Here is a 55,323-nt window from a genome sequence, read left to right as displayed (position 1 = left end):
CCTGCAGCGCGAGATCGAGAGCGACCTCCAGACCCTCGTTCTTCGCGGCTCGCACGAACGCGCGGAAGTCGGCGGGCTTGCCGAGCTCGGGGTGGATCGCGTCGTGTCCGCCGTCGGCAGAGCCGATCGCATACGGCGAACCCGGGTCCCCTGGTTCGGTCGTCAGTGTGTTGTTCCGACCCTTGCGGTTCGTCGTCCCGATCGGATGGACGGGCACCAGATAGATGACGTCGAATCCCATCGCGGCGACCGCGGGAAGGCGTTTGGCGGCCGTCCTGAACGTTCCGCTCTTGACAGTGCCGTCTTTGAGATGCTTCGCTCCCTCTGAGCGGGGGAAGAACTCGTACCATGCGCCGACGCCCGCTGCAGTCCGCTCGACCAGCAGCGTGTGCACAGCTGACGCGGAACGCAGTGTCGTGAGCGGCCGGTCCCGGAAGAATCCCGCGAGCTCGGGATCGGTCGAGGCAGCGGTCGTCGTCGCCGCATCGCCGCCGGCCAGCGCTGCGGCGATGTCTCTGAGACGTCGGCGCTGAGCGGCGGGACGGTCCTTCTCGGCCGCTGCGCGCGTGAGCAGCTCGGCGCCGAGCGCCGCCATCACCGGTACATCGACGCCAACGGCGACCTTCACCTCGGCGGCATGCGCCCAGGTCGCGAAGTCATCGGAGAACGCCTCGAAGCGGAACGACCAGCGACCCTGAAGGTCGATCGCGATCTCGGCACCCCAGCGATCGGTCCCGTCCAGGAAAGGGGTCAGGCGGTGAAGCGTCTCCTCGCCGTCGGGTGAGGTCAGCCGGAGCTGCACGCCGATGAGGTCGTGCCCTTCGCGGAAGGCGACCACGCTGAACGGCACCACTTCGCCGACGAAGGCCTTGGGTGCGAAACCGCCTGGCACGGCGGGGGTGCCGCCGACCAAAGGGATGCGAGTCGCGACGAGCCCGTCGCCGTCCGAGACGGGCCCCAACGGGCGCGACGGGATCTGTGCGGGGCTTCGGAGAGCCTTCGGACTGGTGCTGCTCATTCGTGCGGCCACCTCCCGAATGTACCGCTCCGGACGGTGAGCGGGTAGCTCGCGGAAGGCACCGGCGCGCCGCCCGTCATTCCACGCGGAAGAGTCGCATGGAGGTGCCGGGGATGGGCAGGATGTCGCCCGGGGCGAACACCTCGCCACCGGCATCCGGGCGCTCGTCGGCACTCGACCACAGCGAGACGAAGCGCGTCGCATCCTCGAGTTCCTCCGGGAGGCGCACGTCGATGGGCGACTCCGTGCCGTGCACGATGAGGAGGATCCGGTTGGCCGCCTCACGGTCGGGTGTCGAGGCCGCGACGTACTGGAGCGTTCGGTTACCGGGGTCGGTCCACTGCTCGCTCTCCATCGTCTCGCCGTTCTGGTCGAACCAGTCCATGACCGAGGCGTTGGGGATGTGCTCGCCGAGTCGGGCGTATCGGCTCGGGCGCAGGGCGGGGTTCTCCGAACGGAGCTGGATCAGTCGAGCGACGTGCGCGCGCAGGTCTTCCTGCCACGGCTCCGCGTCCCATCCGAGCCATGTCAGCGACGAATCCTGCGCATAGGCGTTGTTGTTGCCGCGCTGGGTGCGCCCGACCTCGTCGCCTGCGGTGAGCATCGGGATGCCCGCAGACAGCAGCAGGGTGCCGAGCAGGTTGCGCATCGCTTTTCGACGGGCGGCGAGGATGGTCGGGTCGTCGGTCGGCCCCTCGATGCCATGGTTGAACGCACGGTTCATGTCGGCACCGTCGCGGTTCTGCTCGCCGTTCGCCTCGTTGTGCTTGACGTCGTACGACACGAGGTCGTGCAGCGTGAACCCGTCGTGCGCCGTGACGAAGTTGATGCTCGCGAGCGGGCCCCGCTCGGCGGCGAAGGTGTTCGAGGAGCCGGCGAGACGCGTGGCGAAGCCGCCGATGCCGACCGGGGCGGAGGCACGACGCGCGTAATCGATGTCGCTCAGCCAGAAGTTCCGCACCCGGTCGCGGTAGCGGTCGTTCCACTCCATCCAGCCGTTCGGGAAGTTGCCCGTCTGCCACCCGCCCATGCCGACGTCCCACGGCTCCGCGATGAGCTTGGTCTCGCTGAGGATCGGATCGTTGGCGATCGCGGTGAGCAGCGGATGCTCCGGTGTGTAGGTGTGCGAGTCGTCGCGCGCGATCGCGGCGGCGAGGTCGAACCGGAACCCGTCGATCTGCATCTCCTGCGCCCAGTAGCGCAGCGAGTCGAGCACGAGTCGGGCGCCGGCATCGGTCGAGGTGTCGAGCGTGTTGCCGCACCCCGTCGTGTCGATGTACGCGCCGGACGCGTCCTGTCGGTAATAGCTCGCGTTGTCTATACCGCGAAGACTCGAGCGAGGACCGCCGAGGCCCTCCTCAGACGTGTGGTTGTACACGACGTCCAGGATGACCTCGAGTCCGGCTTCGTGCAGCAGTCGCACCATGCCCTTGAACTCGGCGAGAACGGCGTCAGGGCCGCCCTTGCGGGCATCCTCTGTCGCGTAGGCGTTGTGCGGCGTGAAGAAGTTGAGGGTGTTGTACCCCCAGTAGTTGGTGAGGCCGCGCTCGAGCAACCGCGGCTCCGGCACGAAGGCCTGAACGGGAAGCAGCTCGATCGAGGTGATGCCGAGAGAGTGGAAGTACTCGATCATGGCCGGGTGCGCGAGTCCGGCGTAGGTGCCGTGCAGAGCAGGCGGCACGTCGGGCTGGCGTTTGGTCAGACCCTTCAGGTGCCCTTCGTAGATCACGGTCCGGTCGAGCGGGATCCGCGGCTTGACGGACTCTCCCCAGTCGAACCCGTCGACGATCACGACGGAGCGCCACTCCTCGTAGCCGTCGCCCTGGGCGAGACCACGGGCATAGGGATCGAGCAGGAGGGTCTCGGGGTTGAACGTGTTGCCCGGACCGTGCGGCCCTCCCACGCGGATCGCGTACCGGGTTCCCGGCTGGAGCAGCTCCGTGGTCACTTCCCAGATGCCGCCGGGAAGGCGGGCGAGGTCGACCTGATCGATCACCCAGTCGAGGTCGGTGGCATCGAAGACGACGAGCTCGATGGAGGACGCGTTCTGCGACCAGACGCGGAGGGTTCCGACGCCGTCGTGAAGGCGCACACCGAGGTTGTCGAGTGCAGTACCGCCGGGCACGGTGATGTCTCGGATCGCGGGCATGAATACACACTAGAGGTCTGCACTCGGGTCTCAGGACCGCATGCACTCAGTTCCATGTGCACGCCACCACCCGGAAAATGGGGGAGAGTGGAGGAATGCGGCACTATCTCGACCACGCGGCCACGACACCCCTGCGCCCTGAGGCGCGGGATGCATGGCTCGATGCGAGCGAGATGGTCGGGAACGCATCGTCGACCCACGGCGCGGGGCAGGATGCGAGGCGCCTGCTCGAGGAGGCGCGCGAGCGCTCAGCTGCAGTGCTCGACTGCGATCCCATCGAGGTCGTCTTCACCTCGGGCGGCACGGAGTCGATCAATCTCGCGCTGCAGGGACTCTGGCAGGCGCGGCCCGTGGGGACGGATGCGATCGTGATGCCGGAGGCCGAGCATCACGCGACCGTGGACACGATCGAGGCTCTGGTCGCAGCGGGAGCGGTCCTGCGCGCTGTACCGGTATTTCGCACGGCGGCGATCGACGGGCGAGTGTTCGCCGACCAGCTTCCCGGAGCAGCGTTGGCAACCGCCCTGGTCGCCAACAACGAGGCGGGGACGATCAACGACGCCGCTGAGCTCGCCTCGTCGGCCGCGCAGGCTCTCGTGCCCCTTCACCTCGATGCGGTGTCGGCGCTCGGTCATCTCCCACTGTCCTTCCGAGGGCTGAGAGGCGATGCCCCGGATGCGCTGGGGCTGGTCGCGATGAGCGTCGCAGGACACAAGATCGGAGCGCCGGTCGGTGTCGGCGCGTTGGTCGTCGCTCGCACCGCTCGGCTCTCGGCGCTCCTTCGCGGTGGCGCGCAGCAGAGAGGGCTCCGCGCCGGGACGCAGGATGTGGCGGGCGCAGCCGCGTTCGCCACCGCGCTCGAACTCGCGGAGTCCGAGCGGGAGTCGGAGACGACTCGACTCGCAGCGATGCGCGACCGGCTGGTCGACGGCATCCTGACACGAGTGCCGCAGGCTGAGCTGCTCGGTGACAGTTCGCGACGCCTCCCCGGCAACGCCCACATTCTCTTCCCCGGTGCGGTGGGGGAGAGCCTGCTCTTCCTGCTCGATACGGCAGGGATCGCCGCGTCGACCGGATCGGCGTGCCAGGCAGGAGTCGCAGAGCCGTCGCATGTGGTGATGGCGATGGGGCGCAGCGAGCAGGATGCCGGCAGCGTGCTCCGGTTCTCGCTGGGCCGCACCTCCACAGACGCCGACATCGACGCGGTTCTCGCCGCTATCGCCGACGCCTATGCGAGAGCGTCCGGCTCCGGCTCAGCTGCGCGCTCGTAGACTGGTTCCATGAGGATTCTTGCGGCCATGAGTGGCGGAGTGGACTCCGCAGTCGCGGCCGCGAGGGCCGTGGAGGCGGGGCACGACGTCGTCGGAGTGCATCTCGCGCTCTCCCGGGCGGGCGGCACCCTGCGCACCGGGAGCCGGGGCTGCTGCACCATCGAGGACGCTCTCGACGCCAGACGCGCAGCAGATCTCCTCGGCATCCCCTTCTACGTCTGGGACTTCTCCGAGCGGTTCCGCGAAGACGTGATCGCCGACTTCGTGTCGGAGTACCAGGCGGGGCGCACTCCCAATCCGTGCATGCGATGCAACGAGAAGATCAAGTTCGCCGCCCTGCTCGATCGAGCGATCGAGCTCGGCTTCGATGCCGTCTGCACGGGACACTATGCGACGCTGATCCCCACGGATGCCGGCCTCGAGCTGCACAGGGCTGCGGACAGCGCGAAGGATCAGTCCTACGTGCTGGGTGTGCTGACGGCCGACCAGCTCGCGCACACCTATTTCCCGCTCGGAACCACGCCGTCCAAGGCCGTCGTGCGTGCGGAAGCCGAAGCGCGCGGTCTGAGCGTGGCGCAGAAGCCCGACAGCCACGACATCTGCTTCATCCCTGACGGCGACACCCGTGGCTGGCTCGCCGAGAAGGTGGGCACGGCGACAGGCGAGGTCGTCGACCGCAGCGGAGCCGTCGTCGGGTCCCACGAGGGTGCGCACGCGTTCACGGTCGGCCAGCGCCGCGGGCTCAAGCTCGGGGTTCCCGCCGCCGACGGCAAGCCCCGATTCGTGCTCGAGGTGCGCCCGGTCTCGAACACCGTGGTCGTCGGGCCGAAGGAGGCGCTCGCGACGCGCGAGATCTCCGGCGGTCGGTTCAGCTGGGCAGGTGCAGCCCCCGAAGACGCGGAGTTCAGCTGTGACGTGCAGATCCGCGCTCATTCGGAACCGGAACCTGCGAGGGCTTTCGTCTCGGCGGATGAAGTGAGAGTGGTGCCGGATCGCCCCCTCGACGGCGTCGCCCCCGGACAGACTGCTGTGCTGTACGTGGGAACGAGAGTGCTCGGCCAGTTCACGATCGATCGCACGGTGTCGGCCGTGCCTGTCGACGCCTAGACCCGCGCTCGGGATGTCGGTGCTCGCTCGTAGACTGGCGGGGTGCCGGAGAACATCTCGTTGGAAGACGCCCGTATCGAAGCGGACGAGCTGACCACTCGCATCCTCGAGGCGAAGGACGCGTACTACGGGCGTGACACCTCGCTCGTCGACGACGCCACGTATGACGGATGGATGCGCCGGCTCGAAGAACTCGAACGGCTGCACCCCGAGCTCCAGGGACAGGATTCACCCACCCAGATGGTGGGCGCCGCCGAAGCGACGGGTCTGGCGACGATCGAGCACGCCGAGCGGATGCTGAGTCTCGACAATGTGTTCTCGATCGACGAACTGCGGGAGTGGGCAGCGAAGACGCGGGCCTCGGCGGGACGTGACGTCGACTGGCTCACCGAACTGAAGATCGACGGACTCGCCATCAATCTCCGCTACGAGAACGGCCAGCTGACGTCCGCCGCGACGCGAGGAGATGGGCGCGTCGGCGAGATCGTCACGGAGAACGCGCTGCGACTGCCCGAGATACCGTTCGAGCTCTCGGGCACGGGCCACCCTGCGATCGTCGAGGTCCGCGGCGAGGTGTTCATCCCGGTTGCGGCGTTCGAACGCCTGAACGCGGCGCAGGCGGAGTTCCGCGAGCGTGCCTACGACGACGCGTATGCGCGATGGGAGGCGCGATCGGGTGCGAAGAAGCCTTTCGACGAGGAGAAGGCCCGAACGGCCGCCGCCCGGCGGTTCCCCTCCTTCGCCAACCCGCGGAACGCGGCGAGCGGGGGCCTGCGCCAGCAGATCGACAAGAAGAACGGTCTCGAGCTCGAGGCGGGGATGCTGCGAATCGAATCGCTCGCTCTCTACGTGCACGGCATAGGCGCCTGGCAGAACCCACCCGTCGCAGCGCAGAGCCAGGTGTACGAGCAGCTCGCAGAGTGGGGTCTGCCGACGAGCCCCCACACCAAGGTCTGCACGAGCATCGATGAAGTCGCGGCGTTCGTCGAGTATTTCGGCCAGCACCGGCACGACATCGAGCACGAACTCGACGGCATCGTGGTCAAGGTCGATGAGCTCTCCCTGCACGATGAGCTCGGAGCCACCAGCCGCGCTCCGCGCTGGGCGATCGCCTACAAGTACCCGCCCGAAGAGGTGCAGACGAAACTCCTCGACATCGTCGTATCGGTGGGTCGCACAGGCAGGGCCACGCCGTTCGCGGTGATGGCTCCCGCCCAGGTGGCGGGCTCGGTGGTGAGGCAGGCGACGCTCCACAACAAGGACGTCGTGAAGGCGAAGGGCGTACTCATCGGCGACACCGTCGTGCTGCGTAAAGCGGGCGACGTCATCCCCGAGGTGCTCGGTCCCGTGGTCGACAAGCGCGACGGCACGGAGCGCGAGTTCGTCATGCCCGTGGAGTGCCCCGAGTGCGGCACCCCGCTGCGCCCGATGAAGGAGGGCGACATCGATCTGCGGTGTCCGAATGCGCGATCGTGCCCTGCGCAGGTGCGCGGTCGCGTCGAGCACATCGGATCACGGGGCGCGCTCGACATCGAGGCTCTCGGCGAGGTCACTGCAGCGGCGCTCACCCAGCCGACGTCGCCGGCCGTTCCGCCCCTCGAGACCGAGGCAGGACTCTTCGCGCTCACGCTCGAAGAGATCGTGCCGATCGAGCTGTTCGTCCGCGACGCGGAGACGGGCCTGCCGAAGGAGGACGACGACGGGCTGGTGAAGACACGAGCGCCGTTCCGCCGCAATCCCACGGCCGCAGAGAAGAAGTCCGGCCTCGAGGGGCCGCAGCCGTCGTCGCAGGCCCTCACCCTCCTGGCCGAACTCGAGAAGGCGAAGACGAAGGACCTGTGGCGACTTCTCGTGTCGCTCAACATCCGTCATGTCGGCCCCGTCGCTGCACGAGCGCTCGCGCAGTGGTTCGGCTCACTCGATGCGATCCGCGCGGCCTCCCGCGACGAGCTCGCTGCGGTCGAGGGGGTCGGCGGCATCATCGCCGACTCGCTGCTCGCGTGGTTCGAAGTCGACTGGCACAGAGAGATCGTGCAGCGGTGGGCCGAGGCCGGGGTCCAGTGGGCGACTCCCGGTCACCCGGGTCCGGGTGCTGCGGTGGTTGAGGGCGGCGTACTCGACGGCCTCACCATCGTCGCGACCGGATCGCTCGACGGGTACACACGCGACGGTGCCCAGGAGGCCATCATCAAGGCGGGCGGCAAGGCCGCGTCGAGCGTGTCGAAGAAGACCGACTTCGTCGCCGCCGGTCCTGGTGCGGGGTCGAAGTTGGGCAAGGCGGAGGAGCTCGGGATCCGCATCCTCGACGCTGCTCAGTTCCACATCCTCGTGACCCAGGGGCCGGACGCGCTCGGATGAAGCGCTACGGGCCGTTGATCGTCGTTCCGGGCGCGCTGGCGGTGGGTGATCCGGGGAGGCATCACCTGCGCCTGACACCCGACGCGGTCCTCTTCCGCGACGGCAGTGAGAATCGCGGCATCGTCCCGTGGATTCAGGTCGAACGAGTGCTGATCGACGTACCCGTGACGAGATTCCGGCTGCCGGGGCTCGTCAGCACGATCGTCATCGGTGCGCTGACGTTCCTCGCCGTCTCCGATCTCGGAATGGACCCGGATGACGGCACAGTCGACGTGCAGATCGGCGGAGAATCCACCACCGCACCCTTGAGCCGTCACCATGTCGGCGGATACTGGGCTCCGACAGTCGATGGCGCCCACAGGCTGTTGCAGCACCTCATCGACCACCCGGAGCAGCGATCGCTGCTCGCGCGGCCGGAGTCCCTGCTCGACGTCGCCGCGCGCCTGGCACGCAGCGCGGCGTCGGGAACCTCAGGCGCCTGACGCGACTATGCCTCGGCGATCCGCTGGAGCAGCTTCGGAGATCCGGTGAACCCGAGCCGCTGATAGACCGAAACCGCGCGCTCGCTCGAGTGCACGGTGACCCTGGAGGCGCCGGCTCTGTGCGCATGGGTGGCAGCTGCGTCGACGAGTGCGGCGCCCACGCCGCCCCCACGGTGCTCGGGCATCACGAAGACGCTCTGGATGTCTGCCGAGAGGCGGTTGTTCGCACCAGGGCTGGGCACGCGCGGGAGCAGCGCGACCCATGCGGCACCCACCGTCGTGTCCTCGGTGAGGGCCACGAACGCGAAGTGGGTGGCCCGATGGGCTTCCCACCACGCCCCGAGTGCGTCCACGAACGAGTCGAACTCCGCGGTGTCGGCGTCGTCGCCGGCTCTGTCAATCCACTTCAAGCGCGCCAGGCCCCGAACATCCTCGGGGCCTGCGCGCTCGATGTGCATTGGTCGATCAGTCCTTGTGCCGCGGCTTGCGGAACGGCTTCTCGCCGCGCTCATCGGAGCGGGCCGGACGGTCCTCGCGGTCGTAGCGGGGGCGGTCGAAGCCGCCTCGAGCGCCGGCGTCGCGCGGGCCGTCGTTGCGTCGGGCTGCCGGACCACGGTCGGGCTTGATCTCGATCAGTCGACCAGAGATGCGGGTGTCCCTGAGCTTGTCGAGCACCGAGGAGTCGAGGTTGGCGGGAAGCTCGACGACCGTGAAGTCCGGCCGGATGTTGATGGCGCCGAAATCGTCACGGCCGAGGCCGCCCTCGTTCGCGAGCGCACCGACGATCTGACGCGGCTCGACCCGGTGACGTCGACCGACCTCGATGCGGTAGGGCTTGTAGTCGCCCCGTCCACGGCGCTCGCGAGGCTCGCGGGGCTCCCGCTGATCGCGGGTGTTGCGTTCCCGCGGCGGACGGTTGTCGAACTCGACGGCCTTCGTCAGCGGGTCATCCGACGGGTCGAGCAGCAGCGGAGTGTCGCCCTGCGCGACGACCGCGAGCGCAGCGGCCACATCGGCTTCAGGCACATCATGGTTGCGCACGTAGTGGGCGATGATGTCACGGAACTTCTCGATCCGCGGGCTGTCGCCGAGCGCGGTCGTGATCGCATCGTCGAATCGCGCGAGACGCGTGGTGTTGACGTCGTCCATGCTGGGCAGCTGCATCTGCGTCGGCTGCTGGCGGGTCGCCTTCTCGATCGACTTGAGCAGGTAACGCTCGCGCGGGGTGATGAAGCTGATCGCGTCGCCCTTGCGACCGGCGCGTCCGGTGCGGCCGATGCGGTGCACGTAGGACTCGGTGTCGGTGGGGATGTCGAAGTTGATGACGTGGCTGATGCGCTCGACGTCGAGACCTCGAGCGGCGACGTCCGTCGCGACGAGGATGTCGAGCTTGCCGTCCTTGAGCTGGTTGACGCTGCGCTCACGTTGCACCTGCGCCACATCGCCGTTGATCGCAGCGGCCGAGTATCCACGGGCGCGCAGCTTCTCGGCGAGCGTCTCGGTCTCGTTCTTGGTGCGGACGAACACGATCATGCCGTCGAAGTTCTCGACCTCGAGGATGCGGGTCAGCGCATCGACCTTCTGCGCGTACGACACCACGAGGTAGCGCTGCGTGATGTTGGTGCCCGTTGCGGTCTTCGACTTGATGCTGATCTCTTCGGGATCGCGCAGGTACTTCTGCGCGAGGCGGCGGATCTGCGGGGGCATCGTCGCGGAGAACAGTGCGACCTGCTTCTCGACGGGCGTCTGAGCGAGGATCTGCTCGACATCTTCCGCAAAGCCCATCTTGAGCATCTCGTCGGCCTCGTCGAGCACCAGGTACTGCAGCTGCGAGAGGTCGAGAGTGCCCTTGGCGAGGTGGTCCATGATGCGGCCGGGCGTTCCGACGATCACGTGGACGCCGCGGCGCAGCGCGGAGAGCTGCACGCCGTAGGCCTGGCCGCCGTAGACCGGCAGCATGTGCACACCCTTCATCTTCGAGGCGTAGGACTCGAAGGCCTCGCAGACCTGCAGTGCGAGCTCGCGAGTCGGAGCGAGCACCAGCGCCTGCGGAGTCTTCTGCGAGACGTCGAGGCGCTCCAGGACGGGGAGCGCGAAGGCCGCGGTCTTTCCCGTTCCTGTCTGCGCCATGCCGACGACGTCGCGGCCCGACAGGAGAGTCGGGATCGTCGCGGCCTGGATGGGGGAGGGGGTCTCGTAGCCGAGGTCCTTGATCGCCTTGAGGACGGGGCCGGTGATGCCGAGCTCCTCGAATCCAGGGGTCTCGGGGGCGTCGGTGGGCACAGCGTCTTCAGGGGTCACTGATCAAGGGTAGCGCGTCCCGGGTTCCCGCGCCTGTGAGGGCGCCCTCAGGCACCGGAGGTCAGCGCCAGGAGCTTCTCCCTGACCTGCCGGCGCAGGACCTTGCCGATCAACGATTTCGGAAGCTCATCCACGACGAAGATGCGCCGGGGCACCTTGTAGGGGGTGAGGATGCTGCGCGCATACTCGCGGATCGCCTCGACGTCCACCTCGGTTCCGGAGTCGATGACGATCGCCGCGACCACCTCCTCGCCGGAGTGATCGCTCGGCAGGCCGACCACCGCGGCGTCGGCGACCTGCGGGTGCTGACGCAGTGCGTTCTCCACCTCCGTCGGTGCGACATTGAAGCCGCCGGTGATGATGAGTTCCTTGATGCGGTCGACGATTCTGATGAAGCCCGCATCGTCGACCGTCACGATGTCTCCGGTGCGGAACCAGCCGTCGACGAAGACGGCCTCGGTCTCCTCCGGCTTGCCGTAGTACCCGGAGAACACCTGTGGACCGCGCACGAGGAGTTCGCCCGCTGCGCCGGGTTCGACATCGACGGTCGGGTTGTCGGGATCGACCACCCGGCATTCGGTGCCGGGCAACGGAAGTCCCACTGTTCCGGGCACGCGGTTGTCTGCGACCGGATTCGCCATCAGAACGGGGGAGCATTCGCTGAGTCCGTATCCCTCGACGAGGAAGCCGTTCGTGGCAGCCTCGAACGGCACCACCAGCTCGTGAGGGAGCGCCATGGCGCCGGAGATCGCGACCTCGATCCCGTCGAGGGACACGCCCTCGGCGTTCGCCGCTGCGAGCAGTCGATCAGCGATCGGGGGCACAAGCGGAAGGAACGTCGCCGGGTGCTTCTTCATCACACCGAGCACGAGGTCCGGATCGAACTTCGGGAAGAGCACGAGTCGTGCTCCCATCGACATCGCAAACGTCAGACACAGCGTGAGGCCGTAAGCGTGGAACATCGGCAGCACCGCGTAGACGACGCAGCCCTTGCCACGCTGGATGGACGGCACCCACGCCTGCGACTGGGCGGCGTTCGCGAGCAGGTTCCCGTGCGTCAGCGCCGCACCCTTGGGGGTTCCCGTGGTGCCCGACGTGTACTGGATGATGGCGAGGTCGCCGGTGGCCGGCTTCGGGTGCGTCGCCGAGATCGGAGCCGACTGCACGAGCGAGTCCCAGGCGACGGTTCCCCGGACGCGCTCGGTGAGCGCCGCGCGCGACTCTCTCGCTTTCGCCACAGGCAGTCGCAGAGCCACGCGGGTCAGAAAGGGCATCGCCCGGGTGACGTCCACGGAGATGAGGTTCGTCACCGCGAGATCGGCCGGGAACTCCTGCACCGTCGATACGACCTTGTTCCAGACGATCGCGTGCTTCGCGCCGTGGTCCTCGAACTGCTTGCGGAGCTCGCGAGGCGTGTAGAGCGGGTTGTGCTCGACGACCACGGCGCCCAGACGGAGCACGGCGTAGAACGCCACGATGTGCTGCGGGCAGTTCGGCAGCACGATCGCGACCGGATCCCCTGCGCGCACGCCGAGATCGCGCAGACCCTCGGCGGCGCGGTCGATCGCATCCTGCAGTTGCGCATAGGTCGTCTCACGTCCGAAGAACTGCAGTGCAGGGGCGTCGGGGTAATCGCGAGCGGATGCCGCGACGATGTCGACCAGCGATCCCGAGACGGGGGCGAGGTCGTCGGGGACGCCTTCCGCATAGCTGGCGATCCACGGGCGGGGAGGCTGGTACGGGCTCACCCGCCCAGCATAGGACCGGCACCGCCCGTCTGCGGGGAGACGACGAGCACGGCAACTAGACTTGGGACGTGTCTGAAATCACCCCTGATCTTGTGCGCCATCTCGGCGTGCTCGCGCGCATCCAGCTCAACGACGACGAGGTGACCCGGCTGACGGGCCAGCTCGATGCCATCGTCGACAACATCGCGAAGGTGTCTGAGGTCGCAAGCCCCGACGTCGCCGCGACGAGTCACCCGATCCCGCTGAGCAACGTCTACCGTCCCGATGTGGTGGGCGAGACGCTCACGCACGAACAGGTGCTCCAGAACGCGCCGGACCAGGCCGATGGCCGGTTCCGCGTCACCGCGATCCTGGGAGAAGAACAGTGAGCGACATCATCCGGATGACCGCAGCCGAGCTTGCGGACAAGCTCGCCAGCCGCGAGATCTCCAGCGTCGAGGCGACGCGCGCACACCTCGACCGCATCGCCGCCGTCGACGGCGACGTCCATGCCTTCCTCCACGTGAACGAGGGCGCGCTCGATGCCGCCGCAGCTGTCGACGCGAGGCGGGCTGCGGGCGAGGAGCTCGGCCCGATCGCCGGTGTGCCGCTCGCCATCAAGGACGTGCTTGTCACGACCGACCAGCCGACCACCAGCGGCTCGCGGATCCTCGAGGGCTACCGCTCGCCGTACGACGCCACCGTCGTCGCTCGATCGCGCGCGGCAGGGCTGATCCCGCTCGGCAAGACCAACATGGACGAGTTCGCCATGGGGTCGTCCACCGAGCATTCCGCATACGGCCCCACCCGCAACCCGTGGGACCTCGATCGGATCCCCGGTGGCTCCGGCGGTGGATCGGCCGCGGCCGTCGCCGCCTTCGAGGCTCCGCTGGCGCTCGGCTCAGACACCGGTGGATCCATCCGTCAGCCCGCGCATGTGACCGGCACGGTCGGCGTCAAGCCCACCTACGGCGGTGTCAGCCGCTACGGCGCGATCGCACTCGCTTCCAGCCTCGACCAGGTCGGACCGGTGACGCGCACCGTGCTCGACGCAGGTCTGCTGCATGACGCGATCGGCGGTCACGACCCGAAGGACTCCACATCGTTGCGCGACGAGTGGCCTTCGTTCGCGGATGCCGCCCGTGAGGGCGCGCGCGGAGATGTGCTCAAAGGCCTCAGGGTCGGTGTCATCAGGGAATTGCCCGACAGCGGGTTCCAGCCGGGCGTCGCCGAGTCGTTCCGCAGCGCTCTCGCGCTCATGGAGGCTCAGGGTGCAGAGATCGTCGAGATCGGAGCGCCCCACTTCGAGTACGGCGTCGCCGCGTACTATCTGATCCTCCCCGCCGAGGCATCCAGCAACCTCGCGAAGTTCGACTCCGTGCGCTTCGGTCTCCGCGTGACTCCTGATGGCAACCCGACCGTCGAGGACGTCATGTCCGCGACGCGCGACGCCGGCTTCGGCGACGAGGTCAAACGACGCATCATCCTCGGCACGTACGCACTGTCGGCGGGGTACTACGACGCCTACTACGGCAGCGCACAGAAGGTCCGCACGCTCATCCAGCAGGACTTCGCGAACGCCTTCGCGGAGGTGGACATCATCGCGACGCCGTCGGCACCGACCACCGCGTTCAAGATCGGCGAGAAGATCGACGATCCGCTGCAGATGTACCTCAACGACATCACGACGATCCCGGTCAACCTCGCCGGCGTCCCGGGCATCTCGATCCCGAGCGGCCTCGCGGCAGAGGACGGACTGCCCGTCGGCATCCAGTTCATCGCACCGGCGAGGGAGGACGCGCGACTCTACAAGGTCGGCGCTGCGGTCGAGACGCTCCTCGTCGATTCGTGGGGAGCACCGCTCCTCACGCGTGCACCCCAGCTCGTGGGAGGGACCCGCTGATGGCCACTGCCAAGCTCATGGACTTCGACAAAGCGCTCGAGCTGTTCGAGCCCGTTCTCGGATTCGAGGTGCACGTCGAACTCAACACCAACACGAAGATGTTCTCGGACGCCCCGAACCCGGCGAACGAGGCCTATCACGCGGCTGCGCCGAACACGCTGATCGCCCCGGTCGACCTCGGTCTACCCGGATCGCTGCCCGTCGTGAACGAGACGGCGATTCGCTCGTCGATCAGCCTCGGTCTCGCACTCGGCTGCTCGATCGCACCGTCGAGCCGGTTCGCGCGGAAGAACTACTTCTACCCCGACCTCGGCAAGAACTACCAGATCTCGCAGTACGACGAGCCGATCGCGTTCGAGGGTGAAGTCGAGGTCGAGCTCGAAGACGGAACCATCGTGCAGATCCCGATCGAGCGCGCGCACATGGAGGAGGACGCCGGCAAGCTCACCCACATGGGCGGCTCCACCGGACGCATCCAGGGCGCCGAGTACTCGCTGGTCGACTACAACCGCGCCGGTGTTCCGCTCGTCGAGATCGTCACGAAGGTCATCTTCGGCACTGAGCACCGTGCCCCGGAGGTCGCCAAGGCCTATGTCGCGACCATACGTGACATCGTCCGCAGCCTCGGGATCTCCGAAGCCCGCCTGGAGCGCGGCAACCTCCGCTGCGACGCCAACATCTCGCTGCGCCCTCGCGGCCAGGAGAAGCTCGGCACGCGCACCGAGACGAAGAACGTCAACTCGATGCGCTCGGTCGAACGCGCCGTGCGTTACGAGATCCAGCGTCAGGCGCAGATCCTCGCCGACGGCGGCACGATCACTCAGGAGACCCGGCACTGGCACGAGGACACGGGCACGACCTCGCCCGGTCGTCCCAAGTCGGATGCCGATGACTACCGGTACTTCCCCGAGCCCGACCTGGTTCCGGTGGAGCCTGCGGCCGAGCTGATCGAGGAGCTCCGAGCGCAGCTGCCTGAACAGCCCGTGGCGCGTCGGCGCCGCCTGATGGGCGAGTGGGGGTTCACCGACCTGGAGTTCCAGGACGTGCGGAACGGCGGCCTGCTGGAGGTCGTCGAGGCGACGATCTCGGCCGGAGCGACTCCTGCCACGGCCCGCAAGTGGTGGACGGGCGAGATCAGCCGTCTCGCGAACACGCAGGAGAAGGATGCCACGGAGCTGATCTCTCCTGAGAACGTCGTGGCTCTCCAGAAGCTCGTCGACGCCGGGACCCTCACCGACAAGCTGGCCCGCCAGGTGCTCGAGGGAGTCATCGCCGGTGAGGGGACGCCGCAGGAGGTCGTCGACGGCCGCGGACTCGCCGTCGTCTCGGATGACGGCGCGCTGATCGCCGCGATCGACGAGGCCCTGGCAGCTCAGCCCGACGTTCTCGCGAAGATCAAGGACGGCAAGGTCCAGGCAGCCGGCGCCGTCATCGGCGCTGTGATGAAGGCTATGAAGGGCCAGGCCGACGCAGCCCGGGTCCGCGAACTCGTTCTCGAGCGCGCTGCGCAGTGATCGGATCCCCCGGACCTCATGTCTGAGGTCCGGGGGAGAATGGTCTCATGGGACACGGTGACGGCAGAGGGCGCATCGTGTCGTCAGCCGATGCCGACGACACCGGCACGAGCATCCTGCACGTCGACATGGATGCGTTCTACGCCGGTGTCGAGGTGCTCGACGATCCCAGCTTGCGCGGTCTCCCGCTGATCATCGGGTCGCCCGACGGCCGATCGGTGGTGTCCAGCGCCTCCTACGAGGCGCGCCGCTACGGCGTGCGTGCGGCGATGCCGGTGTCTCAGGCGCTGCGCCTGTGCCCGTCGGCGCGCGTCGTTCCTCCGCACTTCCATCGCTACCAGGCGGTCTCACGTCAGGTGATGGCGATCTTCGAGTCGTTCACGCCGTTGGTCGAGCCGCTGTCGGTCGATGAGGCCTTCCTCGATGTGCGCGGCGTCCGACGGCTCTGGGGCAGCCCTGCACAGATCGCGCACCTCGTTCGTCAGCGCGTCAGAGATGAGGTGGGCATCACCTGCAGTGTCGGCGTCGCAGCCACGAAGCATGTGGCGAAGATGGCCTCGACGATCTCGAAGCCCGATGGGATGCTCGTCGTCTCGGCATCCGACACCCAGGACTTCCTCGACCCGCGTCCGGTGCGCGCCATGTGGGGTGTGGGGCCGAAGGCGGCCGAGGCATTGGAGGGGCGCGGAATCCGCACGGTGCGCGACATCCGCACCTCGTCTCCGGCGATGCTCGACCGCGCCGTGGGGCCGGCTCTCAGCGCGCGACTCGCGGAGCTCGCTCGCGGCGAGGATCCCCGGGCAGTCGAGACGGAGCGCGTCGAGAAGAGCGTCGGTCACGAGGAGACCTTCGACACCGACATCTCAGACAGGTCCTTCCTGAGAGCCGAGCTCCTGCGCCTCGCCGACCGCGTCGCAGCGCGCCTGCGGAAGGCGGAATGGGAGACGTCGACGGTCGCCATCAAGATCAGGTTCGACGACTTCCGCACCATCAGCCGTTCGCAGACGCTCCCGGAACCCACCGCGGTGGGCCAGCGCATCGGAGAGGCCGCCCAAGCGCTCTTCGACCAGATCGATCGACGGGATCCCGTGCGTCTGGTCGGAGTGCGCGCTGAGAAGCTGCGGCCGGCCGGCGGCGGCGGCTTCGGCCTCTGGGACGACGACGAGGACTGGAGGCGCGTCGAGGGCGCGGTCGACGATGCCGTCGCACGTTTCGGCACGGCCACGATCAGGCGAGCGAGACACATCGGGCGGGGCGACGGCCGTGGTGCCGCGCAGCATCCCAGGGCGCACGGGCTCGATTGACCCTTCCCACAGCCGATTCCTGGGCTAGCGTGGAGCCATGCCCAACATTGCACTGGAACTCGGACAGCAGGCCGCCTCGTTCGGCGTGAAGAGCGCGTACGGCGAGCCGCAGGATATCGACGGCGTGAGCATCACTCCGGTGGCGTTCACCTACTCCGGCTTCGGCGGAGGAAGCGCTGACGGCGCCGAGGGCGGCGGAGGCGGAGGTGTGTCGGTCCCGGTCGGCGTCTACGTCCGTCGCGAGGAGGGGCTCCGGTTCGAGCCCAACATCGTGACGCTGCTCGTCGTCGCTGTGCCGTTCATCTGGGTGACCGGACGCGCGCTCTCTCGCATCATCCGTGCCCTCAAGAAGTAGTGACCCGGTCGCTGACGCCCTCGAGCGCGCTGCGGCCCTGATCGTCGACGACATCCACATGCTCGCGGCGGCGAACCCGGTCGTCCTGATCGACGGTCGCAGCGGAGCAGGGAAGACGACCCTCGCGCGCATGCTCGTCGAACGCTGGCCGATAGCAGGACGGGTGCAGCTCGTCGCACTGGATTCGATCTATCCGGGCTGGGACGGGCTCAGAGACGGAGTTGAACGCGCTCTGGACGGCATCCTCCGCCCGCACGGACGAGGGTATCTGGGCGAGTGGCGACGATGGGACTGGGGGAGCGGCAGCGAGGCCGAGATTCACGCGGTCGACCCGGCGCTCGGGGTGCTGATCGAAGGGAGCGGGATACTCACGCCCGCCACGGCGGCGATTGCGGATGTCCGGGTCTGGGTCGAGTCCGCGGAGGCCGGTCGCAAGGCCCGAGCGCTGGCGCGCGATGGCGATACCTACCGTCCGCACTGGGATCGCTGGGCGCAGCAGGAAAGCGATCACATCGTGCGTGACGATCCCCGTGCGCTCGCGACCAGGGTCATCGAGGTGCCGTAGGTCTCAGAGGAGCTCGTCGGCCGCGTCGATCGTGAGTTCGAGGCGGTACCCCAGCCAGTCGTAGACGCCGAACCGCGGGTCGTCGGGGTCATGGTCATCGTCGCTCTCGATGCCGAGGCGCTCCGCGATCACGAGGCGCAATGCGGTGAGCGTGCGCAGCCATGCGTCGATGTCGGACGGAGGTATGTCGAGGTCGTGCTCCGCGAAGGCCTCGCTGTGTGACATCTCGGCGAGGTCACCGCGCATGCCTGCGAGTGCGGTGCGGACGATGTCCGCGTCCAGAGCGCGTCGGTCGAGCAGGTCTTCTCGCGTCGCATCCCGGAACGCGCGAGACGACTCCTCGTCCTCGGGGTAGGCATCGGGAACCAGGCGGCCGATCGCGGGATCCTCGACGTCGCGGGTCGCTCCCACGAGATCGCGGAAGTCGTCGACCAGCTGCGCGAGCTGCGCGCCCTCGACCCGAGCCATACGTATCCGCACCATCGGCTCGCTCATCCTTTGGCCTTTCGGACGGTCGCCCACAGGCCGTAGTCGTGCATCGCCTGCGCGTGCACCTCCATCGTCTCTCGCGGCCCTGTCGCGACGATCGCCTGGCCGTCGTGGTGCACCTGTCGCATGAGCACCGTCGCGCGCTCCAGCGAGTAGCCGAAGTAGGTGCGGAAGACTCGCACGACGTAGCTCATCAGGTTGACAGGGTCGTTCCACACGACGACCTCCCATGGTTCGAGCGGAGCTGCCGAGAGATCGACCGACTCTTCGACGTCGGGCGTGGCGAGGGGGCTCATGCCCACCCCAGCGTGTGGAGCTGCTCGTCGTCGATGCCGTAGAAGTGCGCGATCTCGTGCACCAGGGTCGTGTGCACCTCGTCGCGCAGTTCGTCGTCCGTCTCGCACGCTGCCAGATGCGGCTCGCGGTAGACGACGATCCGGTCGGGGAGCTCGCCGGAGCCGTACTGCGTGCGCTCGGTCAGGGCCAGCCCGTCGTAGAGCCCGAGCAGGTCCAGGCTTCCGTCCTCCGGACGATCCTCGACGACGAACACCACGTTCTCCAGCCCGTCGACCATCTCGTCGGGCAGCCGATCGAGCTCGTCGATCACGAGTTCTTCGAAGTCCGCAGCATCCATTTCCATCAGGTCCAGCCTATTGCCGGGCGGGGGAGCGAAGCGTCAGTGGAGGAAGACGAGGAGACCGGCGACGGCGATGAAGAGGACGCCGAAGACGCTGTTGAGCGTCCGCTGTCCGCGCGCTGATCGTGTGAGGCTTCGGAAAGGCCGTGCCGCGGTGGCGAAGAACCCCCACATCACCACGATGTCGACGATGATGACCGTGACGATGAGAGTGAGGTATTGAGGGAGCTGTGGCTGATCGAGGCGGATGAACTGCGGGATGAACGCGAGGAAGAACACGATCGCCTTCGGGTTGAGGAGATTCACCCAGAACCCGCGTCTGATCATCGACCAGTGGCCCTCGTAGAGGTCGACCGTGGTCCCCTCATCAGCGGCAGGAAGCTTCGGCTTGGTGAGGATCAGACGTATGCCGAGGAAGACCAGGTATGCCGCGCCGGCGTATCGGATCACGTTGAACAGCACCTCAGACTGCGACACGACGAGTCCGAGGCCTGCCGCCACGATCACGACATGAACGATGAGAGCGAGCTGCTGCCCGAGGATTCCCCAGATCGAACGGCGCCAGCCCTGGCTCAGCGCGTTCGACATCGTGTTGATGGCGCCGGCCCCCGGCGTGAAGCTGATAACCACGCAGGCGGTCAGAAGTGAGAACCACACGGCGAGCGACACCCCGCAATCCTACGGGGGCCTCACCGTGCGTCGATCACCGTGGTTCGGGCCCGGAGCAGGAAGCGCTTCGTGACGCAGAGAAGGTCCGAGCCTTTCGACTCGGACCTTCTCAGAGTGGGGTGAGTAACGGGACTCGAACCCGCGACATCCGGCACCACAAGCCAGCGCTCTACCAGCTGAGCTATACCCACCATGTGCCGATCGCGATCGGCAACCAGACGAGTCTATTACATGTTCGGAGTGAACTCTGACACCGTGCGTGCGGCGATGTCGCGAGCATCGTCACTCGAGGGCCCCGGTTCGTCGACGAAGACCGCCTCGCGGTAGTACCGCAGCTCGCGAATGGACTCGAGGATGTCGGCGAGGGCGCGGTGTCCGCCGTCCTTCGCCGGCGCCTGGAAGAACACCCGCGGGTACCACCGCCGCGAGAGCTCTTTGATGCTCGAGACATCGACGTTGCGATAGTGGAGCCACTGATCGACCTGACTCATGTACTTGGCCAGGAACATCCGGTCTGTGCCGATGGTGTTGCCGGCGAGAGGAGCCTTGCGCTCGACCGGAGCGAATCGCTTGATGTAGGCGAGGGTCTGCGCCTCGGCCTCGGCCAACGATACGCCGTGGGGGATCTCGTTGATCAACCCCGACGTCTCGTGCATCTTCGTCACGAAGTCATTCATGTTCTCGAGTGCCGCGTCGCTCGGGCGGATGACGACCTGGAAGCCGGGGTCCACCGGACGGAGCTCGAAATCAGTGACGACGACGGCGATCTCGACGAGTTCGTCGACGGCCAGATCGAGACCGGTCATCTCACAATCGATCCATACGAGGCGGTCATTCTCTGAGGCAGATACCATTTCGCCATCCTATCGACGGCTCCGACATCCGAGTCTGGCGCGGTACGGTAGATGTGTGCGCCTCCGTAGCTCAGGGGATAGAGCAGGAGCCTTCTAATCTCTTGGTCGCAGGTTCGAATCCTGCCGGGGGCACGATCGCCTGAGCCGGGCAGTGCTCATCCGTTGCGGAGAGCGGCGACCGCGTCATCCGCGCTCCAGAAGTCGCCGACGAGTCGGAACGACGCCGTGGCGAGGTGCAGGCGCTCCGCCCGGTAGCGAACCCCGAGTGGATCCGGGATGAGGCGCAGGTGCCCGAGGACCCTCTCTCGCGCGTCGTGAACCCGCCACAGGTGGGCTGACGCGCGCACGAGATGCTCCTTCTTGGTCGACAGCTGCGGTGTCGCGTAGGGAACCTCGGGCGTGGACGTGATCAGGGTTGCAGACATCGAATCTCCTTTCATGATTCGAACGTATGACCGACCACCGACATTGCTGGCCAGACGTGACGACTGCCGGCGACGGAGTGGTTCTGCACATTCGCGCGCCGCTCCGAGTTGTTCAGGATGCCCGTGTTCTCGGCATCGGCGAGGTGGAGAGAGGGCGCACTCTGAAGTGATCCGGACGCACGCTCCGGGCACAGAGGAGAGAACATGCATGACACAGTGACCATCGTCGGCAACGTCGCCACCGATCCCACTCAGGGGCGAACGACAAGTGGAGTTCCCGTCACGAACTTCCGACTCGCGAGCACGCACCGACGATTCGATGATGCGACCCAGACGTGGGTCGATGTGACGACGAACTGGTACTCGGTCGCGGCTTTCCGTCAGCTGGGCGAACATGCGAAGGCCTCTCTGCGGTCCGGTGACAGCGTGATCGTCACGGGGAGGATGAAGATCCGCGCATGGGAGAACAACGGCAAGCAGGGCACGAGCGTCGACATCGACGCCGATGCGATCGGCCACGATCTCCGATGGGGGACGACGGCGTATCGCCGCAGCGCGCGATCGGGGGTCGATGCCCCGCCCAGAACCGCTGCGACATCGGATCCGCACGATGACCCCGAGCAGCCTGCGCACTCGCGTGGTGACGGTCCGGACATCGACACGTCGTGGGCGGCGAAGGACGGCGCGCTCTTGGGCGCCGATGACGGCCTCGCGGATTCTGCTGCCGCAGGGGCGAGCACTCTCTGAGATTCCCGGCCGATCGACGCCGGCGCAGATCGCATCCGTGAGCGCGCTCGGGCGCTGCGGGGGAGGACGCCCTTAGACTCAGTTCGTGCTTCGACGACCGGACTCCTCCGCATCGCGTGCGGCGATCGCGACCGGCGTCGCCACGACGCTCGCGCTGCTGCTGACCTCGTGCGGCGCGCCCGCAACGCCCACACCGAAGCCGACGGATGCCGCAGTGAGCCCCAGTCCGTCGGTGTCTCCTTCGGGTCCCGCGTATGTTCCGGACGGCACCGCCGATGACAACCTGCCGCTCTTCGCGGCCGTGACCGCCGCGGTGTGGGCGTCAGACCAGAAGGTGTCGGGTCGTGCCTACATCGACGCCCTGATCGCCGCCGGGTTCGACCGCGCAGCCATGCAGGTCACACAGGACGTCTCGACCGTCGGCAACCCGGTGGAGAGCCTCATGTTCGCCGTGCGGTGGGGAGACACGGAATGCCTCATAGGGCAGGTGGGCCCGTCGACGGGCGAGCCCGTCACGGTCGTCATGCCGCAACTGGCCGAGGGACGTTGTCTCGTCGGGACGACGCGAGCGATCGACTGGTGACCCGCCACGCGCGTGGCACGTGCGGCAACTCGCGCAACCGCGTCGTGGAGCTGGCATCCGGCTCCGGTAGCGGCCCCCGAGATCGCCGGTAGGCTGGAGTGTCGATCTTCGACGCCAACAGAAGGAGCGGTTTTCGGTGGCTGAGTACATCTACTCGATGGTTCGTGCACGTAAGGCGGTGGGTGAGAAGCTCATCCTCGATGACGTCACGATGGCGTTCCTCCCCGGTGCCAAGATCGGCATGGTGGGTCCCAACGGTGCCGGTAAGTCGACGATCCTCAAGATCATGGCCGGCATGGACACGCCGTCGAACGGCGAGGCGAAGCTGTCTCCCGGTTTCTCGGTCGGAATCCTGATGCAGGAGCCGGAGCTCGACGAGACCAAGACGGTGATCGAGAACATCCAGGACGGCATCGCCATCAAGGCGAAGGTCGACCGGTTCAACGAGATCTCCATGCTGATGGCAGATCCCGATGCCGACTTCGACTCCCTGCTCTCCGAGATGGGAACCCTGCAGGAGGAGATCGACGCGGCGGACGGCTGGGACCTCGATTCGCAGCTCGAACAGGCCATGGACGCCCTGCGCACGCCTCCCGGAGACGCGGCGATCGCTCCGCTCTCCGGAGGCGAGAAGCGACGCGTCGCACTCGCGAAGCTGCTCCTGCAGAAGCCCGATCTGCTCCTGCTCGACGAGCCGACCAACCACCTCGACGCGGAAAGCGTGCTCTGGCTCGAGCAGCACCTTCAGGCATACAAGGGCGCGGTCATCGCCATCACTCACGACCGGTACTTCCTCGACCACGTCGCCGAATGGATCGCCGAGGTCGACCGTGGCCGCCTGATCGGCTACGAGGGCAACTACTCGACTTACCTGGAGAAGAAGGGCGAACGCCTCGAGGTCCAGGGCAAGAAGGACGCGAAGCTCGCCAAGCGCCTCAAGGAGGAGCTGGAGTGGGTCAGGTCCAGCGCGAAGGGCCGTCAGACGAAGTCGAAGGCGCGACTCGCGCGGTACGAGGAGATGGCGACAGAGGCCGAACGCACCAGGAAGCTGGACTTCGAGGAGATCTCGATTCCTGCGGGACCGCGTCTCGGAAGCATCGTGATCGATGCGAAGAAGCTCCAGAAGGGCTTCGACGGCCGGGTGCTCATCGATGGGCTCAGCTTCAACCTTCCGCCGAACGGCATCGTCGGTGTGATCGGCCCCAACGGTGTCGGTAAGACGACCCTGTTCAAGACGATCGTCGGCCTGGAGCCGCTCGACGGCGGAGACCTCAAGATCGGCGAGACGGTCAAGATCAGCTACGTCGACCAGTCGCGCTCGAACATCGACCCCGACAAGACGCTGTGGGAGGTCGTGTCCGACGGTCTCGACGTCATCACGGTGGGCAAGACGGAGATCCCCTCACGCGCGTACGTCTCGAAGTTCGGTTTCAAGGGCCCGGACCAGCAGAAGAAGGCAGGCGTGCTCTCCGGTGGTGAGCGCAACCGTCTGAACCTGGCCCTCACGCTCAAGGAGGGCGGCAACCTTCTCCTGCTCGACGAGCCGACCAACGACCTGGACGTCGAGACGCTGAGTTCTCTCGAGAACGCGCTTCTCGAGTTCCCCGGCTGCGCAGTGGTCATCACTCACGACCGGTGGTTCCTCGACCGCATCGCGACCCACATCCTCGCGTACGAGGGCACCGACGAGAAGCCCGCTCAGTGGTACTGGTTCGAGGGCAACTTCGAGTCCTACGAGGAGAACAAGGTCCAGCGCCTCGGCGCCGACGCGGCCAAGCCGCACCGGTCGACGCACCGCAAGCTCACGCGCGACTGATCGCCGATGTCCGACCTGACACCGGGGCCCCGGCTGCACATCCCGATCCACCTCCGCTGGGGCGATCTGGACGCATTCAATCACGTCAACAACACCTCGATGCTGAAGCTCCTCGAGGAGGCGCGCGTACGCGCGTTCTGGCGTGCGGGTCCCGGTGAGCAGGCACCATCGACCGCTGTGCTCGATTCAGGCATCGACGAGGGCACGCTGACGCTCATCGCGCGGCAGGAGATCGAGTACCTCGCTCCGGTGCCGTACCAGCGTCGACCTCTCGAAGTGCAGATGTGGTTCGGCAAGCTCGGCGGCTCCAGCGTCGAGGTCTGCTACGAGGTGCACAACGACCCCGCAGCCGAGCCCCGCATGATCTATGCGCGGTCGACCGCGATCATCGTGCTCGTCGACGCCAAGTCGGGCCGTCCCACACGGCTCACGCAGGAGATGCGCGACGCGTGGGAGCCGTACGTCGGCCCCTCCATCGAGTACACCCACCGCTGAGCCGAATGGCGCGGCATCAGGCCGGGGACGGCACCCTGACCATGATCTCCTGGGCGACAGAGGCGACCAGATCGCCCGACTGCGTGTAGATGCGTCCCTGAGCGAGGCCGCGGCCCCCGCGCGCGTTCGGCGATTCCTGCAGGTAGAGCAGCCACTCGTCGACGCGCGCAGGCCGGTGCCACCACATCGCATGGTCGAGGCTCGCCACCTTCAACCCCGGGAGCCCCCAGTACACGCCGTGGGCGCGAAGGATCGATTCCTGGATCGTCATATCGCTGAGATATGCGAGAGCCGCCCGGTGAATGCGCTGGTCGTCGGGAAGCGGTGCCTTCATGCGCATCCAGACGCCCTGCTGAGGAACGCGGGAATCCTCGCTCGGCAGGAACATCGGCGAGTCGATGTGGCGCACGTCAGCGGCGCGATCGCTGAGCATCCGAACAATGCCGGGCGGCAGCCCGTCGACGCGCTGCTCGTCGGGCAGCAGAGAGTCCGGACCCGGAATTCCTTCAGGCATGGGAACCGCGTGCTCGATGCCCGGATCGTCGTCCTGGAAGGAGGCGATCATCGAGAAGATCGGCACACCGTTCTGATACGCCTGCGAACGACGGGTGGAGAAGGATCGGCCGTCGTGGATGCGGTCGACGGCGATCGTGATGCCCTGGCTTGCGTCGCCCGGCCGCAGAAAGTACCCGTGCATGGAGTGCACCGCACGATCCTCGGGGAGCGTCCGTTCCGCGGCGAGGAGGCTCTGAGCGAGCACTTGACCACCGTAGATCCGCCCGGAGGGCATCGGATGCGAAGATCCGGTGAAGATGTCCTCGGTGGTGCGGGCCTGAGTGGAATCGAGGTCCAGTACGTCGAGGAGTTGTTCGACGGTGCGAATCGCGTGGGCGTCGGCGGTCATGAGTTCCTTCCCGCGACGGCGGATGCCGCTGGCGTTGCTAGTTTAGAGGGTGTGCCCCACCAGCTTCTTCTTGCAGACGCCGAGACCGCGAAGGACGTACTGACCTTCCTCGGGCGAGCGACCCGAATCTCCGATGAGGGGGTTCGGCTGCAGGCGGCCGGAGGTGTTCTCGCGCTCACAGGAGCCGCTCTAGCGCCCCACGGTCTGTTCGATCAGACCCCGACAGTGCTGGCGATGCGCGTCGTGCAGGCGGATCCTGAGCTCGAGTGCGATGTCGTCGTCTCCTCGCTCACCGCGACAGACGATGACAGCGCGCTGACCCTGCCGGAGACAGGGCTCTCACCCGCGTGGGCCGGAGTCGCTCCACCGCGCGGCCACTGGCAGCCGACGTCGACCCTGGCGGCATCCGTCATCGCTCGACGCGCGCAGTGGGGGATCAGCGCAGTTGCGCGCGGAGCGACGCCCGGGTCCGGGGAGGAAGCCGTCAGAGCGCTTCGTGCAGCCATCTGGGGGGAGCCCGACGAGGATCTCGGCGGCCTGCCTCGCGGAGTCGCGTTCGCGGCCGACGCGTTCGGCTTCATCTCCGGTGAGGAAGACGTTCCGGTGATGCAGTCGGGGCGGTGGACTCGACTCGCCTTCCGGCGTGGTCACGTTCTCGCTCGAGGACCCGTCGCGACCGGTCTCACAGCGGTCAGGGGCACCGGCTCCGCCCAGTAGCGCGGAGCACGAGCTCAGCGGGCGGCTGCGCGCCCGGCCTGGCGTCCCGAGAAGAGACACCCACCGAGGAACGTGCCCTCGAGCGCCCGGTAACCGTGCACACCGCCGCCCCCGAATCCGCTCGCCTCGCCGGCGGCGTACAGACCGACGATCGGTTCGCCGTCGGCTCCGAGAGCGCGGCCGTCGAGATCGGTGTTGATCCCGCCGAGCGACTTCCTGGTGAGAACGTGCAGCTTGACGGCGACGAGAGGGCCGGCTGCCGGGTCTTGAAGACGATGCGGAGCTGCGGTGCGGATCAGCTTGTCGCCACGGTAGCCGCGCATCGAACGCAGCATGCCGATCTGGGCGTCTTTCGTGAACTCGTTCTCCATCTCGAGGTCACGCGCGATCACCTCTCGTCGCACATGATCGATGTCGAGTGACTCTCCGCCGGGGTGCCGCTGCATCTGCTCGAGCAGCGATTCGAGGTCGTTCTCGACGATGAAGTCCTCTCCCTCGTCGAGGAACGCCTGCACCGGCCCCGTCGGGCCCTTGGCGAGTCGGGACTTCACGAGGAGCCCGACATCCTTACCGGTGAGATCGGGGTTCTGTTCGCTTCCGGAGAGGGCGAACTCCTTCTCGACGATCTGGCGAGAGGTGACGAACCACGAGTGGTCGTAGCCGGTGCTGCGGAGGTGGGCGAGTGTGCCCAGCGTGTCGAAGCCGGGGAAGAGCGGCACGGGCAGTCTCTTGCCCGTCGCGTCCAGCCACAGCGACGACGGGCCGGGGAGGATGCGGATGCCGTGCGACGGCCACACGGGGTTCCAGTTCGTGATTCCCTCGACGTAGTGCCACATGCGGTCGCCGTTGACGAGACGCGCACCGGCAGACTCCGAGACGGCGTGCATCGATCCGTCCACATATGCGGGCACTCCCGTGAGCATGTGCTCAGGAGGGGCGCCCAAGGTTGCCGGCCAGGCAGCGCGCACGAGGTCGTGATTTCCTCCGATACCGCCGGAGGAGACGATCGTGGCGCCGGCGCTGATCTCGAAGTCGCCGATCGCGCGCCGCGTCGATTCGACGCCGCGAGCGGCGGGGCTCGACTCCAGGATCGTGCCGCGCGCGCCGGTGACGGCTCCGTCGGTGGTGATCAGCTCCGTCACGCGATGGCGGGGGAGGATCGTGATCCGTCCCTCGCGTTCGCCCTGCTCGACCGCGGCGGCGAACGGCGCGACGACGCCCGGCCCGGTGCCCCAGGTGATGTGGAATCGAGGGACGGAGTTGCCGGGACCGAGCGCACCGTAGCCTCCGCGTTCGGCCCAGCCGACCACCGGGAAGAAACCCACTCCGCGTTTGCGCAACCACGAGCGCTTCTCTCCGGCCGCGAACTGCAGATAGGCCTCGGCCCACCGACGCGGCCAGTGATCCTCGGGGCGGTCGAACAAAGCGGTCCCGAACCAGTCCTGCGTGGCGAGGGCCAGCGAATCGCGAATGCCCATCCGCCTCTGCTCGGGGGAGTCGATGAAGAACAGGCCGCCGAACGACCACCATGCCTGCCCGCCGAGGTTGGTGCGCGGCTCCTGGTCGACCAGGATCACACGACGACCGGCATCCAGCGCCTCACCCGCTGCGACAAGACCGGCGAGCCCCCATCCGATGACCAGTACGTCTGCAGACAGGGGCGTGTTCGTCATGTGCTCTCCGTTGATTCCTGACGTGATCGCGTCTCGAGCGTGGGGCGCCCGGCCGAGGGTGCGCCGATGCCGGACGGCTCGAATGTGTTCACCATGGCATACGCGGCGCGTTCGAGGTAGTCCCACAGCGTCGATTCGTGGAGTGGCGACAATTGCGCCTCGTCCAAAGCCGTTCGCATGTGCCGGAGCCACCTGTCACGAGCGTCGGGATCGACGTGGAACGGCATATGACGCATCCGCAGGCGTGGGTGTCCGCGCGTCTCCCCATAGGTCGTGGGGCCACCCCAGTACTGCTCCAGGAACATCAGCAGTCGCTCCTCGGCAGGGCCGAGATCCTCTTCGGGGTACATCGGCTTCAGGACCGGGTCCAGTGCGACCTCGCGATAGAAGACCGACACGATCTTCGCGAAGGTGTCGTGCCCGCCGACCTCGTCGTAGAACGTCACTTCTGGGAGCTCCCGTCATCGTTCGTCTTCTTGCGCCGCCAGATTCCACGATCCGGGATGACGGGAACGCCGGTGACGGCGTTCGGACGTGTCTTGGGGGGATTGGCACCCCGAACGCGACGGGCGCCCTCGAGGCCGGTGGGGACGACGGTGGTCATGCTCGGGAGGAGGATCTCGTTCTCGAGCATCGCGGCCCGTAGGCGCTTACGCAGCTCCTGCGCGACGTCGTCCTTGGCGTTGGCACGAGCCTTGATGACGAGCCGCACGACGAGGGCGTCGCCGTCGATCGACTCGAGGCCCCAGAGCTCGGGCTTCTCGATGATGCGGGTGCGCCACTTCGGATCCTTCGCGAGAGCCTGAGCCGTGTCGAGCATGATCTGCTCGACCTTCTCGAGATCGGCGTCCACCGGCACGCCGAGATCGATGATCGCCCTGGCCCAGCCCTGCGACATGTTGCCGATGCGAAGCACCTCGCCGTTGCGGACGTACCAGAGCGTGCCGTTCACGTCGCGCACCTGCGTGATGCGCACGCTCACGTATTCGACCACGCCCGAGGCGAGGCCGAGATCGACGACATCGCCGATTCCGATCTGATCCTCCGCCACGATGAACATGCCGTTGAGCACGTCCTTGACGATGTTCTGAGCGCCGAAACCGAGACCGGCGCCCACAGCAGCAGTGAGGAGTGTCAGCGAGCCCAGGAGCGTCGGCGCGAGGTGATTGACCACGAGCACGATCGCGATGACCACCAGCATCACGTTGACGATGTTCTGCAGGATGGTGCCGAGAGTCCGCGTGCGTTGCACGAGACGCATGTCAGCGAGCGGCGAGCGTTCCAATGCCTGAGTGTCGTCGACGGCCGCTTTGTTCTTCGCGCTGTCGACGATGCGATGCACGACGCGGCGGATGACCACGCGGAGCAAGAGAGCGATGAGAACGCAGCCGGCGATGATCGCGACCACTCCGAGCGCCTGCAGGCCCACATCGCGCAGCACCGTGACGACGTCCATCCACCAGGAGGGGAGAACGGTCTCTGCGGGGTCGGGCGTCGTGTCGAATGGCTGCATCATCCCCTCCAGAGTAGCGATCAGGCCTCTGCGCGGGCTGGACGCACCGCGCAGAGGCCTGATGGGAGAAGCGGGCTCAGTCCTCCGCGTCGCGGGACTGCGCAGCGAGCGAGCGCTCGACGTCGGCGAGGTTCTCGAGCACCAGACGGCGCAGCGCCGGTGCCGCGTCCTGGTTGGCCGACAGCCACGCGCGTGTCGCGTCGCGCAGTTCGACATCGGCGATGGCCGTGGGGAACAGGCCCACGATCAGATACTGCGCGATCTGGTAGCTGCGGGACTCCCAGATCGGCACGAGCATGTCGAAGTACGCGGGCACGAACTCGCGAAGAGCCTCGGCGCCGGCCGGGTGCACGAAGCCGAGCGCGGCGGACCGCACGATCGTGTTCGGAGCGTCGTCGCGTTCGATCAGCGACGCCCAGGCCGCCTTCTTCGAGGCGGAGTCGGGCAGCGCCGCACGTGCCTGCGCGGCGAACTCGCCGCCCTTCGACGTGTTGTCAGACGCGAGGGCGGCGTCGATGGATGCCGCATCCGTCGCGCCGATCGTGGCGAGTCCGACGAGCAGCTGCCAGCTGAGGTCAGCGTCGATCTCGAGGCCCGGGAGCGTCTCCTCGCCGGAGCGCAGGCGCCCCACGATGCCCGCGTGCTCGGGAGTGACCAGGGCGTTGGCGAAGGCCGTCACGAACTGGAGCTGGCTGTCGCTGCCCGATTCGGCGGCTTCTGCAAGAGCCCAGAGTCCGTCTGCGACCTTCTGGCGAGCGGCGAGACGAGCCTCTGGCCTGACATAGAGCGTGGCGGCGGTGCGCAGCTGCGCGAGCGTCGTGCGGACCGTGGTCGACTCGGTCTCGCGGCCGATGTTGCCGAGCACGAGGTCGATGTAATCGGAGGCCGCGGTCTCGGCGTCGCGGGTCTGGTCCCAGGCCGCGCCCCACACGAGGGAGCGCGCGAGGGGGTCGCTGATGTCGGCGAGGTGCGCGATCGCGGTGGCGAGGGAGCGCTCGTCGAGGCGGATCTTCGCGTAGGCGAGGTCGTTGTCGTTGAGCAGCACGAGGTCGGGACGCGCGAGGCCATGCAGCTCGGGAACCTCGGTGCGGTCTCCGTCGACGTCGACCTCGGCGTAGTGCGAGCGCACGAGTGCGCCGTCCTGGAGGTTGTAGAACCCGATGCCGAGCCGATGCGGACGGATGGTCGGGTAGTCGGCCGGAGCGGTCTGCGTCACGGCGAATCGTGTGATCGTGCCGTCCGAGTCGTCTGCGATCACCGGTTCGAGCGTGTTCACGCCCGCGGTCTCGAGCCACTTCTTCGACCAGGTGCTCAGATCGCGTCCGCTGGTGGCTTCGAGCTCGGTGAGAAGGTCGCTCAGCTCGGTGTTCCCCCACGAGTGCTTCTGGAAGTACTGCGAGACGCCGGCGAAGAACGCCTCGATGCCCACCCAGGCGGCGAGCTGCTTGAGAACCGAGCCGCCCTTCGCGTACGTGATGCCGTCGAAGTTCACCTGCACGTCTTCGAGGTCGTTGATCTCAGCCACGATGGGGTGGGTCGAGGGAAGCTGATCCTGGCGGTAGGCCCAGGTCTTCTCCATCGCGTTGAAAGTGGTCCACGCCTCGGTCCACTCGGTGGCCTCCGCGGTCGCGATCGTCGACGCCCACTCGGCGAACGACTCGTTCAGCCAGAGGTCATTCCACCACTTCATGGTCACGAGGTCGCCGAACCACATGTGCGCGAGCTCATGCAGGATCGTGACGACGCGGCGCTCCTTGACGGCGTCGGTGACCTTGCTGCGGAACACGTACGTCTCGGTGAAGGTGACCGCCCCCGCGTTCTCCATCGCACCGGCGTTGAACTCGGGGACGAAGAGCTGGTCGTACTTCGCGAACGGGTAGGGAACGCCGAACTTCGACTCGAAGTACGCGAAGCCCTCGCGCGTCTTGTCGAAGATGTAGTCGGCGTCGAGGTGCTGCCACAGGCTCTTGCGTCCGTAGACGCCGAGCGGGATGACCCGGCCCGAGGAGCTGGTGAGCTCGGAGAACGTCGCCTCGTAGGGGCCTGCGACCAGGGCCGTGATGTACGACGAGATGCGCGGCGTGGGCTCGAAGCCCCACGTCGCGACCGAGTGGTCGTCGTGGACGATGGGCTCGGGCGTGGGGGAGTTCGACACGACCTTCCAGGACGCCGGTGCCGTCACCGTGAACTGGAACGTCGCCTTCAGATCGGGCTGCTCGAACACGGCGAACACGCGCCGCGAGTCGGGGACCTCGAACTGGGAGTAGAGGTAGACCTCGCCGTCGACAGGGTCGACGAAGCGGTGCAGTCCCTCGCCGGTGTTGGTGTAGAGGCAGTCCGCGTCGACCACGAGGACGTTCTCGGCCTGCAGGCCGGCGAGCGCGATGCGCGAGTCGGCGAAGACCTCGTCGGGGTCGAGCTGCTCTCCGTTCAACGAGATCTCGCGCACGTCGCGTGCGATCAGGTCGATGAAGGTGATGCTCTCCGGCGTCGCGGTGAACCGGACGACGCTGCGGGAGCCGAAGACCTCCGCACCCTTCGTCAGGTCGAGCGAGACTTCGTACGACTGGGTGTCGATGACGTCGCGGCGCTCCTGCGCTTCGATGCGGGTGAGGTTCTCTCCAGGCACAGCTGTACTCCCAGGGGTGAGGGGATGCTGCCGCAACCCAGCGCAGTTGGCGCCCACGGCAACCATGACAGCCTACGCCAGCACGGCGGCCTGACTCACTTCCAGGAGATGAAAGAATGGACGGGTGACCGCGATCGAGCAGAACACCGTCCTCTTTGCCTCCGATGCCGCTTCCTCCGGCGCGCCGTATATGACCACCCCGGTGGCCTATGACGGCATCCTGCTCGCCGGGTTCGGCGGCCCAGAAGGGCAGGAGGACGTCATACCTTTCCTGCGCAATGTCACGCGGGGGCGGGGGATCCCGGACGAGCGCCTCGAAGAGGTGGCGCACCACTACCGCCATTTCGGCGGTGTGAGCCCCATCAACGGACAGAACCGCATCCTCAAGGAGGCGCTCGAGGGCGAGCTCGCGCGCCGCGGCATCGATCTTCCGGTGTACTGGGGTAACCGCAACTGGAGTCCTTACCTCGAAGAGGTCGTCACCGAAGCCGCAGCCGACGGCAAGACGACGCTCCTCGCCTTCGCCACGAGCGCGTACAGCTCCTTCTCGAGCTGCCGGCAGTATCGCGAGGACTTCGCGCGAGTGCTCGAGGAGACGAAGCTCGGCGAGACCGTGACGATCGACAAGATCCGTCCCTTCTACGACCACCCCGGGTTCGTCGAGTCCTTCGAGACGGGTGTCCGCGAGGCCGTGGAGACCTTCCTCGGTCAGGGAATCGCCCCGGCCGACATCCAGATCCTCTTCTCCACCCACAGCATCCCGACTGCGGATGCCGAGCGCTCGGGCGCGCGGGACATCGACTGGGGCGAGGGCGGCGCGTATGCCGCGCAGCATCTCGCCGTCGCCGCGTGGGTGATGGATCGCGTCCGTGAGAGCATCCCGGCAGCGGCTGACGTCTCGTGGGAGCTGGTCTACCAGTCCCGTTCGGGCCCCGCCTCGCAGCCGTGGCTCGAGCCTGATGTGTGCGACGTCATCGGCGAGCTGCCCGAACGCGGCCGGAAGGCCGTGGCCGTGGTGCCCGTCGGGTTCATGAGCGATCACATGGAGGTGCTCTGGGACCTCGACACCGAGGCCGCCGAAGCCGCCGAGGAGGCGGGACTCGCCTTCACGCGTACTCCGACGCCCGGAGTCGCCCCGTCGTTCGTCACCGGAATCGTCGACCTGATCGTCGAGCGCCTGGAGGGTCGTCCGAACGAGGATCGCCCCCATGTCACCTCTCTGCCCGGTGCGTTCGATGTGTGCCGCCCCGGCTGCTGCGAGAACGTCCGGGCGGGATTCAAGCCGGCTGCGGCCGGCGTGGCTCCGTGAGCACCCGCTGACCGTCTGCGCTTCTAGGATGGATGCCATGCGCATCCATATCGCCACCGATCACGCCGGTCTCGACTTCTCGACGCAGCTGCAGGACCATCTGCGCAGCGCAGGCCATGAAGTCGTCGACCACGGGCCGGTCGAGTACGACGCGCTCGACGACTACCCCGCGTTCTGCATCCGCGCTGCGCAGGCGGTCGTGGCGGACCAGAGGGCCGGGGTCGAGACGCTCGGCGTGGTGTTCGGCGGTTCGGGGAACGGCGAGCAGATCGCCGCGAACAAAGTCGCCGGTGTCCGCGCCGCGCTGGTGTGGAACACGTCGACCGCAGAGCTCGCCCGTGAGCACAACGATGCGAACGTGATCTCGATCGGGGCGCGTCAGCACTCCTTCGACGAGGTCACCTCGTTCATCGACACCTTCATCGCCACGCCGTTCTCGGGAGACGAGCGTCACATCCGCCGCATCGGTCAGATCGCGGACTTCGAGCGCGACGGCTCGCTGCTTCCGGACCCGCGAGCCTGACATGCCCGAGGGCCACTCCGTCCATCGCATCGCTCGTCAGTTCGATCGGAACTTCGTCGGCAAGGCGATGCTCGCCTCGAGCCCGCAGGGACGATTCGCCGAGGGGGCGGCCGTCCTGAACGGACGCGAGGCGATCAGCGTGCAGGCTGTGGGCAAGCAGATGTTCCTCGAGGCCGAAGGCGATGTGTGGTTGCGCGTGCACCTCGGTCTCTACGGAGCCTGGGACTTCGCCGGCGACATCCTGGTGGACCCCACCATCGCGTCTGCGAACGGTCGCATGGGGCAGACCAACCAGAGGGGCACGGTGGTGGATGAGGAGATCCTCGACGATGCCGGAGAGAACTCGCTGGCGTCGATCGGCGCGCCCCGTAGAACCCGTGTGCACGTTCGCATGTCGGAGCAGACGAAGGGTCTCGCTGACGAGGGGCTCGAGTGGCCGCCGCCGGTCGTCGGGCAGGTTCGGCTGCGTCTGATGACCGACATCACCGCCGCTGACCTCCGCGGTCCCACGGCATGCGTGCTGCAGACTCCTGAGGAGATGCTCGCCAGCGTCGCGAAGCTCGGTCCCGATCCGCTCGTGGGCGATCCGGTGCAGAACGAGGAGCGCTTCGTCGCGGCGGTCCGCAAGAAGCAGACGGTGATCGCTCTCCTGCTCATGGATCAGGCCGTGGTGAGCGGCATCGGCAACGTGTATCGGGCCGAGATGCTGTTCCGCCAGCGGTTGAACCCGCATACCCCCGGCCGAGAGGTTCCCGAGGACGTCGTGCGAGCCCTGTGGCATGACTGGGTGCGTCTCCTCGCCGTCGGCGTCGAGACCGGTCAGATGATGACCATGGATGATCTCTCGCCCGATGCGTACCGCGCCGCGATGGCGAGCCGCGACAACCGGCACTGGGTCTACCATCGCGCAGGTCTGCCGTGCCGCATCTGCGGCACCGAGATCGCTCTCGAGGAGATCGGCGCGCGCAAGCTGTACTGGTGCCCGCGCTGCCAAGCGTGACCCGTCGGCCATAGGCTGAGGGGATGCGTCAGAACCCCAGTTTCACGCTCGCGGATGCGGCCGAGATCCGTCGGATCGTCGATGCCAATCCCTGGGCGACCATCGTGAGCCACGGTCCCGACGGCCTGGTCTCTTCGCACTACGTCGTTCTTCTCGATGACGACCATGACGACTTGACGGTCGTGGGGCATGTCGGGCGGCCGGACGACCTGATTCACGGCCTGGGGGATGGGGAGCTGCTCGTCGTCTTCCAGGGACCGCACGGCTACATCTCGCCCGGTTGGTACGGCGATGTGCCGTCGGTTCCGACCTGGAACTACACGGCCGTGCATCTCGCAGGGATTCCCGAGATCCTCAGCGACGAAGAGAACCTCGCCGTGCTCGACCGGCTGGTCGACCGTTTCGAGGGACGGATGCCGGAGCCACGGCGCATGTGGGAACGGCCGAACGATCCCGCGTTCGTCGCTCGCCTGGCCACAGGGACGGTGGGCTTCAGACTCACCCCGACCAGGGTCGTCGCCAAGCGCAAGCTCAGCCAGAACAAGCCGGCCGAGACCGTGGAGACGGTCATCGCCGAGCTCGAGGCCGACGGGCCGTACAGGCAGCCCGCCCTCGCGACCGAGATGCGTCGTGCTCAGCAGGCGCGCGTCGGAGGTCGCTCGTGATCGGGATCGGAGAGCGGGTCGGCACCCTCGTCGGCGTGCGGGTCTCCGGCCCTGGAAGAGAGTTCCTGATCGACGACGAGCCCGTGGACATCTTCATCGAAGACGGTCGCATCAGCGACATCGCTCCCACCGGAGCTGTCGCGCCGCAGGGCGAGATCCTCGAGGGCAACGGGGCCTGGGCGGTGCCCGGCCTGTGGGACAACCATGTTCACACGGTCCAGTGGGCGCTGGCGGCGGAGCGAGTCGCACTCGGCGGCGCGGCCTCCGCGTCTGAGGCTGCTGCGATCATGGCGGCCGCGGCACCGCTGCCGGATGGACGGAAGGTGGGCAGCGGATTCCGCGATGCGATGTGGCCGGATCACCCGACGCTCGCTCTGCTCGACAGCGTCACCGGAGAGGTCCCCACCTACCTGATAAACGCAGACGTGCACAGCACGTGGCTCAACTCGGCTGCCTTGCGGCTCGAGGGGTTCGCCAGCGCCGACGGGATGCTGCGCGAGCAGGACGCGTTCGAGATCTCTCGTCGACTGAATGCCGTGGATCCTGTTCGGGGCGATGCGGCGGTCCGGGACGCGGGGGAGAGAGCAGCGTCCCGCGGCGTCACGGGGCTGGTCGACTTCGACATGGCATGGAATGCCGATGCGTGGCCACGCCGAGTCGCGGCGGGGTTCGCCGCGCACCGCGTCGAGTTCGCGATCTATCCGTTCGACCTCGAGCGAGCCATCCGTGCCGGCCTGAGGTCGGGTGAGCTGCACCAGGACGAGGACGCGCCGGAAGCCGGGCGCGACCTGATCCATGTCGGACCGCTGAAGATCATCAGCGACGGTTCGCTGGGCACACGCACCGCCGCATGCTCACACGCGTATCCGGGTGATCCCCAGAATTTCGGGGTGCTCACCGTGCCCCCGGCCGAGCTCGCAGAGCTGCTCACCGTCGCGACCGGAGCAGGACTCGCGGTCGCCGTGCACGCGATCGGCGACCGCGCCGTCACCGGCGCGCTCGATGCCTTCACCACGTCTGGTGCGGTGGGCACCATCGAGCACGCCCAGCTGGTGCGTCACGCCGATCTCGCGCGGTTCGGCAGACTCGGCATCATCGCGAGCGTGCAACCGCAGCACGCTCTCGACGACAGAGATCTCGTCGGCCGGCACTGGGCAGGGCAGACCTCGATCGGCTATCCGCTCGGCGCCCTGCGGGACGCCGGTGTCGAGCTGCGCTTCGGATCGGACGCGCCTGTGGCACCGCTCGATCCGTGGCAGGCGATCGCCGCTGCCGTCACCCGCACCGACGACGACCGTGATCCGTGGCACCCCGAGGAGCGGCTGACACGCGAGCAGGCGCTCCGGGCGAGCGTCCGCAGCTCTGTGCGCCCGGGCGAGCTGGCCGATGTCGCCCTGTGCGGCTACGACCCGCTGACCGCCTCCGGGGCGGATCTGCGAGGGATGCCGGTGACGGCGACGATGGTGGCGGGGCGTCTGACCTACGGCGCCTGACATCCGGAGCACGAAGAAGGGCACCGGGAAGACCCGGTGCCCTTCTTCGTCAGACGGATGCTTATGCGGCGATGTGCGACACGAGGAACCAGCGGTCCTTCTCGAGTCCGCGCATGATCTCGATCGCGACGTCCTGGCTCGTGAGGTCGACCTCGTCGAGTCCGTCGATCGCAGCCTTCACGTCGATGAGGATCGCGTCGATGTCGGAGATGACAGCGCGCACGAGCTCGTCGGACTGGGTGAAGCCGGCAGGGACCGACGTAGCGCTGCCCTTGGCGGCCACGGCGCTGATGCGCGCGTCGATCGGCAGGCCGAGGGCGACGATCCGCTCGGCGGCGGTGTCGGCGAAGTCTCCTGCGTGCGCGACGATCGTGTCGAGAAGCTCGTGGACGCCGACGAAGTTGGCGCCGCGCACGTGCCAGTGCGCCTGCTTGCCATCGATCGTCAGTGCCTGGAGTCCGAGCACGACGGGGGAGAGGAACTGAGCCGCTGCAGCTGCCACTGTCGGGTCGCTGGCGGTGGTGGAAACGGTCTGTACCTTGCTCATCTTGACTCCTCCGGAGTTGTCTCTTCGTGCCTGATGATGACAACGCTACTCGTCTGAAAACATTCCGCAAGCAAGCGAAGGCTCGGCTTAGTGCCCCGGAATCATGCGGAAATCCGGCCTTGGGAGGATAGTCTCACCTCATGAGCATCGCAGCCGGAGCCTCTGTCCTCGCGCTCCCGGGGAAGACCCCGTCGGTACCCGAAGACGCGTTCGTCGCCGAGGGAGCGCGCATCGTCGGCGACGTCTCGCTGGCTGAAGGCGCGAGCGTCTGGTACAACGCCGTGCTCCGAGGCGACTCGGCATCCATCGTGATCGGTCGAGGCAGCAATGTGCAGGACAACGTCTCGGTCCACGTCGATGCGGCTCATCCCGTCACCATCGGTGACAAGGTGTCCATCGGTCACAACGCCGTGGTGCACGGATGCATGATCGGAGACGGCTCGCTCATCGGCATGGGGGCTGTCGTGCTCAGCGGCGCGGTCATCGGTGCGGGTTGCCTCATCGCCGGCGGAGCAGTCGTGCTCGGAGGAACCGAGGTGCCGGACGGCTCACTGGTGGCGGGGGTTCCTGCGAAGGTGCGTCGGTCCCTCAGCGACGACGAGCGTGCCGACCTGATCGCCAACGCCGACATCTACCTGGTGCACCTCGAGACGCACACCGCCGCGACACCGATCTGACCGGTTCGGCCCGATAGGCTTGTCGTCACGGGGCGGTGGCCAAGCTGGTTAAGGCAGTGGGCTCATAACCCAACGATCGCGGGTTCAAGTCCCGCCCGCCCTACTCCTGTTCGCTGAGCCGCCCACGCCATCTGTCGAGCGCGGTCGTCTCAGAGATGACGTCGCGAGGATGACGCCGGCGGCGATACCGCCGAGTCCGCCGAAGACCATGTCGCCGATCGTGTCCTGATACGTGACGAAGATCTCGTCGCTGAGGTAGGCCCAGCCCAGCCACTCGACCATCTCCCACATGGCGCTGAGTGCGAGGGCCAGGAGCGGTGCCAGGACGAGCGGAGTTCGCGGCCGGGCGCCGTGGTCGCGAGTCATCGTGACGACCTCCGCCCGGGTGAGGATCAGCGCAGCGACGATCGTCAGAATCCCCGTGCAGATCAGGTGCACGACCAGATCCCAGCCCGGGATCGTCCGGTACAGGTCGAATATGTTGCTCCACGCGGCAACGAGCACGGTCGCGCAGACCGCCAGATCGAACCACCCGCGCAGTCCCAGCACTCGAGGCAGCATCAGGGCCGGAAGAGCGAGTGCGGCGATGCCGGCGTCCGTCGGCGCGAGCCAGATCAGCGCCACTCCGACGCCGACGATCCCCAGAACGCGCAGAGAGTCTGCGGACCACTCCGCGAGGGACCGAGGCGGACGGAGGAAGTCTTCTTTCACTGTGTCCTCTTTCACTGTGTCTTGCCGTCCAGACGCAGCAGCGCCTGCACTGCCAGGTGATCCGAGGGTCTGATCCCATCGAAGACACCTGCGTTGATGCCGGCAGCACGCACCCGGACGTCTCGACTGACGAGCATCCAGTCGACGCGCCGCCCCGTGAGCCGCGGTCGTCGATATCCGTTGAGCGTGCTCCACAGCGGTGTCAGCCGGTCCTCGGCAGCGCTCCAGGAGTCGGTGAGCTCCGCGCGCGACAGAAGCGTGCGTATAGCGCGGGAGCGGGGACCGGCATTGAGATCACCCATCACGATCGTCGGAAGAGCACGCTTCCGGACCAGCGCGGAGATGGCCTCGGCCGATCGTCGCCGCGAACGAGAGGACAGGTGGTCGAGATGGGTGTTGACGACGAGGAATCGGATGCCCGTCGACCTGTCGGCGAACTCCGCCGTCACGAGAATGCGGGGGATGAGGTTGCCCCAGGATCGACTGCCCCGTTCGTCTGGGCGCGCTGAAAGGGCCTGCTGCTCCCATCCGCGAAGTTCCAGGCGTTCGGCGTCGTAGACGAGCGGGATGCCCTCGCCCGTGCCTTCGCGGCCTCGCCCTGTGCCGATGAACCGGTGAGTGGGGCCGAGCGCGCGGGTGACGACCCTCATCGCGCCGGGAAGCACCTCTTGCAGCCCGAGGATCGTCGGACGCTCCGAGCGCAGCATCTCAGCGACTGCCGGGGCGCGCACACTCCAGCGGTCCTGCTTCGGACGCGCGAAGCCCTCCATGGCCCGGCGGATGTTGAACGACATCGCGTGCAGCTCCGGTGCGACCACAGGGCCGATCAGCGCGGGCACGGTCATCGTGTCCGCCGTGCTGCGGGGCCGCGTAGGCGACGGCGGACAACCAGGCGTGCCCACCGCACAGGGGGGAAGTCGCGCGGCCAGTGCACGAGCACGCTGCGGAAGCCTCGCTGCACGCGCCGGCCGAACTGCCCTGCGGTGAACGGTCTCATCGACATCCCCATCGACTCGCCGGGGAGCCGAGCGATGCGGTGGTTCTCGCCGAGGTGGAAGGCGAGGTCGAGGTCATCGTGGATGTGTGCATCGCCGCGATGCACGACCGCACGCACCGCATGCCATGCTTCCCTGCGGAACGCGAGATTCGAGCCGAACAGCGGTCTATGGCCGAGAGTCACGCTCAAGACGCTCGTGTACGCGCCGAGATAGAGCCGAGCGAGCGGGACGCGGAGCGCCACAGGCCCGTCGGTGAAGCGCGCACCTCCGGTGACGGCTCCGATGCGCTCGTCCTGCCCGAAGGCCGAGACGACCGCGGAGATCCAGTCGGCATCCGGTTCGCAGTCCGCGTCGAGTCTGAGGATCAGATCACCGCGTGCGGCGTCGTATCCGGTGGACGCCGCAGCGGGGATGCCCGGCTCGATGCAGGTGAGCACGCGCGCGCCCGAGGCTCGAGCCACCGAGGCCGACGAATCGGACGAGTCATTGTCGACAACGATGATCTCGTCCGCCGGCGACTCCTGGGCGTGCAGGGCACGCAGACACCGTGCCAGCAGAGCCGCGTCGTCCTTGACAGGCACGACCACCGAGATGGTGGGGGAGTCGGCGGGCCCTATCCGTGACCGGACCGTGGCGGCACTGTCGACCACATGCCCTTCGCTGCGTTCCGTCATCGGCGCGATCATGTCATCGATCGGCGGAGAGAACGAGGGACTTGACACTGCGGAGCCCGCCCGACCCTCCGCGCCCGGATCAGCGAGCGTCTGCAGCCTGCAGGTCGGACGAAGGCTCGATCAGCTCCTCCACGAGCGTGATGCCGCCGCTCGAGTTGGCCGAATGGGCGAGATCCTCGATCCATCGACGGCTGAGCTCGGGCGCCTCGCTCTCGTCGAAGACGAACCTCAGGGGGATCGACGGATGCAGCCAGACCGTCGAGCGGCCTTCAGGGTCTCCGTCCGGGTGCTTCCAGGTGAGTGTGAAGCTCTCGTTGCGACGCAGCTTCGTCGCAACGACGACCTTGAGGTGCGCGAGTGCACGATCGTCGATATGGATCGGCTCGGAGGCGCCGTAGTAGAGAGAACCCATATCTCGGAATATATGCGCCAGGGGGCGAACCATCGCACCGGCCACCCTCGGCGCGCGAGGGGAGCGAACAATCTGTTCGCATAATGTCATCGGCGATGCGTCGCGGCCGTCACAGAGGGAAGCACGCCGAAGCTGTCGCGATACGCGGCGGCGAATCGCGAAGGATGTGAGAAACCCCATCGGCGGGCCACCGCCGCGACGGTCGAGGGCGCCCCGGACTGCAGGTCGCGATGGGCGCCGTCCAGCCGCGCCCGTCGCAGCGACTCGGCCGGCGTCGTGTCGAGCGCTCGTCGGAAGGCGTATTGCAGTCCCCGCGTCGAGATGTGCACGGCCGCGGCGACATCATCGACGGTGATCGGCCGGTGCGAGTTCTCGGCGATGAAATCGAGAGCACGGCGCACGGTCGCCGGAGCGGCTGTGGTCTGCGCCGGGCGATGGCGTTCGAGGCGGCTCGTCGTCGCGAACGCGGCGAGCGTCGTGGCCGCCGCATGGCGCGCCAACTCGCTGCGCAGGAGTTCGAGATCGTCCGTGGTGTCATCGAGCGGTGCGGCGCTCTGCTCGAGATACGCGAACATGCGATCCCATGCCGCGGCCGCGTAAGCGGAGCGAGGGGAGAGGTCCTCGATACGTATGGAGAGGTCGTCGTCACCGCTTATCCGCCGCGCGAGGCGCGACAGGGTGTCGCGGTCGAACACGAGCGCCGCCACACGTGCCCCCGCGTCCCATCGTGCATGCACTCGGGGTCCGTCCGAGATCCACGGGCGGCTCGCATCGAGATCGCCCCGATCGGAGTACACCCGCGCATCCGGACCGTCCACCCGGCACACCAGAACCTGGTCGAGTGGTTCCGCGGTCGAACGCACCTCCGCTGCCAGGTCGTAGCGAACAAGGCTCACGCCGCCGAGATCCGCAGAGTGCCAATCGAAGCGGAAGCGCTCCGGGTCGACGTCGTGCAGGACCGCAGACGGGACGAACTGCTTCCAGGTGCTCTCGACGCGTGAGACGTCACTGGTTCGGAACCGCATCGCGAGGCTCCTCCCCTCGGGTGCGGTGTGCGCGGACAGGCCAGGTGCCGTCGAGGCGTTCCTCCGGCTCGAGACGGCCGATCCGGATGAAGTACTCCGTCAGGCTCGCCGCCTGAGAACGCGCCCACCCGATCTGGCGCGTATGCAGCTCTTCGAGCGTCTCGGGAAGCACGAACTGGCGCGCCAGGGCCTGCGCGACCCGGCCTGCGGCCACCGCATCCGCGGCCGCCTCGTGGGCATCCTCGAGTCGTACCGCGTAGAGGGCGGCGACGACCTCGAGAGTGCGCTTGCCAGGGCGATACCGGTCGTAGGCCTTGTCGATCACGAGAGGGTCGATGATCGGGGAGGGATCCTCCAGCGGTGCGATTCCGTGGCGATGCGCCTCGTGAGCCAGGAGGGAGAAGTCGTATGCCGCGTTGTACGCGACGATCGGAACCCCCTGTGAGAGCAGGGACCGCAGGGCAGCGGTCACTTCTCCGACCACCTCAGCGCCCGGACGCCCGTGCCGGCGGGCATGCTCGGTGGTGACTCCATGCACGGCCGTGGCACCCTCGGGTATCGGCACTCCAGGATCAGACAGCCAGTCCCTCGCGGCGATCTCACGTCCGTCTGCGTCGAGCAGCCCCACATGCGCGGTGACGACTCGGTCTTTCTCCACGTCGATCCCCGTGGTCTCGAGGTCGAACACGCCTACACGAGTGATCCAGTGCGGGAGCGAGGGGGCCGGGGGCATGCTTTCACCGTAGATCCGGGCTCCGACATCCGGGCGGAGGCACACGGAGAGCATGCATCCGCCGACTCTAGACTTGGTCCATGACCGCCCCCTCTCCCTATGCAGACCGCCTGAGCCGACTGCCGGTCGTGCGCCACGAGGTCGATGTTCGAGGTGGGACCACCGTGTTCTGGGAGTACGGACCCGCCGACGCTGACGTGACGATCGTCGCGGTGCACGGATTCCGAGGGGAGCACCACGGCCTCGAGCCGATCCTCGCGTTCCTTCCGGAGGTTCGCGTGATCTCTCCCGATCTCCCGGGATTCGGCGAGACGGCGCCAGTCGCCGGCGGTTCCTACGATCTCGACGAATACGTCGCGTGGCTGAAGGAGTTCGCGGCGACGGTGGCTCCCGGGGCGGTGATACTCGGGCACTCCTTCGGATCGATCGTCGCCTCTGCGGCGGTCGCAGCGGGTCTCGAGACCCCGCGGCTGATCCTGATCAACCCCATCGGAGCGCCCGCACTCGAGGGACCCAAGGGCATCATGACGCGTCTCGCGGTCCTGTACTACTCGCTCGGAGCGCGCCTGCCCGAACGAGCGGGAACGGCGCTTCTGCGCAACCGTCTGATCGTCAGGGTCATGAGCATCACGATGGCCAAGACGTCGGACCCGCAGCTGCGGCGGTTCATCCACGACCAGCACGACACCTACTTCTCGCGGTTCGCCGACCGCGACGTCCTCCGGGATGCGTTCGTGACGAGCGTGTCGCATGACGTGAGCGAGTTCGCCTCCTCGATCTCGACGCCCACGCTTCTCATCGCCGCCCAGCGAGACGACATCACCCCCATCGAGGTCGAGCGACAGCTTGCGGAGCGCTTCGACGACGCCACTCTGGTCGAGATCGCCGAGGTCGGACACCTGATCCATTACGAGACGCCCGCCGAAGCCGCAGGTGCCGTTCGCCGATTCCTCAGGATTCCCGTCGCGCGAGGCCGATGAGGCCGGCGACACGGAACGGGATCACCTCGCCCATCGCGAGAGAGGTCTCGGTGCGCTCCACGCCTTCGATCGACAGGATGCGCGCGTCGGTGTCGAAGAGGTGTCTGGCGTCCCTGCACGCGACGCGCGCGAGCAGGTCGATGGACCCGCTGAGTCCATGCGCCTGCACGACTTCGGGGATGCGGGCCAGCTCGTTGATGATGCGTGGCAGCTCGGTCTGACGCACCCCGATGCTCACGAACGCCTGAAGCGGGAATCCGAGCACGTCTGTCGAGAACGATCGCTCGTACGACTGGAATATCCCGGTCTGCTCGAGTCTCGCCATCCGCGCCTGAATGGTGTTGCGGGACAGCCCGAGGTTCTCCGCGAGCGCGACGATCGTGACGCGGGGATCATCGGAGAGCGCGGCGAGCAGTTCGAGATCAATGCGGTCAAGTCCGGCCATAGTGCCAAACGATAGCAGGGTGGGGGATGCCCCGATTTGGCAACATGCTCAAGCCGATCGCGGTTGCTTGAGCGAGGTGATGAGCGGACGTACTCTCGACTCAACCGGCGATGAGGCCGGGGCCGAGCGTAGAACCCGTGACGACGGCCACGAATGAGGAGGACGATGATGTCACCGCAGATCACCCCGATCGTCGATACGGCGCAGGATCTCGAACTCGCCGAGCGCATCCTCTCACCGGAGGGCGAGCGGATCTCGAACCCGCTGCTCGACTCCTATGTCGATGACGTCGACGCCGCACAGCTGCGGGCGCTGCATCGCGACATGGTCATCCTCCGTCGTATCGACGCCGAGGGCGTCGCGCTCCAGCGTCAGGGGCAGCTCGGGCTCTGGGCTCCGTGCCAGGGACAGGAGGCGACCCAGATCGGCACCGCGAGGGCGCTCGCGCCTCAGGACTACGTCTTCCCGAGCTATCGGGAGACGGGGGTCATCTACGCGCGTGGCGCTGAGCCCGGCGACTTCGTCCGCATGTGGCGCGGCGAGGAGGGCGCGGGTCACGACCCTGCAGCACTCCGGGTCGCTCCGCTGCAGATCATCATCGGAGCGCAGACGCTCCATGCCGTCGGCTATGCGCTCGGCATCCGTCATGAAGGCGCGGACGAAGTCGCCGTCACCTACTTCGGCGACGGTGCCACGAGTCAGGGCGACGTCAACGAGGCGATGATCTTCGCCTCCTCCTATCAGGCTCCGGTCGTCTTCGTCTGCCAGAACAACCACTGGGCGATCTCGGAGCCCGTGTCGGTGCAGTCGAAGTATCCGATCGCCGGGCGGGCGCCCGGCTTCGGCATCCCGAGCCTCCGGGTCGACGGCAATGATGTCCTCGCATGCGTGGCTGCGATGCGCTGGGCCCTCGCGCACGCCCGATCAGGAAAGGGCCCCGCCTACATCGAAGCCGTCACATACCGGATGGGCCCGCACACGACAGCCGACGATCCGACTCGCTACCGCAGGGATGACGAGCTCGAGGCATGGCGTCGTCGCGACCCCATCGCTCGCCTGGAAGCGCATCTGCGGTCGCTGGGCGAGCTGAGCGACGAGCAGATCGCCGACACTCAGAAGGCCGCCGACGTCGCGGCACGGGAGATGCGCGCCGAGTGCCTGAGCATGGTGACCCGCCCTCCGCTCGCCGTCTTCGACGGCGTCTACGCCGAGCCGCACGCCGGGCTCGATCGTCAGCGCGATGAGTACGCCGCGTACCTGGCATCCTTCGACGGGGAGGTGTGAACATGACTCAGATCACTCTCGGGAAGGCGCTCGGCGCGGGTCTGCGCCAGGCGATGCGAGACGACGAGAAGGTCGTGCTGCTGGGCGAGGACATCGGCAGACTCGGCGGCGTCTTCCGCATCACGGACGGACTCCTCGACGAGTTCGGTGCGAAGCGCGTGATCGACACGCCTCTCGCAGAGTCCGGCATCGTCGGAATGGCTGTCGGATTGGCGTTCCGTGGCTATCGGCCGGTCGTGGAGATCCAATTCGACGGCTTCGTGTACCCCGCGTTCGATCAGATCGTCGCCCAGGTGGCCAAGCTGCACTACCGCACGCAGGGTCGGGTACGGATGCCGATCACGATACGCATCCCCTGGGCCGGCGGGATCGGCGCGGCCGAGCACCACTCGGAATCGCCCGAGGCGTACTTCGTGCACACGGCAGGACTGCGCGTGATCGCCGTGTCGAATCCCGAGGACGCGTACCGGAGCCTGCGTCAGGCCATCGCGTCGGACGACCCGGTGATCTTCTTCGAGCCCAAGCGGCTCTACCACCACAAGGGCGAGGTCGACCTCGACGCACCGCTGGCGGATGCCGCGCCGATGGGACTCGCACGTGTCGTCCGAGCAGGTGACGATGCGACCCTCATCACCTATGGGGCGATGGTCACGACCGCGTTGCAGGCGGCCGAGGCTGCGGAGGACGAGGGCATCTCGCTGGAGGTCATCGATCTGCGTTCGCTGTCGCCCGTCGACTACGACACGGTCGCGACGTCGGTCCGCAAGACCGGGCGGGTCGTCGTGGCGCACGAGGCCTCACGCGAGGCAGGCATGGCCGCCGAGGTGATCGCGAGCGTCACGGAGCGATGCTTCGAATACCTCGAGTCTGCTCCACTGCGTGTGACCGGACACGATGTCCCCTATCCGCCGGCGAAGCTCGAGAAGTACCACCTGCCGGACCTCGACCGGCTGCTGGATGCCGTCGATCGCGTGCTCGACCGTCCGAACAGCCTGACGGGAGCAGACGCATGAACGCGGAGTTCCGACTGCCGGATCTCGGCGAGGGGCTGACAGAGGCGGAGGTCGTCCAGTGGCTCGTCGCACCCGGCGACACAGTGACGCTCAACCAGACTCTGGCGGAGGTCGAGACGGCCAAGGCGATCGTCGAGCTGCCATCTCCCTACGAAGGCGTCGTCGCCGCCCTGCATGCCGAGGCGGGACAGACGATAGCGGTCGGTGCTCCGCTGATCGAGTTCGACGTGGAGGGAGCCGATGGCCCGTCCACCGCGGACTCGAGCGGAGTCGATGGGCAGGAGAAGGCGCAGCCCAACCTGGTGGGCTACGGAGCCGCCCCTACGGCATCCGGGCGGCCCGCTCGGCGCGCCAGGCGCGCGGCCGGAGCCAGAGCGACGACCGACACGGCTGTGCTCGAGGCGGCACCGCATGACGCCTCGCCGACTGTGAGCGTCGAGGTCGTCACCGAACGGCCTCGGTCCACCCCTCCCGTGCGCGCGTATGCGAAGCGTCTCGGCGTCGACCTCGCCCTGGTCGCCGCGTCGGTCGGAGATCGCGTGATCACACGCGCCGACATCGACGACTACGTCTCCCGCACCGGGGTGACTGTCGAGCAGGCGGACCCCACGCCACGACGCACTGCTGTTCCGGACGACGCGACCGGGCTCCGGGAGCATTCGCGCGAGACGCGCATCCCCATTCGCGGAGTCCGCAAGCACACCGCCGCAGCGATGGTCGAGAGCGCCTTCACCGCTCCGCACGTCACGGTCTTCCACACCGTCGATGTGACAGCGACCATGGACCTTCTCGAGTCGCTGCGCGGCGACCGGTCGCTGTCCGAGCACCGGATCGGCCCACTCGCCGTCGTGGCGAAGGCGGTGTGTCTCGCGCTGACCCGCGCCCCCGGCTTGAACGCGCGGTGGGACGAATCCGCGGGAGAGATCGTGCAGTTCGGGTACGTCGATCTCGGAATCGCGGCCGCGACCGACCGCGGACTCATCGTGCCGCACATCCGTGACGCCGAGACCATGAGCCTCATCGAGCTCGCGGATGCCGTGAGGTCTCTCGCCGCCACGGCGCGTGAGGGCAGGACGTCTCCGGTGGAGCTGTCCGGCGGCACTTTCTCGATCTCGAACATCGGGGTGTTCGGCGTCGATGCAGGCACCCCGATCCTCCCGCCCGGGCAATCGGGGATCCTCGCGGTCGGCGCGGTCCGGCGTCTTCCGTGGGAGCACCGCGGCGAGATCGCCCTTCGCCACGTGATGACGCTCAGCCTCTCCTTCGATCACCGGATCGTCGACGGAGCGGAGGGCGCGAGGTTCCTCAAGGATGTCGCCGACGTGCTGGAGGAACCCGGCCGGGCGATGCTTCTCAGATAGTCGCTCGGAGCGCCGATTCCGCCATCGCGGCGAGCACGGCCGCGGTGGCGGAGTGGTGTCTGGCTGCTGCCCGCGTGCTGTGCGGAGTCGAGTTGATCAACCCGAAGCACGCCTGCACCCGCAGGCGGAGCTCGTCGGCATCGGCCTCGACGAGAGGGTGCAGAGTGTCGATCCAGAGCTCGATGTAGGCGCGTTGCAGGCGTCGGACTGCGGAGTGATCCTGCGCCGAAAGGTGCACGACATCTCGATCGTGCACGCGGATCACGTCGGCGTTGCCGAGGGCGAATTCGACGTGGAAGGCGACGAGTGCGTGGATGCGCTCTTCGGGCGTGGACCCGTCGGCCGCGACGCGGGTTCCTCCGGAGACGAGATCGTCGCTCACCTTGATCAGCACGGCGCCGAGCAGTGCCTGCTTTCCGGCGAAGTGACGGTAGACCGCAGGGCCGGATACGCCCACGGCGGCGCCGATGTCCTCGAGGCTCACCCCGTTGTACCCGCTCTCGGCGAAGAGCCGGGCCGCCTCTCGGAGGATCGCGTCCGACCTCTCTGCCTTCGCGCGATCTCGCGCAGTCGGGGGGCTTGTCATCTCAGTTAATCCTCGCTAACCTGATGCGATCGGTTAGTGAACACTAACCGAGAAAGCATCCAGTGCGCCAGAGCGATGACGCCGGCGCCGTGTGGTCGAGGAGGACGTCACGATGCCCGCAACCCAGCAGGCCCTCGCCGCCGAGCTGCACGAACGACTGGCGGTCGCCTCCAGGGGCGGTCCCGAAGCGTCTCGTGAGAGGCACATCGCTCGGGGCAAGCTGCTTCCGCGAGACCGGGTGACCAGGCTCCTCGACGAGGGCAGTCCCTTCGTCGAGATCGCCCCTCTGGCCGCAGAAGGGCTGTACGGGGGAGACGCGCCGGCCGCCGGAGTGATCGCCGGGATCGGCCTCGTGCACGGACGCCACGTGATGGTCGTCTGCAACGACGCCACCGTGAAAGGGGGAACCTACTACCCGCTCACGGTCAAGAAGCACCTGCGCGCGCAGGAGATCGCGCTCGAGAACAGACTGCCCTGCCTGTATCTCGTCGATTCGGGCGGAGCATTCCTTCCCAAGCAGGACGAGGTGTTCCCCGATCGTGAGCACTTCGGTCGCATCTTCTTCAACCAGGCGCGGATGTCGGCGGAGGGCATCCCGCAGCTCGCGGCGGTGCTGGGATCCTGCACGGCAGGCGGCGCCTACGTCCCGGCGATGAGCGATGAGACCGTGATCGTCCGGGACCAGGGCACGATCTTCCTCGGTGGCCCGCCGCTCGTCAAGGCGGCGATCGGCGAGGTCGTCTCCGCGGAAGAGCTCGGCGGCGGTGAACTGCACGCCCGTCGCAGCGGTGTGGTCGACCACCTGGCCGAAGATGACGAGCACGCATTGGAGATCCTGCGTGACATCGTGGCCACTCTGCCGGCGCCCCTCCACCCGGTGTGGGAGGTGCACGACACTCGTGAGCCCGCGGAGTCCGGATCGCTCTACGACGTCGTCCCCGTCGACGTCAACGCCGCATACGACGTGCACGAGGTCGTCGCGAGGTTGGTCGACGGCGACACATTCCGGGAGTTCAAGGCGGAGTACGGCACGACCCTCGTCACCGGGTTCGCGCGACTGCACGGGCATCCGGTCGGGATCGTGGCGAACAACGGCGTGCTGTTCAGCGAGTCCGCGCTGAAGGGCGCGCATTTCATCGAGCTCTGCGACCAGCGCGGCATCCCCTTGGTCTTCCTGCAGAACATCTCGGGGTTCATGGTCGGGTCGGACGCAGAGGCGGGGGGCATCGCGAAGGACGGAGCCAAGATGGTCACCGCCGTCGCCAGCACGCGCGTGCCGAAGCTCACCGTGATCATCGGCGGATCCTTCGGCGCAGGCAACTACTCGATGTGCGGACGGGCCTATTCGCCGAGATTCCTGTGGACGTGGCCGGCCAGCCGCATCTCGGTGATGGGCGGCGCCCAGGCGGCGTCCGTGCTCGGGACGGTCAAGGACGACCAGCTCGCAGCACGCGGCCAGGCCTGGAGCTCCGAGGAGCGCGCGGCCTTCGAGCAGCCCATCCGTGAGCAGTACGAGACCCAGGGCGAGCCGTATTACGCCACTGCTCGCCTGTGGGACGACGGCATCATCGATCCGGCCCAGACTCGCGACCTGCTGGGGCTCGCCCTCGACGTGGTCGCCCGAACCCCCCTTCCCGAGCCGCACTTCGGCCTCTTCAGGATGTGACCGCAATGACGACCTCTGCCACCCGCGAATTCGACACGGTGCTCGTCGCCAACAGGGGCGAGATCGCACGCCGCATCATCCGCACGCTGCAGACCATGGGCATCCGCAGCGTCGCCGTCTACAGCGATGCGGATGCCGATGCACCCCATGTGCGCGAGGCCGACGACGCCGTGCGGATCGGTCCGGCGCCGGTCGCCGAGTCCTACCTCGACATCGACGCCGTCATCGCGGCCGCGCGTGCGACCGGGGCGCAGGCCATCCACCCCGGGTACGGCTTCCTCTCCGAGAGCGTCGGGCTGGCGGAAGCATGTGCCGAGAGCGGTGTCGTCTTCATCGGGCCGCCGATCGACGCGCTCCAGATCATGGGCGACAAGGCCAAGGCCCGCGATCACGTCGTCCGATCAGGAGTCCCCGTGGTGCCCGGGTTCGACGCGAGAGGACTGTCGGACGCGGAGATCGCCGAGGAGGCGGACGCTGTCGGCTACCCCCTGCTCGTGAAGCCGAGCGCGGGGGGTGGCGGCAAGGGGATGGAGGTCGTCGAGACGCCGGCCGGACTGAGCGCCGCCCTGGCCTCTGCGCGCCGCGTTGCGCTATCGGCATTCGGTGACGACTCGCTGATCCTGGAGAGGCTCATCCGGCGGCCACGACATATCGAGGTGCAGGTCTTCGGTGACACGCACGGCACGGTGCTCGCCCTCGGCGAGCGCGAGTGCACGCTCCAGCGCCGCCACCAGAAGGTCATCGAAGAGGCTCCGTCTGCAGGCATCCCCGACACGACAAGGGACCGTCTTCTCGAGGCCGCGACCCAGGCCGCGGCGAGTGTCTCGTACGTCGGCGCCGGCACGGTGGAGTTCCTCATCGATGCAGATGCTCCCGACCAGGTCTTCTTCATCGAGATGAACACCCGCCTGCAGGTCGAGCACCCCGTCACGGAGGAGGTGACCGGACTCGACCTCGTCGCCCTCCAGATCGCTGTCGCCGCAGGAGGACGCCTCGACTCCGCACCCACGGTGCGCGGGCACGCAGTCGAGGCGCGCGTGTACGCCGAGTCGCCCGAGCGCGGGTTCCTTCCGTCGACCGGCCGCATTCTGCTATTCGACCCCCCTCAGGGGGTGAGAGTCGATGCGGCGGTCGAGACCGGCAGCGAGGTGACCGGCTTCTACGACCCGATGATCGCCAAGGTCATCGCTTTCGCGGATGACCGGAGCACTGCCCTCCGCCGCCTCGACGAGGCCCTGGGCAGAACCGTCGTGCTGGGCGTGGACACGAACATCGCCTTCCTCCGGTTGCTCTGCCGCGATGAGCGGGTGAGGGCCGGGGACCTCGACACCGGACTCATCGAGACGCTTCTGCCGCTCGACGACGAGCCGCCGTCGCCGACGATGCTGGTGGCGGCGAGTCGCGCTGTGTCTCACGTCGATGACGCCCTCGGCGAAGCCAGGAGGGCTCGACGAGCGGGCCGGGTGTGGGAGTCTCTCACCAGGCACGACCGACGCGAAGTGTGGTTCCTCACCGACCGGGGCGAGGTGATCCGTGCCCCTGGGACCGACGGTCCAAGATCCCGCGCGGCTGTCGCGACGGACGTCGACGGCGGTGTCTGGGTGAGCGAGGACGGACGCACGGTGCACTTGCGGCCGCTGGATCGCCGGGCCCGCATGCTGCACCGCCTGCAGGCGCGGGAACAGCGCGAGACCGAGAGCGGGCCGGAGGCGCGGGCCCCGATGCCGGGAAGCGTCGTCGCCGTGCACGTCCGAGACGGCGACGTGGTGACCGCCGGCACCCCTCTCATCTCGATCGAGGCGATGAAGATGGAGCATCCGGTGCTGGCACCGCACGACGGGCCGGTGCACCTGACGGTCGCCGTCGGCGATCAGGTACGACGCGATCAACAGGTCGCGCACATGACGACAGAGGAGAACTGAGCATGTTCGAGCTGACCGATGAGGAACGCGAGCTCGCCGCGATGGCGCGTGACTTCGCCGAGACGGTCGTCGCACCGCAGTCCTACGAAGCGGACCGCACGCACACCCTCTCGATGGACGTCGTGGCGCAGATGGGTGATCTCGGGCTGTTCGGTCTGCCGTTCCCCGAGGAGTACGGCGGCCAGGGGGGCGACTACATGGCCCTGGGCATCGCGATCGAGGCCCTCGGACGCGTCGATCAGTCCATCGCCATCACGCTCGAGGCCGGAGTCAGCCTCGGGGCGATGCCCGTGTTCCGGTTCGGCACGGAAGAGCAGAAGCAGGAGTACCTGCCCGACCTGCTCGCCGGCCGCGCCCTCGCGGGCTTCGGTCTCACAGAGCCGGAGGCGGGCAGCGACGCCGGAGCGACCCGCACGACCGCTCGCCTCGACGGGGACGACTGGGTCATCGACGGCTCGAAGCAGTTCATCACGAACTCAGGGACGCCGATCACCCGCTTCGTCACCGTGACGGCCGTCACCGGAAACGAAGGCGGACGCAAGCAGATCTCGACCATCATCGTCCCCAACGGCACCCCCGGATTCACCGTCGAGGCCCCGTACGACAAGGTCGGATGGAACGCGTCCGACACGCATCCGCTCAGCTTCGCCGGCGCACGCGTGCCCGCGGGCAACCTGCTGGGGGAGCAGGGCAGCGGCTTCCGCAACTTCCTCAGCATCCTCGACGAGGGACGCATCGCGATCGCCGCGCTCTCGACCGGTGCGGCGGAAGGATGTCTCGAAGCCGCCGTCGACTACGCGAAGAGTCGCACGATCTTCGGCAGCGCCCTCAGCACGCGACAGAACGCGCAGTTCACCCTCGCGCGCATGCGCGCCCGAGTGCACACCGCGCGACTCGCCTGGCACCACGCTGCGCGTCTGCGCGACGCGGGACGACCGTTCGCCGAGCAGGCCGCGATCGCGAAGCTCGTCGCTGGAGAGGCGGCCATGGACAACGCGAGGGATGCGACGCAGATCTTCGGCGGGAACGGCTTCATGAACGAGTTCCCCGTGGCCCGTCACTACCGCGACTCGAAGATCCTCGAGATCGGTGAAGGCACCACGGAGGTGCAGCTGCTCGTGATCGCGCGGGCGCTGGGACTCGCCGGGTAGCGTGGCAGGCATGACCGTGCACGACATCGTCCAGCGGGGACTCTTCTTCGAGGAGTTCGTCACAGACGCGCGCTACCTGCATCGCCCTGGACGCACCGCGACCGAGGCCGACAACGTCCTCTTCACGACGCTCACCATGAACACCCAGGCGCTCCACCTGGATGCGGCCTTCGCCGATGCGCAGCGCCCCTTCGGTGCGCGTCTGATCAACTCGATGTGGACGCTCTCGACGATGGTCGGGGCATCTGTGGCGCAGTTGACCCAGGGCACTCTGGTGGCTCAGCTCGGATTCGGGGAGATCGCGTTCCCTCACCCGCTGTTCGCCGGCGACACGCTGTACACCGAGAGCGTCGTCGTCGAGAAGAGGCTCTCGACATCACGCCCGGGTCAGGGAATCGTGACCATCGCCCATACCGGACGGAATCAGGACGCCACAGTCGTCGCGACGGCGACCCGCACCGTCCTCGTCCACTGCCTGCCGGAGGGGGGACGATGACCTTCAGCCTGGGACCCGCGCTGCTCTTCTGTCCTGCCGACCGACCCGAGCGATTCCGCGGAGCCCTCGAGAAGGCGGATGCGGTCATCATCGACCTCGAGGATGCCGTGCTGCCAGAGGCGAAGGCCGGCGCCCGGCAGAATCTCATCGAGGCCGACCTCGACCCCGATCGGGTGATCGTCCGCGTCAACGCGCCGGATTCCGCCGCCTTCACCGCCGATCTCGCGACCCTCGCCCAGACCGATCTCCGCACCGTCATGGTCGCGAAGACGGAGAGCGCAGAGAGCCTCTCCGCCTTCGACGAGAGCTTCTCGCTGGTCGCCCTGTGCGAGACGGCGAGGGGCGTTCACGCCGCAGATCGCATCGCCGCCCACCCTCAGGTCGTCGCGATGATGTGGGGCGCGGAGGACCTGGTCGCCTCCCTCGGCGGCACGTCGAGTCGCACGGCGAAGGGCGGTTATCGCGACGTGGCCCGCTATGCGCGCTCACGGGTGCTCCTCGAGGCAGGAGCCCAGGGCAAGGGAGCCATCGACGCGGTGCACGTCGACATCGAGGACGTCTCCGGTCTCGAATCCGAGGCGGTCGATGCGGCCGCTTCGGGGTTCGTCGCCACCGCGTGCATCCACCCGAGTCAGGTGGCGGTGATCCGCGCCGCGTACGCACCGGATGAAGCCAGCGTCGAGTGGGCCCGCGGAGTTCTCGAAGCCGCCGGGCGCGAACGAGGCGTCTTCCGCTTCAGAGGACGCATGATCGACGAGCCCGTGCTGAGGCACGCGCGATCGGTGCTCAGCCGCGTTCGCTGATCAGTAGTGCTGCACGGGTTCCCGGGTCAGACGAGCATGCCCTGGTCGATCAGGCGCAGCGAGCCGGGGGAGGCCTCGAAACGGTGGACCGAGCCGTTCGCGAGGACCTCGCCGACGCGCGGCAGCGTGCCTCCGGAGACATGGTCGATCAACGACCGGATCACGCCTCCGTGCGTCACGACGATGACGGACTCCGCCACCGGTGCGGAACGACGCCGAGCGTCACGAGCGATCGTGTCGAGTGCGATGAGCGCTCTCTCTGCGACCCCTTCCAATGTCTCCGCCCCGGGGACCGGAGACAGCCAGTCGCCGTACTTCTCGATGTAGTCCGACACGAGCATGCCCTCGCCCTCGCCGAACTCGCGCTCGCGCATGTCCGGCACCAGCACCGGTGAGCCGAGGCCGAGACTCCCGGAGATGATCTCGGCCGTCTCCCGCGCGCGTTTCAGCGGGCTGGCGTAGATCGAATGGTGCGTCGTGCCCTCGAGCAGACCTGCGGCGGTCCGTGCATCCTCGCGGCCCTTCTCGTTCAGCGGGATGTCGGTGGAGCCCTGGATCCGGCGTGCCAGGTTCCAGTCCGTCTGGCCATGGCGGATGAGCGTGAGCAGAGTCATTCGAGGAGCTCCTGGATCGCGGGGAGCACA

The 55,323-nt window shown here is 67.5% G+C and carries 57 protein-coding genes and 3 tRNA genes (2 of these 60 only partly in view); 32 read left to right on the top strand and 28 right to left on the bottom strand.

Translation table 11 applies throughout. From position 1 onward, the window contains the following. Window positions 1–1,018 carry the 5' end (the start) of an alpha-1,4-glucan--maltose-1-phosphate maltosyltransferase gene (locus OPU70_RS03145; protein ID WP_052492804.1) on the bottom strand. Its footprint begins 1,046 nt before the window's first position, so 1,018 of the gene's 2,064 nt are visible here — the first part of the coding sequence; its start codon is at window positions 1,016–1,018; its stop codon lies beyond the left edge, outside the window. Between the two features lie 76 nt (window positions 1,019–1,094). Then, the gene (glgX, locus tag OPU70_RS03140) at window positions 1,095–3,167 is read right to left on the bottom strand and encodes a glycogen debranching protein GlgX (protein ID WP_042536754.1); all 2,073 of its coding nucleotides are present in this window, start codon (window positions 3,165–3,167) and stop codon (window positions 1,095–1,097) included. A 95-nt stretch (window positions 3,168–3,262) separates the two neighbouring features. On the opposite strand from glgX, the gene OPU70_RS03135 reads away from it, so the two are divergent. Genes OPU70_RS03135 through OPU70_RS03120 form a run of 4 tightly spaced genes read left to right on the top strand, consistent with a single transcriptional unit; the run spans window position 3,263 to window position 8,385 of the window. Next, entirely contained in the window at window positions 3,263–4,438 is a 1,176-nt protein-coding gene (locus OPU70_RS03135; protein WP_498557120.1) for a cysteine desulfurase family protein, read from the top strand. 9 nt (window positions 4,439–4,447) lie between these two features. Continuing rightward, entirely contained in the window at window positions 4,448–5,545 is a 1,098-nt protein-coding gene (mnmA, locus tag OPU70_RS03130) for a tRNA 2-thiouridine(34) synthase MnmA (protein WP_498557119.1), read from the top strand. A 42-nt stretch (window positions 5,546–5,587) separates the two neighbouring features. Further along, a complete protein-coding gene (gene ligA / locus OPU70_RS03125; RefSeq protein ID WP_498557118.1) occupies window positions 5,588–7,903 on the top strand; it encodes an NAD-dependent DNA ligase LigA in 2,316 nt (771 codons plus the stop codon). Beyond that, window positions 7,900–8,385: a hypothetical protein gene (locus tag OPU70_RS03120; protein ID WP_042536748.1), complete on the top strand. Its 486-nt coding sequence runs from the start codon at window positions 7,900–7,902 to the stop codon at window positions 8,383–8,385. Before ligA ends, OPU70_RS03120 begins: the two co-directional genes overlap by 4 nt. A 5-nt stretch (window positions 8,386–8,390) precedes the next feature. On the opposite strand, the gene OPU70_RS03115 is transcribed toward OPU70_RS03120, so the two are convergent. From OPU70_RS03115 to OPU70_RS03105, 3 genes are read right to left on the bottom strand one after another with little or no spacing between them, the layout of a single operon-like run. Continuing rightward, window positions 8,391–8,795, bottom strand: a complete 405-nt coding sequence (locus OPU70_RS03115; RefSeq protein ID WP_194286028.1) for a GNAT family N-acetyltransferase — start codon at window positions 8,793–8,795, stop codon at window positions 8,391–8,393. A gap of 55 nt (window positions 8,796–8,850) precedes the next feature. Further along, a complete protein-coding gene (locus tag OPU70_RS03110) occupies window positions 8,851–10,686 on the bottom strand; it encodes a DEAD/DEAH box helicase (protein WP_228385696.1) in 1,836 nt (611 codons plus the stop codon). 47 nt (window positions 10,687–10,733) lie between these two features. Continuing rightward, a complete protein-coding gene (locus OPU70_RS03105) occupies window positions 10,734–12,434 on the bottom strand; it encodes a long-chain-fatty-acid--CoA ligase (protein WP_042536744.1) in 1,701 nt (566 codons plus the stop codon). A 68-nt stretch (window positions 12,435–12,502) separates the two neighbouring features. Here OPU70_RS03105 and gatC point away from each other — a divergent pair, with 68 nt between their 5' ends. The 6 genes from gatC to OPU70_RS03075 are packed head-to-tail and all read left to right on the top strand — an operon-like array spanning window position 12,503 to window position 18,054. Continuing rightward, window positions 12,503–12,802, top strand: a complete 300-nt coding sequence (gene gatC / locus OPU70_RS03100; RefSeq protein ID WP_042536743.1) for an Asp-tRNA(Asn)/Glu-tRNA(Gln) amidotransferase subunit GatC — start codon at window positions 12,503–12,505, stop codon at window positions 12,800–12,802. Continuing rightward, window positions 12,799–14,316 (top strand): Asp-tRNA(Asn)/Glu-tRNA(Gln) amidotransferase subunit GatA, encoded by a 1,518-nt coding sequence (gene gatA, locus OPU70_RS03095; protein WP_056376746.1) that lies wholly within the window; start codon window positions 12,799–12,801, stop codon window positions 14,314–14,316. The genes gatC and gatA overlap by 4 nt, the downstream gene beginning before the upstream one ends. Next, window positions 14,316–15,830 (top strand): Asp-tRNA(Asn)/Glu-tRNA(Gln) amidotransferase subunit GatB, encoded by a 1,515-nt coding sequence (gene gatB / locus OPU70_RS03090; RefSeq protein ID WP_042536741.1) that lies wholly within the window; start codon window positions 14,316–14,318, stop codon window positions 15,828–15,830. The genes gatA and gatB overlap by 1 nt, the downstream gene beginning before the upstream one ends. 47 nt (window positions 15,831–15,877) lie before the next feature. Beyond that, complete coding sequence (gene dinB / locus OPU70_RS03085) at window positions 15,878–17,134, top strand: DNA polymerase IV (RefSeq protein WP_042536740.1); 1,257 nt, start codon at window positions 15,878–15,880, stop codon at window positions 17,132–17,134. Between the two features lie 37 nt (window positions 17,135–17,171). After that, on the top strand, window positions 17,172–17,489 hold the full coding sequence (locus tag OPU70_RS03080; RefSeq protein WP_498557117.1) for a hypothetical protein: 318 nt from the start codon (window positions 17,172–17,174) through the stop codon (window positions 17,487–17,489). Further along, window positions 17,473–18,054 (top strand): nucleoside/nucleotide kinase family protein, encoded by a 582-nt coding sequence (locus OPU70_RS03075; RefSeq protein ID WP_498557116.1) that lies wholly within the window; start codon window positions 17,473–17,475, stop codon window positions 18,052–18,054. Before OPU70_RS03080 ends, OPU70_RS03075 begins: the two co-directional genes overlap by 17 nt. 3 nt (window positions 18,055–18,057) lie before the next feature. Here OPU70_RS03075 and OPU70_RS03070 read toward each other — a convergent pair whose 3' ends face one another. From OPU70_RS03070 to orn, 6 genes are all read right to left on the bottom strand, one after another. Further along, window positions 18,058–18,549 carry a DUF2017 family protein gene (locus OPU70_RS03070; RefSeq protein WP_042536734.1) on the bottom strand — a complete coding sequence of 164 codons (492 nt, stop codon included), beginning with the start codon at window positions 18,547–18,549 and terminating at the stop codon, window positions 18,058–18,060. After that, the gene (gene clpS, locus OPU70_RS03065; protein WP_042536733.1) at window positions 18,546–18,839 is read right to left on the bottom strand and encodes an ATP-dependent Clp protease adapter ClpS; all 294 of its coding nucleotides are present in this window, start codon (window positions 18,837–18,839) and stop codon (window positions 18,546–18,548) included. Before clpS ends, OPU70_RS03070 begins: the two co-directional genes overlap by 4 nt. Further along, window positions 18,836–19,183: a metallopeptidase family protein gene (locus tag OPU70_RS03060; RefSeq protein ID WP_056376754.1), complete on the bottom strand. Its 348-nt coding sequence runs from the start codon at window positions 19,181–19,183 to the stop codon at window positions 18,836–18,838. Before OPU70_RS03060 ends, clpS begins: the two co-directional genes overlap by 4 nt. A gap of 36 nt (window positions 19,184–19,219) precedes the next feature. Next, complete coding sequence (locus OPU70_RS03055) at window positions 19,220–19,849, bottom strand: LysE family transporter (protein WP_079112764.1); 630 nt, start codon at window positions 19,847–19,849, stop codon at window positions 19,220–19,222. Between the two features lie 115 nt (window positions 19,850–19,964). Further along, window positions 19,965–20,040 (bottom strand) — tRNA-His (locus tag OPU70_RS03050). A gap of 36 nt (window positions 20,041–20,076) precedes the next feature. After that, the gene (gene orn, locus OPU70_RS03045) at window positions 20,077–20,703 is read right to left on the bottom strand and encodes an oligoribonuclease (RefSeq protein WP_042536728.1); all 627 of its coding nucleotides are present in this window, start codon (window positions 20,701–20,703) and stop codon (window positions 20,077–20,079) included. A gap of 59 nt (window positions 20,704–20,762) precedes the next feature. Between orn and OPU70_RS03040 the strand changes: the two genes are divergently transcribed. Then, window positions 20,763–20,835: transfer RNA gene (locus tag OPU70_RS03040), tRNA-Arg, on the top strand. A 23-nt stretch (window positions 20,836–20,858) separates the two neighbouring features. Here the strand turns inward: OPU70_RS03040 and OPU70_RS03035 are convergent. After that, the gene (locus OPU70_RS03035) at window positions 20,859–21,128 is read right to left on the bottom strand and encodes a hypothetical protein (RefSeq protein ID WP_052492803.1); all 270 of its coding nucleotides are present in this window, start codon (window positions 21,126–21,128) and stop codon (window positions 20,859–20,861) included. Window positions 21,129–21,332: 204 nt separating this feature from the next. On the opposite strand from OPU70_RS03035, the gene OPU70_RS03030 reads away from it, so the two are divergent. From OPU70_RS03030 to OPU70_RS03015, 4 genes are all read left to right on the top strand, one after another. After that, the gene (locus tag OPU70_RS03030) at window positions 21,333–21,875 is read left to right on the top strand and encodes a single-stranded DNA-binding protein (RefSeq protein ID WP_498557115.1); all 543 of its coding nucleotides are present in this window, start codon (window positions 21,333–21,335) and stop codon (window positions 21,873–21,875) included. 85 nt (window positions 21,876–21,960) lie between these two features. Continuing rightward, entirely contained in the window at window positions 21,961–22,458 is a 498-nt protein-coding gene (locus OPU70_RS03025) for a DUF6993 domain-containing protein (RefSeq protein WP_498557114.1), read from the top strand. Window positions 22,459–22,594: 136 nt separating this feature from the next. After that, complete coding sequence (gene ettA / locus OPU70_RS03020) at window positions 22,595–24,274, top strand: energy-dependent translational throttle protein EttA (RefSeq protein ID WP_042536724.1); 1,680 nt, start codon at window positions 22,595–22,597, stop codon at window positions 24,272–24,274. Between the two features lie 6 nt (window positions 24,275–24,280). Continuing rightward, window positions 24,281–24,769 carry an acyl-CoA thioesterase gene (locus OPU70_RS03015; RefSeq protein ID WP_498557113.1) on the top strand — a complete coding sequence of 163 codons (489 nt, stop codon included), beginning with the start codon at window positions 24,281–24,283 and terminating at the stop codon, window positions 24,767–24,769. Between the two features lie 16 nt (window positions 24,770–24,785). On the opposite strand, the gene OPU70_RS03010 is transcribed toward OPU70_RS03015, so the two are convergent. Continuing rightward, the gene (locus tag OPU70_RS03010) at window positions 24,786–25,673 is read right to left on the bottom strand and encodes an acyl-CoA thioesterase (protein ID WP_498557112.1); all 888 of its coding nucleotides are present in this window, start codon (window positions 25,671–25,673) and stop codon (window positions 24,786–24,788) included. A 51-nt stretch (window positions 25,674–25,724) separates the two neighbouring features. On the opposite strand from OPU70_RS03010, the gene OPU70_RS03005 reads away from it, so the two are divergent. Continuing rightward, on the top strand, window positions 25,725–26,390 hold the full coding sequence (locus tag OPU70_RS03005; RefSeq protein WP_056376762.1) for a DUF8185 domain-containing protein: 666 nt from the start codon (window positions 25,725–25,727) through the stop codon (window positions 26,388–26,390). Window positions 26,391–26,404: 14 nt separating this feature from the next. On the opposite strand, the gene OPU70_RS03000 is transcribed toward OPU70_RS03005, so the two are convergent. The 4 genes from OPU70_RS03000 to pepN all read right to left on the bottom strand — a co-directional run bounded on the left by OPU70_RS03000 (window position 26,405) and on the right by pepN (window position 32,205). Next, complete coding sequence (locus tag OPU70_RS03000; protein WP_498557111.1) at window positions 26,405–28,063, bottom strand: FAD-binding dehydrogenase; 1,659 nt, start codon at window positions 28,061–28,063, stop codon at window positions 26,405–26,407. Then, window positions 28,060–28,509, bottom strand: a complete 450-nt coding sequence (locus tag OPU70_RS02995) for a globin (RefSeq protein WP_042536716.1) — start codon at window positions 28,507–28,509, stop codon at window positions 28,060–28,062. The genes OPU70_RS03000 and OPU70_RS02995 overlap by 4 nt, the downstream gene beginning before the upstream one ends. Further along, complete coding sequence (locus OPU70_RS02990; RefSeq protein ID WP_042536715.1) at window positions 28,506–29,579, bottom strand: mechanosensitive ion channel family protein; 1,074 nt, start codon at window positions 29,577–29,579, stop codon at window positions 28,506–28,508. The genes OPU70_RS02995 and OPU70_RS02990 overlap by 4 nt, the downstream gene beginning before the upstream one ends. Before the next feature lie 73 nt (window positions 29,580–29,652). Further along, window positions 29,653–32,205 (bottom strand): aminopeptidase N, encoded by a 2,553-nt coding sequence (pepN, locus tag OPU70_RS02985; protein ID WP_042536714.1) that lies wholly within the window; start codon window positions 32,203–32,205, stop codon window positions 29,653–29,655. Between the two features lie 124 nt (window positions 32,206–32,329). Here pepN and OPU70_RS02980 point away from each other — a divergent pair, with 124 nt between their 5' ends. From OPU70_RS02980 to OPU70_RS02960, 5 genes are read left to right on the top strand one after another with little or no spacing between them, the layout of a single operon-like run. Beyond that, window positions 32,330–33,514 (top strand): ferrochelatase, encoded by a 1,185-nt coding sequence (locus tag OPU70_RS02980; RefSeq protein ID WP_042536712.1) that lies wholly within the window; start codon window positions 32,330–32,332, stop codon window positions 33,512–33,514. A gap of 37 nt (window positions 33,515–33,551) precedes the next feature. Continuing rightward, window positions 33,552–34,037 carry a ribose-5-phosphate isomerase gene (locus OPU70_RS02975; RefSeq protein WP_042536711.1) on the top strand — a complete coding sequence of 162 codons (486 nt, stop codon included), beginning with the start codon at window positions 33,552–33,554 and terminating at the stop codon, window positions 34,035–34,037. A 1-nt stretch (window position 34,038) separates the two neighbouring features. Further along, window positions 34,039–35,037 carry an Fpg/Nei family DNA glycosylase gene (locus OPU70_RS02970; RefSeq protein WP_475434871.1) on the top strand — a complete coding sequence of 333 codons (999 nt, stop codon included), beginning with the start codon at window positions 34,039–34,041 and terminating at the stop codon, window positions 35,035–35,037. 23 nt (window positions 35,038–35,060) lie between these two features. Continuing rightward, window positions 35,061–35,702, top strand: a complete 642-nt coding sequence (locus tag OPU70_RS02965; protein ID WP_498557110.1) for an FMN-binding negative transcriptional regulator — start codon at window positions 35,061–35,063, stop codon at window positions 35,700–35,702. Continuing rightward, window positions 35,699–37,195 (top strand): amidohydrolase, encoded by a 1,497-nt coding sequence (locus OPU70_RS02960; protein WP_498557109.1) that lies wholly within the window; start codon window positions 35,699–35,701, stop codon window positions 37,193–37,195. The genes OPU70_RS02965 and OPU70_RS02960 overlap by 4 nt, the downstream gene beginning before the upstream one ends. Before the next feature lie 61 nt (window positions 37,196–37,256). On the opposite strand, the gene OPU70_RS02955 is transcribed toward OPU70_RS02960, so the two are convergent. Beyond that, complete coding sequence (locus OPU70_RS02955; protein ID WP_042536706.1) at window positions 37,257–37,742, bottom strand: Dps family protein; 486 nt, start codon at window positions 37,740–37,742, stop codon at window positions 37,257–37,259. Window positions 37,743–37,882: 140 nt separating this feature from the next. On the opposite strand from OPU70_RS02955, the gene OPU70_RS02950 reads away from it, so the two are divergent. Beyond that, on the top strand, window positions 37,883–38,419 hold the full coding sequence (locus tag OPU70_RS02950) for a gamma carbonic anhydrase family protein (protein WP_498557108.1): 537 nt from the start codon (window positions 37,883–37,885) through the stop codon (window positions 38,417–38,419). Window positions 38,420–38,448: 29 nt separating this feature from the next. Continuing rightward, window positions 38,449–38,522: transfer RNA gene (locus OPU70_RS02945), tRNA-Ile, on the top strand. Here OPU70_RS02945 and OPU70_RS02940 read toward each other — a convergent pair. The 6 genes from OPU70_RS02940 to OPU70_RS02915 all read right to left on the bottom strand — a co-directional run bounded on the left by OPU70_RS02940 (window position 38,504) and on the right by OPU70_RS02915 (window position 42,972). After that, window positions 38,504–39,130, bottom strand: coding sequence for a DUF2238 domain-containing protein (locus tag OPU70_RS02940; RefSeq protein ID WP_367820301.1), 627 nt, complete (start codon window positions 39,128–39,130; stop codon window positions 38,504–38,506). The two genes, OPU70_RS02945 and OPU70_RS02940, sit on opposite strands and share 19 nt — an antisense overlap. Before the next feature lie 11 nt (window positions 39,131–39,141). Then, a complete protein-coding gene (locus OPU70_RS02935) occupies window positions 39,142–39,975 on the bottom strand; it encodes an endonuclease/exonuclease/phosphatase family protein (RefSeq protein WP_498557107.1) in 834 nt (277 codons plus the stop codon). Beyond that, window positions 39,972–40,802: a glycosyltransferase family 2 protein gene (locus tag OPU70_RS02930; protein ID WP_498557106.1), complete on the bottom strand. Its 831-nt coding sequence runs from the start codon at window positions 40,800–40,802 to the stop codon at window positions 39,972–39,974. The genes OPU70_RS02935 and OPU70_RS02930 overlap by 4 nt, the downstream gene beginning before the upstream one ends. Window positions 40,803–40,881: 79 nt before the next feature. Then, the gene (locus OPU70_RS02925) at window positions 40,882–41,214 is read right to left on the bottom strand and encodes a DUF7882 family protein (RefSeq protein WP_042536702.1); all 333 of its coding nucleotides are present in this window, start codon (window positions 41,212–41,214) and stop codon (window positions 40,882–40,884) included. A gap of 86 nt (window positions 41,215–41,300) precedes the next feature. Beyond that, a complete protein-coding gene (locus tag OPU70_RS02920; protein WP_079112770.1) occupies window positions 41,301–42,239 on the bottom strand; it encodes an AraC family transcriptional regulator in 939 nt (312 codons plus the stop codon). Continuing rightward, window positions 42,220–42,972: an exonuclease domain-containing protein gene (locus tag OPU70_RS02915; protein WP_079113973.1), complete on the bottom strand. Its 753-nt coding sequence runs from the start codon at window positions 42,970–42,972 to the stop codon at window positions 42,220–42,222. The genes OPU70_RS02920 and OPU70_RS02915 overlap by 20 nt, the downstream gene beginning before the upstream one ends. A gap of 80 nt (window positions 42,973–43,052) precedes the next feature. Here OPU70_RS02915 and OPU70_RS02910 point away from each other — a divergent pair, with 80 nt between their 5' ends. Next, window positions 43,053–43,952 carry an alpha/beta fold hydrolase gene (locus tag OPU70_RS02910; RefSeq protein WP_498557105.1) on the top strand — a complete coding sequence of 300 codons (900 nt, stop codon included), beginning with the start codon at window positions 43,053–43,055 and terminating at the stop codon, window positions 43,950–43,952. Here OPU70_RS02910 and OPU70_RS02905 read toward each other — a convergent pair. Beyond that, window positions 43,924–44,397 (bottom strand): Lrp/AsnC family transcriptional regulator, encoded by a 474-nt coding sequence (locus OPU70_RS02905; protein ID WP_079112772.1) that lies wholly within the window; start codon window positions 44,395–44,397, stop codon window positions 43,924–43,926. The two genes, OPU70_RS02910 and OPU70_RS02905, sit on opposite strands and share 29 nt — an antisense overlap. A gap of 168 nt (window positions 44,398–44,565) precedes the next feature. On the opposite strand from OPU70_RS02905, the gene pdhA reads away from it, so the two are divergent. Genes pdhA through OPU70_RS02890 form a run of 3 tightly spaced genes read left to right on the top strand, consistent with a single transcriptional unit; the run spans window position 44,566 to window position 48,055 of the window. Then, window positions 44,566–45,681, top strand: coding sequence for a pyruvate dehydrogenase (acetyl-transferring) E1 component subunit alpha (gene pdhA, locus OPU70_RS02900; RefSeq protein WP_079113974.1), 1,116 nt, complete (start codon window positions 44,566–44,568; stop codon window positions 45,679–45,681). A 2-nt stretch (window positions 45,682–45,683) separates the two neighbouring features. Next, complete coding sequence (locus OPU70_RS02895; protein ID WP_079112773.1) at window positions 45,684–46,694, top strand: alpha-ketoacid dehydrogenase subunit beta; 1,011 nt, start codon at window positions 45,684–45,686, stop codon at window positions 46,692–46,694. Continuing rightward, entirely contained in the window at window positions 46,691–48,055 is a 1,365-nt protein-coding gene (locus tag OPU70_RS02890) for a dihydrolipoamide acetyltransferase family protein (protein WP_079112774.1), read from the top strand. Before OPU70_RS02895 ends, OPU70_RS02890 begins: the two co-directional genes overlap by 4 nt. Here OPU70_RS02890 and OPU70_RS02885 read toward each other — a convergent pair. Then, window positions 48,048–48,641 (bottom strand): TetR/AcrR family transcriptional regulator, encoded by a 594-nt coding sequence (locus OPU70_RS02885; RefSeq protein WP_042536694.1) that lies wholly within the window; start codon window positions 48,639–48,641, stop codon window positions 48,048–48,050. The two genes, OPU70_RS02890 and OPU70_RS02885, sit on opposite strands and share 8 nt — an antisense overlap. Window positions 48,642–48,753: 112 nt before the next feature. Here OPU70_RS02885 and OPU70_RS02880 point away from each other — a divergent pair, with 112 nt between their 5' ends. Genes OPU70_RS02880 through OPU70_RS02860 form a run of 5 tightly spaced genes read left to right on the top strand, consistent with a single transcriptional unit; the run spans window position 48,754 to window position 54,679 of the window. After that, window positions 48,754–50,307 carry a carboxyl transferase domain-containing protein gene (locus tag OPU70_RS02880; RefSeq protein WP_498557104.1) on the top strand — a complete coding sequence of 518 codons (1,554 nt, stop codon included), beginning with the start codon at window positions 48,754–48,756 and terminating at the stop codon, window positions 50,305–50,307. A 5-nt stretch (window positions 50,308–50,312) separates the two neighbouring features. Beyond that, on the top strand, window positions 50,313–52,229 hold the full coding sequence (locus OPU70_RS02875) for an acetyl/propionyl/methylcrotonyl-CoA carboxylase subunit alpha (protein ID WP_475434887.1): 1,917 nt from the start codon (window positions 50,313–50,315) through the stop codon (window positions 52,227–52,229). Between the two features lie 2 nt (window positions 52,230–52,231). Beyond that, a complete protein-coding gene (locus OPU70_RS02870; protein ID WP_475434889.1) occupies window positions 52,232–53,380 on the top strand; it encodes an acyl-CoA dehydrogenase family protein in 1,149 nt (382 codons plus the stop codon). Window positions 53,381–53,390: 10 nt separating this feature from the next. Further along, on the top strand, window positions 53,391–53,876 hold the full coding sequence (locus tag OPU70_RS02865) for a MaoC family dehydratase (RefSeq protein WP_042536786.1): 486 nt from the start codon (window positions 53,391–53,393) through the stop codon (window positions 53,874–53,876). Continuing rightward, complete coding sequence (locus tag OPU70_RS02860; RefSeq protein ID WP_042536691.1) at window positions 53,873–54,679, top strand: HpcH/HpaI aldolase/citrate lyase family protein; 807 nt, start codon at window positions 53,873–53,875, stop codon at window positions 54,677–54,679. The genes OPU70_RS02865 and OPU70_RS02860 overlap by 4 nt, the downstream gene beginning before the upstream one ends. A 26-nt stretch (window positions 54,680–54,705) precedes the next feature. On the opposite strand, the gene OPU70_RS02855 is transcribed toward OPU70_RS02860, so the two are convergent. Together OPU70_RS02855 and OPU70_RS02850 are read right to left on the bottom strand one after the other, a co-directional pair. Continuing rightward, window positions 54,706–55,293, bottom strand: a complete 588-nt coding sequence (locus OPU70_RS02855; RefSeq protein ID WP_042536690.1) for a histidine phosphatase family protein — start codon at window positions 55,291–55,293, stop codon at window positions 54,706–54,708. Next, on the bottom strand, window positions 55,290–55,323 hold the 3' end of the coding sequence (locus OPU70_RS02850; RefSeq protein WP_498557103.1) for a Sir2 family NAD-dependent protein deacetylase. The gene runs 806 nt beyond the window's last position; 34 of the gene's 840 nt are visible here — the last part of the coding sequence; the start codon falls outside the window, past its right edge; the stop codon is at window positions 55,290–55,292. The genes OPU70_RS02855 and OPU70_RS02850 overlap by 4 nt, the downstream gene beginning before the upstream one ends.

Source organism: Microbacterium sp. SWDP-B6 (assembly GCF_059803615.1).
This window is presented reverse-complemented; position numbering and strand designations above follow the sequence as displayed.

Bases quoted from the DNA above. Each gene is read 5' to 3' on its own strand.
- glgX (WP_042536754.1), bottom strand. From the start codon at position 3,167: ATGCCCGCGATCCGAGACATCACCGTGCCCGGCGGTACTGCACTCGAC.
- OPU70_RS03135 (WP_498557120.1), top strand. From the start codon at position 3,263: ATGCGGCACTATCTCGACCACGCGGCCACGACACCCCTGCGCCCTGAG.
- mnmA (WP_498557119.1), top strand. From the start codon at position 4,448: ATGAGGATTCTTGCGGCCATGAGTGGCGGAGTGGACTCCGCAGTCGCG.
- OPU70_RS03120 (WP_042536748.1), top strand. From the start codon at position 7,900: ATGAAGCGCTACGGGCCGTTGATCGTCGTTCCGGGCGCGCTGGCGGTG.
- gatB (WP_042536741.1), top strand. From the start codon at position 14,316: ATGGCCACTGCCAAGCTCATGGACTTCGACAAAGCGCTCGAGCTGTTC.
- dinB (WP_042536740.1), top strand. From the start codon at position 15,878: ATGGGACACGGTGACGGCAGAGGGCGCATCGTGTCGTCAGCCGATGCC.
- OPU70_RS03080 (WP_498557117.1), top strand. From the start codon at position 17,172: ATGCCCAACATTGCACTGGAACTCGGACAGCAGGCCGCCTCGTTCGGC.
- OPU70_RS03070 (WP_042536734.1), bottom strand. From the start codon at position 18,549: ATGAGCGAGCCGATGGTGCGGATACGTATGGCTCGGGTCGAGGGCGCG.
- clpS (WP_042536733.1), bottom strand. From the start codon at position 18,839: ATGAGCCCCCTCGCCACGCCCGACGTCGAAGAGTCGGTCGATCTCTCG.
- OPU70_RS03060 (WP_056376754.1), bottom strand. From the start codon at position 19,183: ATGGAAATGGATGCTGCGGACTTCGAAGAACTCGTGATCGACGAGCTC.
- orn (WP_042536728.1), bottom strand. From the start codon at position 20,703: ATGGTATCTGCCTCAGAGAATGACCGCCTCGTATGGATCGATTGTGAG.
- OPU70_RS03035 (WP_052492803.1), bottom strand. From the start codon at position 21,128: ATGTCTGCAACCCTGATCACGTCCACGCCCGAGGTTCCCTACGCGACA.
- OPU70_RS03030 (WP_498557115.1), top strand. From the start codon at position 21,333: ATGCATGACACAGTGACCATCGTCGGCAACGTCGCCACCGATCCCACT.
- OPU70_RS03015 (WP_498557113.1), top strand. From the start codon at position 24,281: ATGTCCGACCTGACACCGGGGCCCCGGCTGCACATCCCGATCCACCTC.
- OPU70_RS03010 (WP_498557112.1), bottom strand. From the start codon at position 25,673: ATGACCGCCGACGCCCACGCGATTCGCACCGTCGAACAACTCCTCGAC.
- OPU70_RS03000 (WP_498557111.1), bottom strand. From the start codon at position 28,063: ATGACGAACACGCCCCTGTCTGCAGACGTACTGGTCATCGGATGGGGG.
- OPU70_RS02990 (WP_042536715.1), bottom strand. From the start codon at position 29,579: ATGATGCAGCCATTCGACACGACGCCCGACCCCGCAGAGACCGTTCTC.
- OPU70_RS02975 (WP_042536711.1), top strand. From the start codon at position 33,552: ATGCGCATCCATATCGCCACCGATCACGCCGGTCTCGACTTCTCGACG.
- OPU70_RS02970 (WP_475434871.1), top strand. From the start codon at position 34,039: ATGCCCGAGGGCCACTCCGTCCATCGCATCGCTCGTCAGTTCGATCGG.
- OPU70_RS02965 (WP_498557110.1), top strand. From the start codon at position 35,061: ATGCGTCAGAACCCCAGTTTCACGCTCGCGGATGCGGCCGAGATCCGT.
- OPU70_RS02955 (WP_042536706.1), bottom strand. From the start codon at position 37,742: ATGAGCAAGGTACAGACCGTTTCCACCACCGCCAGCGACCCGACAGTG.
- OPU70_RS02950 (WP_498557108.1), top strand. From the start codon at position 37,883: ATGAGCATCGCAGCCGGAGCCTCTGTCCTCGCGCTCCCGGGGAAGACC.
- OPU70_RS02935 (WP_498557107.1), bottom strand. From the start codon at position 39,975: ATGACCGTGCCCGCGCTGATCGGCCCTGTGGTCGCACCGGAGCTGCAC.
- OPU70_RS02930 (WP_498557106.1), bottom strand. From the start codon at position 40,802: ATGACGGAACGCAGCGAAGGGCATGTGGTCGACAGTGCCGCCACGGTC.
- OPU70_RS02925 (WP_042536702.1), bottom strand. From the start codon at position 41,214: ATGGGTTCTCTCTACTACGGCGCCTCCGAGCCGATCCATATCGACGAT.
- OPU70_RS02920 (WP_079112770.1), bottom strand. From the start codon at position 42,239: ATGCGGTTCCGAACCAGTGACGTCTCACGCGTCGAGAGCACCTGGAAG.
- OPU70_RS02915 (WP_079113973.1), bottom strand. From the start codon at position 42,972: ATGCCCCCGGCCCCCTCGCTCCCGCACTGGATCACTCGTGTAGGCGTG.
- OPU70_RS02910 (WP_498557105.1), top strand. From the start codon at position 43,053: ATGACCGCCCCCTCTCCCTATGCAGACCGCCTGAGCCGACTGCCGGTC.
- OPU70_RS02905 (WP_079112772.1), bottom strand. From the start codon at position 44,397: ATGGCCGGACTTGACCGCATTGATCTCGAACTGCTCGCCGCGCTCTCC.
- pdhA (WP_079113974.1), top strand. From the start codon at position 44,566: ATGTCACCGCAGATCACCCCGATCGTCGATACGGCGCAGGATCTCGAA.
- OPU70_RS02895 (WP_079112773.1), top strand. From the start codon at position 45,684: ATGACTCAGATCACTCTCGGGAAGGCGCTCGGCGCGGGTCTGCGCCAG.
- OPU70_RS02890 (WP_079112774.1), top strand. From the start codon at position 46,691: ATGAACGCGGAGTTCCGACTGCCGGATCTCGGCGAGGGGCTGACAGAG.
- OPU70_RS02885 (WP_042536694.1), bottom strand. From the start codon at position 48,641: ATGACAAGCCCCCCGACTGCGCGAGATCGCGCGAAGGCAGAGAGGTCG.
- OPU70_RS02880 (WP_498557104.1), top strand. From the start codon at position 48,754: ATGCCCGCAACCCAGCAGGCCCTCGCCGCCGAGCTGCACGAACGACTG.
- OPU70_RS02875 (WP_475434887.1), top strand. From the start codon at position 50,313: ATGACGACCTCTGCCACCCGCGAATTCGACACGGTGCTCGTCGCCAAC.
- OPU70_RS02870 (WP_475434889.1), top strand. From the start codon at position 52,232: ATGTTCGAGCTGACCGATGAGGAACGCGAGCTCGCCGCGATGGCGCGT.
- OPU70_RS02865 (WP_042536786.1), top strand. From the start codon at position 53,391: ATGACCGTGCACGACATCGTCCAGCGGGGACTCTTCTTCGAGGAGTTC.
- OPU70_RS02860 (WP_042536691.1), top strand. From the start codon at position 53,873: ATGACCTTCAGCCTGGGACCCGCGCTGCTCTTCTGTCCTGCCGACCGA.
- OPU70_RS02855 (WP_042536690.1), bottom strand. From the start codon at position 55,293: ATGACTCTGCTCACGCTCATCCGCCATGGCCAGACGGACTGGAACCTG.